The organism is Pseudoxanthomonas koreensis, assembly GCF_010093225.1.
GTDB classification, from domain to species: domain Bacteria; phylum Pseudomonadota; class Gammaproteobacteria; order Xanthomonadales; family Xanthomonadaceae; genus Pseudoxanthomonas; species Pseudoxanthomonas koreensis.
On record NZ_PDWM01000003.1, the window covers coordinates 55,740 to 113,410 of the forward strand.

Genomic DNA, 57,671 nt, shown 5'->3' on the forward strand with positions numbered 1-57,671 from the left:
GGAAGCCGCTGGGCGAGAACGCCGGGCAGATCCTGGCCTCCGAGCCGGCGGTGCTGGCCCTGGCCGGCAACGCCGACCGCTTCACCGGCCGCGTGCCGCAGCTGCAGGCGCAGCTCAACGAAGTGGTGCGCGCGATGGCCGCCAGCGGCGCGCCCAGCTCGCAGGTGTTCAGCGCCCTGCAGCAGGTCGTGGTCGCGGGCACCATGGCCCGGCGCGTGACCGAAATCCGCGCCGGTGGCCCCGGCGCGGCCGCCGCCGGCGACGCGCTGGCGCGCGACGCGGTGGTGTTCAGCCAGGTGCTCGAGGGCCTGACCAAGGGCAACGAGGAACTGGGCGTGGCGCCGGTCCGCAACGCCGCCGCGCTGGCCGCGCTGGAGCAGTCGCAGGCGCAGTGGACCGAGATGCGCAAGGACCTGGAAGCGATCCTGGCCAGCTCGCGCAACCTGTTCGCCGCGCAGTCGGCGGCCGCCAGCCTGACCAGTGGTTCGGCCGGCATGCTCGATTCGAGCAAGAAGCTGTTCGACGCGTTCTCCGCGTTCGGCTCGGTGCGCGACCCCCGCCTGTTCCCGAACTTCTGGCTGGGCATTGTCTCCGGCGTGCTCGCGCTGCTGTCGCTGATCGGCTTCGTCTGGGCCTCGGTGCGCAGCCGTGCCCGCGAGCAGGAAATCCGCTACCAGGCGCAGGTGGAGTTCAACAGCCGCAACCAGCAGGCGATCATGCGGCTGCTGGACGAAATCAGTTCGCTGGGTGAAGGCGACCTGACGGTGAAGGCCTCGGTGACCGAGGACATGACCGGCGCGATCGCCGACGCGATCAACTACGCGGTGGACGAGCTGCGCCACCTGGTGACCACGATCAACGACACCTCGGTGCAGGTCGCCGCCTCCTCGCAGGAAACCCAGGCCACCGCGCTGCAGCTGGCCGAGGCCTCCAACCACCAGGCCGAGCAGATCACCGCCGCCTCCGGCCGCATCAACGACATCGCGGCGAGCATCGAACAGGTGTCGCGCAACTCCACCGAATCGGCGGAAGTGGCGCAGCGCTCGGTGGTCATCGCCGCCGAGGGTGCGGGCGTGGTGCGCGAGACGATCCAGGGCATGGACCAGATCCGCGACCAGATCCAGGAGACCTCCAAGCGCATCAAGCGCCTGGGCGAGTCCTCGCAGGAGATCGGCTCGATCGTGGAACTGATCAACGACATTTCCGAGCAGACCAACATCCTGGCGCTCAACGCGGCGGTGCAGGCCGCGGCGGCCGGCGAGACCGGCCGCGGCTTCGCGGTGGTGGCCGACGAAGTGCAGCGACTGGCCGAACGCACCTCCGGCGCGACCCGGCGAATCGAAGGCCTGGTCCAGGCCATCCAGGCCGACACCAACGAGGCGGTCAGCTCGATGGAGCAGACCACCGCCGAAGTGGTGTCCGGCGCGCGCCTGGCCGAGGACGCCGGCACCGCGCTGACCGAGATCGAGCGCGTGTCCAACGCGCTCAACGACCTCATCAAGAACATCTCGGTCGCCGCGCAGCAGCAGGCCGGCGCGGCCGCCGACATCACCAAGACGATGGGCGTGGTCCAGCAGATCTCCGGACAGACCTCGCGTGGCGCGGGACAGACCGCCGACTCGATCGGACACCTGGCGCAGATGGCGGCTGACCTGCGCCGCTCGGTGGCCGACTTCAAGCTGCCGGCCTGAGTGGCGCGCGACGGGGAATGATTTCGATGACGATGGATCGCTACAAGCACGCGCCGTGCCACGGCGCCGCCGCACGGCGCAGCCTCGCCGGGGGTCGCCGATGAGCGCCCTGCGCGAAGCGATGAGCCATGCGGTGCTGGGGTGGGTCAAGCCGGAGCTGGACGAGACGCTGCGCCAGGCGCGCAACGAGATCGAGGCTTTCGTCGAGGACCCGGCCGACACCAGCCGCATGCGTTTCTGCGCCGGCTACCTGCACCAGGTGCAGGGCACGCTGCGCATGGTCGAGCTGTACGCCCCGGCGATGGTCGCCGAGGAGATGGAGCTGCTGGCCCAGGCGGTGCAGCAGGGCGCGGCCAACGACCGCGACGAGGCCTGCGCCACGCTGATGCGCGGCACCGTGCTGCTGCCCGACTACCTCGAGCGCCTGCAGAACGGCCACCGCGATATTCCTATCGTGCTGCTGCCGCTGCTCAACGACATCCGTGCCGCGCGCGGCGCGGCCGGGCTCAACGAGAGCGTGCTGTTCGCGCCGGACCTGAGCCGTCCGCTGCCCGGGCAGGTGCCGGAAGCCTCGCCGCTGCCGTGGAACCAGCGCCAGGACGCCGTTGCCGGCGCCCAGGCGCGGTTCGAGCAGGCGCTGGCCGACTGGCCGGAACAGGGCGTTCCGGCCGATGCGGCCGCGCTCGCCGCCGCCGCCACCACGCTGCTGGAGAACGCTCGCCACGACACCACCCGGCGCATGCTGTGGGTGCTGTCCTCGGCCGCCGACGCGCTGCGCGACGGCGCCCTGGCCGCCAGCGACGCGCTGCGCGGCGCCTTCGCCGGCATCGCCCGCGCGGTGCGCCAGGCGCACGATGACGAATCCTTCCCGGTCGCCGCGCAGGGCGTGGCCAGCCAGGAACCGACCCGTCAGTTGCTGTACCTGGTCGCCCAGGGCGGCCAGGCATCGCACCCGGCGCTGGACGCGCTGCGCGAAGCCTTCGAGCTGGACGTGCACGCCCCCAGCGAAGCCGAACTCGACCACGCCCGCGGCAGCCTGGCCGGGCGCAACCGCGACCTGCTCAACACCGTCGGCGGGGTGGTCAAGGAAGAACTGCTGCGGGTGAAGGATGCGCTGGACCTGCACCTGCGCACCGGCGGCGACGCCACCGCGCTGCAGCCGCAGGCCGCCGAACTGGGCAACGTCGCCGATACCCTGGGCATGCTCGGCCTGGGCGTGGCCCGCGACGTGGTCCTGCAGCAGCGCGAGGCGCTGGATGCGATCGCCTGTGGCGAGAAGCCGGCCAGCGAGAGCGCCCTGCTCGACATCGCCGGCGCGCTGCTTTACGTCGACGCTTCGCTGGACGACCAGGTCGCGCGCCTGGGCGCAGGCGAGGAGGGCGGCGACGATTCCGCCGCGGTCGAAGCGCGGCGCACCGTGGAGGTGCTCGCGCACGAGGCGATCGCCAATTTCGCCGCCGCGCGCGAGCATTTCGTCGCCTTCATCGAGACCAACTGGAACCACGCCCGGCTGGAGGACGTGCCGCGGCTGCTGGCGGAGGTTTCCGGGGCCCTGCGCATCCTCGACCTGCCGCAGCCGGCCGACTACCTGGAAGGCGTGCGCCGCTACATCGATGCCGAACTGATCAGGCGCCGGCGCGTGCCCAGCGGTCGCCAGCTGGACACCCTGGCCGATGCCATGGCCAGCCTCGAGTACTACCTGGAAGCGCTGCGCGATCGCCGGCCCAACCGCGACGAGATCCTGGAGATCGCGCGCAGCAGCCTGGAAAGCCGGAGTTACTGGCCGCTGCCGGCCGAACAGGACGAGCAGGACGAACAGCAGGAAGAGGTGGCCGCCGCCGCGCCGGTGGCCATCGCCGCCGCCGCTGCCGCCGCGCCGCTCGCCGCGCATGCCTCTCCCTGGGACCCTGTCGCGGCCGAACAGGACGCCGTGGCGCCGGCCGCAGCGGAAGCCGAAGCCTTCGTCGCCGCGCCCGAAGCCGAGGCGCTTGCACTGCCGTCGCTGGACATCGAGTTGCCGGCGATCGCGCCAGTGCCTTTCGAGGCGCCGGCCGCCGCCGAGGTGGCCTCGCACTGGGTCAGCTTCGACCCGGTGGCCGCCGAGGACCCGGTCGTGCCCGATGCACCCCTCGAAACCGCGGAGATCGCGGAAGCCACTGAAGACGCCGATGCCGCCGAAACCGGCGCCGCCCCGGCGCTTCGCGGCATGCCGGTGGGCGAGCCTGGCCAGTGGATCGACCTGAGCATGAAGGTGCAGCCGGACCTGCGCCCGGCGCAGGTCTACGAGAGCACGGTCAGCCGCATCGAGCTGGACGCCGAGTCGCATTCGCTGGTCGCCGAGATCAGTGCGGCCGCTGCCGGCCTGGACGTGCCGGGCGACAGCGCGGCGGCGCAGCCCGACGAGGCTGTGTCGTCTTCGCCGCCCGTGGTCGGCGGTTTCGACGAGAGTGCCGACATTGACGCCGACATCCGCGAGGTCTTCCTCGAGGAGTTCGACGAGGAGCGCGACAACCTGGCGCGGCTGGTGCCGCACTGGCAGCAGGCGCCGGAGGACATGGAGCGGGTACGCCCGATCCGCCGCGTGTTCCACACGCTCAAGGGCAGCGGCCGCCTGGTCGGCGCGCGCGCGCTGGGCGAGTTCAGCTGGAAGATCGAGGGCATGCTCAACCGCGTGCTCGACGGAACGCGTCCGCCGAGCCCGGCGGTACTGGCGATGGTCGAGCAGGCCTGCGAAGTGCTGCCGCAGTTCGACGCCGCGTTGCGTGGCCAGGACAGCATCGTCGCCGACCTGCACGCGATGGAAGCGGTCGCCGACCGCATCGCCGCGGGCGAGGACGCGCGCTACGTGCCGCGGGCCGCCGTCGCACCGGCCGCCACGGAGGTGGTGGACACGACGGACACGACGGAGGCCGAGGCTACCGACGTGGTGGAGCTGTTCGAGGACGGCACGCCCGCCTCGGTGGACAGCGTGCTGCGCGAGATCCTCGAGGCCGAGGTCGCCCAGCACCTGGAAACCGTGGACGCGTGGATCGCTGCCGCGCGCCAGGCGCCGGAGCCGGCCAGCGACGTGCTGCTGCGCGCGGTCCACACCATGAACGGCGCGTTCGCGATGACCGACGTGCCGGAGATCACCGCGGTCACCGACCCGGCCGAAACCTTCATCAAGCGTTCGCTTGCGGCCGCGCAGGTACCCGAAGCCGATGGCGTCGATGCATTGGCCGCCGCCGCCGCTGCGATCCGGACCTGCGTGCGCGCGCTGCAGGCCGAGTCGCCGCGGATCCCGCGCTTCACCGAACTGGCCGAGCGCCTGCGCGCGCTCGCCGACAGCCTGCCCGAGGCGCGCTGGCCGCAGCCGGCGGAGTACGTGCCCGAGGCGCTGGAGCCGGTCGACGCCGGCGCCGAACTGACCGGGATCGGCGATATGAGCGTCTACCTGGGCGAGGGCGGCAGCATCGACGAGGTCGCGTCCGCCGGATCCGGCGACGCGCCGGCCGATGCGGCACCGGTTGCCAGTGACGACGTCGAAGCGGTGGATGCGAGCGGGCTTGCCGACGCCAGCGAATCTGCCGAAGGCATCGAGGTTGCTGAAGCCACCGAAGCCGTCGAGGCTGCTGAAGCCGCTGAAGCCGCTGAAGCCGCTGAAGCTGTTGAAGCTGCCGGGGCCGCTGAACTAGAAGTGGCCGATGCTGCCGAGGCCGTGGAAGCCGCCGACGAGGTTCCGGCCGCAGAGGCTGTCGACGCCGAGGCCATTCCGGCCGAAACGATCGAGGCCGCGTTGTCCGACGAAGCTGCCGAAACGGTCGAAGCCGGAACCACCGAAACCGGCAGCATCGAAACCGGCGACGTCGAAGCCGAAGCCGAAGCATCCGCCGACGCTGCCGAGGTCGACGCCGCCGAGGTCGAAGCAGCAGCAACCGCCGACGCAGAAGGCGAGGCCGAAGCCGCGATCGACAGCGACGCCCTGGCGGTCGCCGCCGCGGTGTCCGCGATCGGCACGGTCGCCGTGTCCGAAGCGGAAGAAGCCGCCGCCGGAACGGCCGACGACGAAGCGGAAGCCACGTCCGCCGAGACCGACACGGCCGCCGCCGTCGAGCCCGCCGCAACCGGCGACACCGCCGGGGAAAGCATCGAAACCGCCGAGGCCGCCGAAGCGGCCGCCGCGCAGGAGGCCGTCGAACTGCCGGCCCTGGGCGAGCCCCTGCCTGAGTTCAGTACCGAGGAGGTGGCCGTGGCAGACGGTCCCATGCTCGATTTCACCGAACTGGATCGCGACCTGGTCGATATCTTCGTCGAAGAGGGTGGCGACCTGCTCGACCACATCGACGGACTGATCCAGGAACTGCGCGCCGACCCCAACACGCGCGAGGCGATCATCGGCCTGCAGCGCGACCTGCACACGCTCAAGGGCGGTGCGCGCATGGCCGGCATCGCCACCATCGGCGACCTGGGCCACGTGATCGAGTCGCTGCTCGAAGCGGTGGCCGAGCACCGCACCGAACTGCAGCGCGGTGACATCCAGCTGCTGGAGCGCGGGTTCGACACCCTGCACCGCCTGCTGCAGCAGACCCGTGCGCATCGCGCCACCTCGATGCCGCAGGCGCTGATCGACGAGTTCGAGGCCCGGATCCGCGGCGAGAAGCCGGCGCCGGCCAGCGCGGACGAAGCCGCCGACGTGGCTGAGGAGGCTGTGGAGGCCACGGACGGGGGCGAGGCAATCGTCGCCGGCCAGACGCCGGAGCCCGTCGCGGAAGCGCCGGAACCTGCCGCGGTTGCGCCCCGCGTGGTGCCGTTCCCGGCGCCCGTTCCCGGCCCGGTCCGCGAGCTGGAAGCGCTGTCGGCGCCGGTGGAAGACGAGCCGGCGGCCGTGGCCGCGGCCGACGAGGCCATCACCCGCGCGCCGCAGGAACAGGTCCGCGTCCGCGCCGACCTGCTCGACAACCTGGTCAACCACGCCGGCGAAGTGGCGATCTACCGCTCGCGCCTGGAGCAGCAGCTGGGCGCGTTCCGCAGCGCCATGGCCGAGCTGGACCGCACCAACGCCCGACTGCGCGACCAGCTGCGCCGCCTGGACCTGGAAACCGAGGCGCAGATCGTCGCCCGCTACCAGCGCGAGCAGGACAGCGCCGACCCGACCTTCGATCCGCTCGAGCTCGACCGCTTCTCGACCCTGCAGCAGCTCAGCCGCGCGCTGAACGAGTCCTCCGCCGACCTTGTCGGCCTGCAGGGCGTGCTCGACGACCTGGCCCGCCAGTACGACGTGCTGCTGCAGCAGCAGTCGCGCGTGAGCTCGGAGCTGCAGGATGGGCTGATGAGCGCGCGCATGGTGCCGTTCGACAGCATCGTGCCGCGCCTGCGCCGCGTGGTCCGCCAGGCCGCGCACGACACCCGCAAGCAGGTCCAGCTCAAGCTCGACGGCACCCACGGCGAACTCGACCGCAACGTGCTCGACCGCATGGTCGCGCCGCTCGAACACATGCTGCGCAACTCGGTCGCGCATGGCCTGGAAGCACCGAAGGACCGCCGCGCCGCCGGCAAGGACGAGGAAGGCACGATCACCATCGCGCTGCGTCGCGAAGGCTCGGAAATCGTGCTGCAGGTGGCCGACGACGGCCGCGGCCTGGACCGCGCCGCGATCCGCCGCCGCGCCGAGCAGCGCGGCCTGGTCAAGGCCGACGCCGTGCTCACCGACGCCGAACTGGACTCGGTGATCTTCGAACCCGGCTTCAGCACCTCGGAGAAGGTCAGCCAGCTGGCCGGCCGCGGCGTGGGCATGGACGTGGTCCGCAACGAAGTGCGCCAGCTCGGCGGCACGGTGGAAAGCACCTCGGCCGTGGGCGAGGGCGCGACCTTCACCCTGCGCCTGCCGCAGACCCTGGCGGTCACCCAGGCGGTGTTCGTGCAGATCGGCGACACCACCTACGCGGTGCCGGTCGCCTCGGTCAGCGGCATCGGCCGGATCTCGCGCGAGCGCTTCGATGCCGGTGGCGATGTGTACCGTTACGCCGGCGAGGAGTACGCGCTGCACGACATGGGCCTGCTCGTGGGCCAGGGCCCGGCGAAGGCCGAAGGCCAGGCCCAGGTGCCGCTGCTGCTGGTCCGCGCCGGCGACCTGCGTGCCGCGGTGGCGATCGACCAGGTGGTCGGCAACCGCGAAATCGTGGTCAAGCCGGTCGGTCTGCAGATCGCGTCGGTGCCGGGCATCTACGGTGCCACGATCACCGGCGACGGCCGCGTGGTGGTGATCCTGGACGTGGCCCCGCTGGTCCGCCGCCACCTGGCGCAGCCGGAGCGCCCGGCCTCGGCCGAGCCGGAGCAGACGCGCCACGTGCCGCTGGTGATGGTGGTCGACGATTCGCTGACCATGCGCAAGGTCACCGGCCGCGTGCTGGAGCGCCACAACTTCGAGGTGGTGGTCGCCCGCGACGGCATCGAGGCGCTGGAGCGCCTGGAAGAACGCGTGCCCGACCTGATGCTGCTGGACATCGAGATGCCGCGCATGGACGGTTACGAACTCGCCACGGCGATGCGCGCCGACGAGCGTTTCCGTGGCGTGCCGATCGTGATGATCACCTCGCGTACCGGCGAGAAGCACCGCCAGCGCGCGTTCGAGATCGGCGTGCAGCGTTACCTGGGCAAGCCGTACCAGGAGCTGGACCTGATGCGCAACGTCTACGACCTGCTGGGGATCGCCCGTGCACGTGGCTGAGCGCAAGCCCGTCGCCCTGCTGGCCCGCGCCGGCGCCGCGCGCGACCGCCTGCGCGAGGCGCTGGACGCCGCCGGCGCGGTGGTCGTGCTGGAGGAGGATCCGGGCGCGATCGACGCCGCCACCCTGTCCGCCGCCGCGCCGCAGGCCGCGCTGGTGGCGCTGGAGCCGGCGGTGGAGGATGCGCTGGCCGCGCTGGAGTCGGCACTGGAGGCCCCCGGCCTGCTGGTGATCTTCGACGAGGCCGACCTGGCCGCACGCCGCGAAGGCTGGGAAGCGCAGCGCTGGATCCGCCACCTGGCGGCCAAGCTGTACGGCCACGGCAACGTGCTGCCGCCGGGCGGCGAGCAGGACCTGGTCATCGACATCCAGCCCGGCCCGCCGGCGACTCCGGCGCAGCTGCACGCGGACGATCCGTTCGAACGGCACCTGGCCGAGGCCAGCGCGCTGGCCTCGGCGTGGCCGCAGGACCGGCCCGGTGAATCGCAGGCCGAAGCGGAGCCGTCCGCGCCGCCGCCGGTGGTCCCGGCCGCGCACGAATGGGCGCTGGCCGACGACGATGCGTTGCTGGCCGCGGCACGCGCGACCACCGCGCCGGCGGCGATGCCCGGATTCGCCAACCTGGAGCTGGTGGCGCTGGAGGCGAACGTGCCCGACGCGCTGCGCGGCGCGGTGCTGGTGCTCGCCGGCATTGGCGGACCCGACGCGGTGCGCAAGCGGCTCGCGGCGCTGCCGGCGGAGTTCCCGCGGCCCCTGCTGGTGCAGCTGCGCCTGGACGGCGGGCGCTACGACAACCTGATCAAGCAGCTGGCGCGGGGGTCGACGCTGCCGGTGAAGATGGCCATGCCGGGCGATGCGATCGTGGCTGGCACCGTGCACGTGCTGCCCGACGGCGTGTGCGTGGAGACGGCAGAGGGCGGCCTGGCGTTCGCCGACGGCGGCACCGACCCGGCGACCGTGCTGGCACCGGCGGAAAGCGCGGCGATCGTGCTCAGCGGCGCCGACCCGGCGCGCGTGGACGCGATCCTCGCCCTGGCCGGCCGCGGTGGCTACGTCGCCGGGCAATCGCTGGAAGGGTGCTACGACGCGGCGGCGGTGAACCTGCTGGCAGCCGGCGGTGCCGGACTGGCTACGCCGGCGCAACTGGCCGAACAGCTGACCGCACGCTGGCCATGATGCCGGCGCGACGTTCTAGGAACAGGAAACGATGAGCAGCTACAGCAGCGATGAAATCCGTGGCGTCATGATCCAGGTCGGCGAGGATCGCCTGCTCCTGCCCAACGCCACCGTGGCCGAGGTGCTGGCGCGGGTGGCGATCGAGCCGGTCGAAGGCACGCCGGACTGGTTGGCGGGGCAGATCGTGTGGCACGGCTGGAACGTGCCGCTGCTGTCGTTCGCGGGCCTGGCCGGGCTGGGTGCGGAGCCGGCGATGCGCAACAACCGCGTGATCGTGCTCAAGGCACTGGGCAACGATGCGGCGCTGCCGTACTTCGCGCTGCTGACCGCCTCCTTCCCGCAGCTCGTGTCGGTGCCGCGCGACAGCCTGCTGGCCGACGCGTCGGAGGAAGACCTGCCGCTCGGGGTGCAAATGCGCGTGCTGCTGGGCGAACAGGGCGCGCTGCTGCCGGACCTGGAAGTCCTCGAGAAGATGGTCGCCGAAGCGATGGCCGCCGCGGCCTGACGCACGCCCCCCTGTACGCATAAAAGGGGACGGAGGCAATTAAGCACATGTGCTTAATTGCCTCCGTCCCCTTTTTCTCGTCATCTCCGGAGCCGCCGCGTTCATCGTGGCCTCCGGACGCCCCGTGGTCGCCCCCTGAAGTGGGCTCCTACAGAAAAGCGGAGTGGCTGCTACAGGTCGCCGAAGCGCGACTGCAGCGCGGCGATCGCCGCCAGGCCGGCGGTTTCGGTGCGCAGCACCCTCGGGCCGAGGCGCAGGCCGCTGAACCCCGCAGCACGCAGGATGTCGCGGTCACGCGGCGACCAGCCGCCTTCGGGGCCGATCGCGATCCAGGCGGTGCCGTCCTCTGGCGCGGCCAGCCCCTGCAGACGGTGCTCGCCCTGCGGATCCAGCAGCAGGCGCAGCCCGCCGCCATGCAGCGCGCGCGCCGCCGCCTCCAGCGCCGCCGGTGCGGCCACTTCCGGGATGCACGCCCGCCCGCACTGCTCGCAGGCCGATTCGACCACGCTGCGCCAGTGCGCCAGGCGCTTCTCCGCGCGTTCGGCGTCCAGCCGCACCTCGGTGCGCTCGCCCGAGACCGGCACGATCGCGGCCACGCCCAGTTCGGTGGCCTTCTGCAGCACCAGGTCCATCTTCTCGCCGCGTGCGATCCCCTGCAGCAGCACGATCCGCAGCGGTGATTCGTTGTCCACCGCCGTGGCCGACAGTATTTCGACCCGCACCTCGCGCTTGTTCGCCACCCGCAGCCGCGCGGCATAGTCGTGGCCGTCGCCGTTGAACAGCACGCAGGGATCGCCCTCGCGCAGGCGCAACACCCGCGCCAGGTGGCTGGCGGCGCGCTCGGGCAGGGCCACTTCGATGCCGGGCCGCAGTGGCAGGTCAACATGGCAACGGGTCAGGCGCATGCAGTGGCCTCCTCGATCGCCGCGGCGGTGGCCGCGGCCAGCAGCTGCAGCTGCGCCTCGTCGACGCAGTACGGCGGCATCCAGTACAGCACGTCGCCCAGCGGGCGCAGCAGCACGCCGCGCTCCAGCGCGGCGCGGTAGGCGCGCAGGCCCACGCGCAGGCCGGGGTCGAAGGGCGTGTCGCGGTTGCCGCCGCGGGCCAGTTCGAAGGCCACCACCATGCCAGCCTGGCGGACCTCGGCTACGTGCGGATGCGCGGCCAGCGGGGCGGCCAGCGCCGTCATCCGCGCGGCGGTACCGCGGTTGCGATCGAGCACGCCGTCGGTCTCGAAGATGTCCAGCGAAGCCAGCGCCGCGGCACAGGCCAGCGGGTTGCCGGTGTAGCTGTGCGAATGCAGGAAGGCGCGTTCGCGCGAATCGTCGAGGAAGCCGTCGTACACCGCCTGGGTAGCCAGCACCGCGGCCAGCGGCAGGAAGCCACCGGTCAGGCCCTTGGACAGGCACAGCAGGTCGGGGCTGATGCCGGCCTGCTCGCACGCGAACATCGTGCCGGTGCGGCCGAAGCCGGTGGCGATCTCGTCGGCGACCAGGAACGCGCCATTGGCGTCGCACAGCTCGCGCACCCGGCGCAGGTAGGCCGGGTCGTGCATGCGCATGCCGCCGGCGCATTGCAGCCGCGGCTCCACGATCACCGCGCAGACCTCGCCGGGGTGGCGGTCGAACAGGTCGGCGAGCGCGTCGGCCGCGCGCGCCGCGCACTGCGCCGCACTCTCTCCCGGGCGGGCCAGGTACGCGTCGGGCGAGGGTGCGAACAGTGCTTCGGCCAGCAACGGCGCGTAGATGCGGCGGTACAGCGGGATGTCGCCCACCGCCAGCGCGCCCAGCGTTTCGCCGTGATAACCGTTTTCCAGTGCAACGAACTTCGTCCGCGTGTGCTCGCCGCGGTTGCGGAACCAGTGGAACGCCATCTTCAGCGCCACCTCGACCCCGGCCGAGCCGTTGTCGGCGTAGAACACCTTCGCCAGCGGAGCGCGCCCGGCCTGGCGCGGGGCGATGGCCAGCAGGCGTTCGGCCAGTTCCACCGCGGGCGCATGCGAGAAGCCGGCCAGGATCACCTGTTCCAGGGTGCCGGCCTGGCGGGCGATGGCCGCGGCGATGCGCGGTTCGGCGTGGCCGTGCAGGTTGGTCCACCAGCTGCTGATGCCATCGAGGTAGCGGCGTCCGTCGCGGCCCACCAGCCAGGCGCCTTCGCCGCGCTCGACCGGCACCAGCGGCATCACGCCGGGGTGTTCGCGCATCTGCGTGCACGGATGCCACAGCACCGCCAGGTCGCGCTCGCGCCAGCGCGCCGCGGCCTGCGCGGCGGCCGGGTCTGCTAGCATTCGTGGCTCATGAGTACGTCCGTGCATCCCGCCATGATATCGGCCGCACCGCGGCCGCGCCGCGGGAGCCCCCGATGAGTCGCCGCCTTCCCGTGATCCACGGCACCAGCGCGCAGGATGCCGGGCCCTATCGGCTGGAACAGCTGGACCTGGAGTTCGCCAACGGCGAACGCCGCCGTTTCGAGCGCATGGTCAGCCGCGGCCACGGCGCAGTGGTGGTGGTGCCGATGCTCGACGACGAAACGGTGCTGCTGGTGCGCGAGTACGCCGCCGGCATGCACCGCTACGAACTGGGCCTGGTCAAGGGCCGGATCGACGCCGGCGAGACCCCGGAACAGGCCGCCGACCGCGAACTGAAGGAAGAGGCCGGCTACGGCGCGCGCCGCATCGACGTGCTGCGCGGGCTGACCCTGGCGCCGACCTACATGAGCCACGTGTCCTGGCTGGTGCTGGCACGCGACCTGTATCCCGAGAAGCTGCCCGGCGACGAGCCGGAGGAGCTCGAAGTCATTCCCTGGAAAATGCAGGAACTGGAAAAGCTGATGCTTCGCGACGATTTCTCCGAGGGCCGCTCGCTGGCGGCGCTGTTCATCGCCCGCGCCTGGCTGGCCGGGCAGTGATCAAGGTCAACGCCGACCTGCGTGAAACGGTCATTGCCATCGCCCGCCAGGCCGGCGCGGCGATCATGGAGGTCTACGCCGGCAGCTTCGACGTCACCCACAAGGACGACGCCAGCCCGCTCACCGCCGCCGACCTGGCCGCGCACCGGATCATCGTGGAAGGCCTGGAGCGGCTGACCCCGGAGCTGCCGGTGCTGTCGGAGGAATCGGCCGGCGTGCCCTGGGAAACGCGGCGGCACTGGTCCACCTACTGGCTGGTCGACCCGCTCGACGGCCCCCGCGAATTCGTCAAGCGCAACGGCGAGTTCAGCGTGAACATCGCCCTGGTCCACCTCGGCGCGCCGGCGATGGGCGTGGTCCAGGCGCCGGTCGGCGGCCAGGTCTGGCACGCGGTCCGCGGCGAACTGGCCTACCGCCGCGACGGCCACCGCGACACCCCGCTGCGCACGCGCGCCCCGGCCACCGCGCCGCTGAAGGTGGCCGCCAGCCGCTCGCATCGCGACGCGCGCACCCAGGCGGTGCTGGACCGGATGGGCCCGATCGAGGAACTGGCGCTGGGTTCGTCGCTGAAGTTCTGCCGCATCGCCGAGGGCGGGATGGACGTGTACCCGCGCTTCGGCCCGACCTCCGAATGGGACACCGCCGCGGGCCAGTGCGTGCTGCAGTCGGCCGGCGGCGCGCTGCTGGCCGCCGACACCGGCAAGCCGTTCCGCTACAACCGCCGAGAGTCGCTGCTCAATGGCGACTTCATGGCCCTCGGTGACCCGGACCTGCCCTGGCGCGACTGGCTCTGACGCCTCACGCCTGTTGTCCCGTAGGCGACGGCGCATCTGTAGGAGCGGGCATGACAGCGACACGGGCGTCGGTACAGGCGACGGCGTCGTGGTTCCGATGCCGGGTCGCGGTCATGCCCGCTCCTACAATGGGTGCCGGCACGCTAGAGTCCGTGCATGGATGACACCACCCGCCCCATCGACCGCCTGCTCGAGATCATGGCCCGCCTGCGCGACCCGCAGGGCGGTTGCCCATGGGACCTGGAGCAGGATTTCTCGACCATTGCCCCGTACACCATCGAGGAAGCCTACGAGGTCGCCGACGCGATCGACCGCGGCGACCTCGATGCGCTGAAGGACGAACTGGGCGACCTGCTGCTGCAGGTCGTGTTCCACGCGCAGATGGCGCGCGAGCAGGACGCCTTCGCCTTCGACGACGTCGCCGCCGCGATCTCCGACAAGATGGTGCGCCGCCACCCGCACGTGTTCGGCGATGCCCGCTTCGCCGATGCCGAAGCGCAGACCCTCAACTGGGAAGCGATCAAGCGCGCCGAGCGCACCGCCGCCGGCGAAGACGACCATTCGGCGCTGGCCGGCATCTCGCGCGGCCTGCCCGAATGGCAGCGCGCGGTGAAGCTGCAGGCACGCGCCGCGCGCACCGGCTTCGACTGGCCCGGGCCGGAGCCGGTGATCGCCAAGCTGCGCGAGGAGATCGAGGAAGTCCGCGCCGAGTTCGCCCATGGTGACGTCGAGGACAACCGCGAACGCCTGCAGGACGAGATCGGCGACCTGTTGTTCGTCGCCGCCAACCTGGCCCGGCACGCGAAGGTCGACGTCGGCGCCGCGCTGCGCCACGCCAACCACAAGTTCGAGCGCCGCTTCAGGGCGATGGAGACGCTGGCCGAAGCGGCAGGCACGCCGCTGCCGACGCTCACCCTCGAGCAGCAGGAAGCGTTCTGGGACGGCGCCAAGCGGCTCGAACGCGGCCAGTCCGGCTGACCGCACCACCGTGCTCACCGTCCTGCTGTTCCTGCTCACCGCGCTGGCCGAGATCGTCGGCTGCTGGCTGGTGTGGTCGTGGCTGCGCAACGGCGGCAGCGCCTGGCTGCTGTTGCCGGCCGCCGCCAGCCTGGCCCTGTTCGCCTGGCTGCTGACCCTGCACCCCACTGCCACCGGCCGCGTGTACGCGGCCTACGGCGGGGTCTACGTCAGCCTGGCGATCTTCTGGCTGTGGTCGGTGGACGGCGTGCGCCCGACCCGCTGGGACCTGCTGGGCGCGGCGTTGTGCCTGGCCGGCATGGCGGTCATCATGTTCGCACCGCGCAACGCGTAGTGCCGCAACGGTCCCTGGGAGGGGTGCGATGGCCCGTTTCGCCAGTTTCCGCGAGTTCTACCCGTACTACCTGTCCGAGCACGGCAACCGCACCTCGCGCCGGCTGCATTTCCTCGGCAGCTGGGGCGTACTGGTGCTGCTCGCCGTGGCCATCGCCACGCGCAACCCCTGGTGGCTGCTGGCCGCGCTGGTCTGCGGCTATGGCTTCGCCTGGGTCGGGCATTTCTTCTTCGAGAAGAACCGGCCGGCGACCTTCCGCCATCCGTTCTATTCCTTCGCCGGCGACTGGGTGATGTTCAAGGACATCCTCACCGGGAAGATCCGCTTCTGAGCCGAAGCATCCCGGGCGCGCGGGCTCACTGCGCCGCGGCGCCGGGGCCTTCGTAGAACATCAGGAACGCCGCGCCCACGATCAGGGCGAAGGCCGCGTAGTGGTTCCACTTCAGCGGCTGGCCCAGGTACCACGCCGAGAAGCCGGCGAACACGACCAGGGTGATGATCTCCTGGATCGTCTTGAGCTGGACCACCGAGTAGACCGCACTGCCCATGCGGTTGGCCGGCACCATCAGCATGTATTCGAAGAAGGCGATGCCCCAGCTGACCAGGATCACGGCCAGCAGCGGCGCGTGCTTGTACTTCAGGTGCCCGTACCAGGCGAAGGTCATGAACACGTTGCTGCCCAGCAGCAACAGGACCGGGACGACGAAGGCGTGCGGCGGCAGGGCAGGCATGGGCATCACGGCACAGTGGGGACGCCGCATTGTAGGAGCCCGCTCAACCCTCGCGCAGCGCCAGCACCGGAGGCGTACGCAGGATCCGCCGGGTGCCAGTCCAGCCGGCGAGCAGGCTCAGCAGCACGCCGCCGGCGCCGCCGGCCAGCAGCGAAGGCCAGGGCGGCGACAGCGCCAGCTCGAACAGCTGCCGCGACACCACCGTGCCGATCCCCGCCGCCGCGCCCACCGCCAGCACCGCGGCCAGCAGGCCCAGCGCGCCGAATTCCCCCAGCACCGCCCCGCGCAGCTGGCCGTGGCGCGCGCCCAGCGTGCGCAGCACCGCGCTGTCGTAGCGGCGTTCGCCGGCGGTGGCCTGCAGCGCCGCCAGCAGCACCAGCACGCCGGCGGCCAGGCTGAAGCCCATCACCAGCTGCACCGCCTGCGCCACCCGCTCGATCACCTCGCGCACGCGTTGCAGGATCGCGTCGATCTCCAGCACCGACACGTTCGGGAATTCGCGCGCCACAGGCGCCAGCAGCGCGGTGCGCCCGGACGGCAGGTGGAAGCTGGAGATCAGGCTGTAGGGCGCATCGCCGACCGCGCCGGCGTTGAGCAGCAGGAAGAAGTTGACCCGGAACGAATCCCAGTCGGCCTTGCGCACGCTGGTCACGGGGAAGCTGCGGTCTTCCTCGCCCAGGCGCAGGGTCACGGTATCGCCCAGGCCCACGCCGTAGCGCTGCGCCCAGCCGTCTTCCACCGAGGCTTCGGCGGCGGTGCTGCCGGCCTCCCAGAAGCGCCCGGCGACCAGTTCGTTGGCCGCGGGGAAGGTGTGCCGCCAGGAGAAGTTCACCGGGCGGTTGGAGTCGTCGTCGTCGGTGCCGTCGCCGTCGCGTTGCGACCGCCGCGGCGCCTGGCCGTTGATCGCCACCAGCCGCCCGGTGCCGAACGGCTGCAGGTCGGGGTCGGCGACGCCGAGCGCGCGCAACTGCGCTTCCACCGCGCCGGCCTGGTCGCGCTGCACGTTGAGCAGGAAATGGTTCGGCGTGTCCGCCGGCAGCCGCTGGCGCCATTCGCCCAGCAGGCCGGGCCCGATCACCGCCAGCAGCAGCAGCGCGCACAGCGACAGCGACAGCCCGACCAGCTGCACCACGGCCAGCCCGCGGCGCCGGGTCAGCGCGGCAAGCCCCAGCTTCCACGGCCCGCGCAGCCGGCCCTGCAGCCGACGCAGCAGCCACAGCAGGGCCGCGCCCGCGGCCGCGGCAAGCACGGCCAGCGCTGCCAGCCCGCCGAGCACCCACGCGGCCAGGCGCAGGTCGCCGGTGGCGTACACCGCCAGCGCCACCGTCGCCGCCAGCGCGGCCAGGTAGGCCAGCGCCGAGGACGGTGGCAACGCGGCGAAGCTGCGGTTGAGCACGCGCATCGGCGGCACTCCGCGCAGGCGCAGCAGCGGCGGCAGGCCGAAGCCGAGCAGCAGGAGCAGGCCGATGCCGGCGCCGCTGAGCACCGGCGTGGCCTGCGGCAGCGGCAGGCGGCCGGGGATCAGCCCGCCCAGCGCTTCCACCAGCGCCAGTTGCGCGAGCATGCCCAGGCCGATGCCGAGCACGCAGGCCGGGATCGCCAGCAGCAGCAACTGCAGCGCCAGCGCGGCGAGGACGTCGCGCTGGCGTGCGCCCAGGCAGCGCAGTACCGCAACGCTGTCGATCCGGTGCAGGGCGAAGCGGTTGGCCGCCAGCGCGGTGGCAACGCCGGCCAGCAGCACCGCCAGCAGCGCCGAAAGTGCGAGGAAGCGGCCGGCACGGTCGAAGGAATTGCGCAGGCCCTGGCGTGCGTCTTCCAGGGTGACCAGGCGCAGTCCGCCGTCCAGTCGCGGTTGCAGCCAGTCGCGGAAGGCGGCGATGGCGTCCGCGTCGCCGGCGAACATCAGCCGGTAGCCGGCGCGGCTGCCCGGCCCGAGCAGGCCGGCGGCATCGACCTCGTCGCGGTTGACCAGCAGCGGTGGCGCCATCTGCAGCAGTTCGCCGGAGGCGTCGGGTTCGGCCAGCAGCACGCCGGCGATGCGCAGTTCGCCGCTGCCGAACTCGATCGAGTCGCCGATGCCCACGCCCAGCGCCTCGAGCAGGCGCGGATCGGCCCAGGCCGTGCCGGGCGGCGGCGCGCCGGCCGCTTCGCCGTCCAGGCCCGAAGCGCTGCGCGACACGCGCAGTTCGCCGCGCAGCGGATAGCCGGCGTCGACGCCCTTCACCGTGGCCATCTGGCTGGCCTCGCCATGGAACAGCACGCTCGGGAACGCGACCATGCGCGCGCTGCGCAGCCCGCGCGCGGCGGCCTCGGCAGCGAATTCCGGCGGCGGATCCTCGCGGCCGCGCACGCCCAGGTCGCCGCCGACCACCTCGGCCGCGCTGGAGGACAGCGCCAGCAGCACCCGGTCGCCCAGGGTCCCGACCGCGGTCATCGCCGCCACGCCCAGCACCAGCGCGGCGAACACGGTCAGCAGGTCGCCGCCGAGGAATTCGCGGCGCAGCGAACGCGCCGCGTGGCGCAGCGGGTTCATGCCGCGCCTTCCGCCGGCGTCGCATCCGCATGCAGGCGCCCGCCGTCGAGCCGGTACAGGTGCCGGCAGCGCCGCGCCAGCGACAGGTCGTGGGTCACCAGCACCAGGGTGGTGCCGCTGCGCCGGTTGAGTTCGAACAGCAGCTCGCTCACGTGCTGGCCGGTGGCCTGGTCGAGGTTGCCGGTGGGCTCGTCGGCGAACAGGATCCGTGGCCTTCCTACGAAGGCGCGAGCCAGGGCCACGCGCTGCTGCTCGCCGCCGGACAGCTGCCGCGGGTAGTGCCGGCGCCGCGGCTCCAGCCCTACCGCCTGCAGCACCTCGCGCACCCGCGCGCGGTCCTCGCTGCCTTCGCGCCCGGCCAGCTCCAGCGGCAGGGCCACGTTCTCCTCGGCGGTGAGCGAAGGCAGCAGGTGGAAGCTCTGGAACACGAAGCCGACCTCGCGCGCGCGCAGCGCGGCGCGCGCCTCCTCGTCCAGCGCATCCAGGCGCTGCCCGGCCAGTTCGATCGTGCCGCGGCTGGGCAGGTCCAGCCCGGCGAGCAGGCCGAGCAGGGTGGTCTTGCCCGAGCCGGAGGCGCCCACGATCGCGACGCTGTCGCCTTCATCCACGGTCAAGTCCACGCCGTCGAGAATCCGGACTTCGCCCTCCGGCCCGGCGACGCTCTTGCCGACGTCGCGCACCGTGATCGCGATGGCCCTGGTGGCTATGCTGGTGCCGGGGGAGGACAGGCTGTCGATGGGAGGCTCCGGATGCTGATGGCGGGTCGTGGTTCGAAGTTGCGTGGCGCGCGGCTGCGCGGGCCACAGCGGCACGCCCCGCAGCCGCATGCCTGGCGGCCGCATGGCCCGGCGCGGTGGTGGGCCTGCTGGCTGTTGCTGGCAGCATCGCTGCTGGCGCCGGCGCTGGCCTGTGCCAGAGGTCCGGCCGGCGCGCCGCAAGGGCCAGTGCTGGTGCTGGGCGACAGCCTCAGCGCCGAGCACAACATACCCGCAGGGTCGGGCTGGGTCAGCCTGCTGGAACGGCGTCTGGCCGAGAAGGCCGCCAGGCCGCCGCAGGTGGTCAACGCCAGCATCAGCGGCGAGACCACCGCCGGCGCACTGGCGCGCCTGCCGGCGCTGCTGCAGAAGCACCGGCCCTCGGTGCTGGTGATCGAGCTGGGCGGCAACGACGCGCTGCGTGGCCTGACCCCGGCCCAGTTGCGCGGCAACCTGGAGCAGATGATCGGGCTGGCCACGGCCGCCGGCGCACGGGTAGTCCTGCTCGGCATCGACGTGCCGCCCAACTACGGCCCGGCCTATCGCGAGCGCCTGCGCCGCACCTATGCCGAGCTGGCGGCCGCGCACGGCGCCGGCCTGGTCCCGTTCTTCCTGGAAGGCGTGGCCCTGCAGCCGGGCCTGATGCAGGGGGACGGCCTGCACCCCACCGCGAAGGCCCAGCCGCGCCTGCTCGAAAACGTCTGGCCAGTACTGGAACCGCTGTTGTAGGAGCCCACTTCAGGGGGCGACCCGACGAGGATGGGAGGCGCGGTGTTCAACGCGACGCGTCCGGACAAGCCGCGTTGAACGAGGCTGCGGCCCAGGCCCCGCGGTCGCCCCCTGAAGTGGGCTCCTACAGGGGGCGCAGGGTGTGCGGGTGGGAACCGCAGGTGAGTACGCGGGTGGGTGGCCCGCGGTCGAGTCGCAGGCGAGTTGCCTTCACGCCCCATCGACCGGGTCTGCGGCAGGCTTCACAAAGCTGAAAACACGGAGCAGGGACAATGCGCCAGGGCAAAGAGACCTCCGGGCTGGTGCTGGTGGTCGAGGACAACCGCAACATCTCCGAGATGATCGGCGAGTACCTGGAGAGCCGCGGTTTCGAAGTCGACTACGCCGCCGACGGCCTCGACGGCTACCGCCTTGCCGCCGAGAACAGCTACGACGCCGTCGTGCTCGACCTGATGCTGCCGCGCCTGGACGGGATCGAGGTCTGTCGTCGCCTGCGCAGCGACGCGCGCAAGTCCACCCCGGTGCTGATGCTCACCGCCCGCGACACCCTGGACGACAAGCTCACCGGCCTCAGCCACGGCGCCGACGACTACCTGACCAAGCCGTTCGCGATCCAGGAACTGGAAGCGCGCCTGCGCGCCCTGATCCGCCGCGAGCGCCGCCAGGTCGGTTCGGAAGTGCTGACCGTGGCCGACCTGGTACTGGACCCGGTGAGCATGCGGGTGACCCGCGGCGACGTCGAACTGCAGCTGTCGCCGATCGGCCTGAAGCTGCTGACCATCCTCATGCGCGAGTCGCCGCGGGTGGTCAGCCGCCAGGAGATCGAGCGCGAGATCTGGGGCAACAGCCTGCCCGACTCGGACACCCTGCGCAGCCACCTGTACAACCTGCGCAAGGTGATGGACAAGCCGTTCGACCGGCCGCTGCTGCACACGGTGCAGAGCGCCGGCTACCGCGTGGCCGACATCGCCCAGCCGGTCGCCGCGAACTGACCCCGGGGAAGGGGGAGGCGGGGCCCGGGACGCAAAACCACGGCCGCGCCCCGATCACGCCGGTTCGATCCGCGCCCGTCCATACTGCGCCTTCCAGAACTTGACGCGCCCCGATGCCCCACGGCCTGCCCAGGAAGATCCGGATCGCCTTCATCGTGCAGATGGTGATGGCGAGCCTGGCGATCCTGGTGGCCTTCTACGTGGTGACCACGCTGTTCAAGTACAGCTTCATCCAGGCCACGCTCAAGGACGAGGCCGCGCACTACTGGCAACTGCACCAGGCCTCGCCGGCGCAGCCGCCACCGAACACCTTCACCCTGCGCGGATACCTGGTCGAGACCGGCTATTCCAACCTCTCGCTGCCGCCGAACCTGCGTCCGCTGGCCCCGGGCTTCCATGACCTGGAGGCCGACGGCCAGCTGGTCTGGGTGGACCGCGGCGAGGACGGCACGCTCTACCTGGCCTACCTGCGCGAGCAGGCCACGCGGGTGGCGCTGTGGTTCGCGGTGCTGCCGGCGATGCTGGCCCTGTTCGCGATCTACGGGGCGACCTGGCTCACCTACAGGGCATCCAAGCGCATGGTCTCGCCGGTGGCCTGGCTGGCGCGGCTGGTGTCGCGCTGGGATCCGCGCCACCCGGACATCGCCGCGCTGGCGCCGGAGCGGCTGCCGGCCGACATGGAGGGCGAGGCACGGCAGCTGGCGCGCGCGCTGCACGCCCTGGGCGGGCGGGTGGAGGCGCAGATCGAGCGCGAGCGCAACTTCACCCGCGACGCCAGCCACGAGCTGCGCACGCCGTTGACCGTCATCCGCGTGGCCAGCGACATGGCCCTGGACGAACCGGGCGTGCCGCCGCGGGTGACCCGCAGCCTGCAGCGGATCCAGCGTTCCGGGCGCGACATGGAGGCGGTGATCGATGCCTTCCTGATCCTGGCCCGCGAATCGGACATCGATCCGCAGAGCGAATGGTTCGACGTGTGCGAAGTGGTCAACGAGGAGGCCGGCAACGCCCGTGCCCTGCTCGGCGACAAGCCGGTGGCGCTGGACGTGCGCTGCCATGCCGCCCCGAAGCTGTACGCACCGCCGCGGGTGATGCACGTGGTGGTCGGCAACCTGCTGCGCAATGCCTGCAGCTACACCGACCGCGGCACGGTCCAGGTGACCGTCGAGAGCGACCGGGTGGTGGTGAGCGACACCGGCATCGGCATGGGTCCCGACGCGCTGGCCCGCGCCTTCGAGCCGTTCTACCGCGCCGCGCCGGAGCGGCCGATGGGGACCGGGCTGGGGCTGTCGATCGTGTCGCGGCTGTGCGAGCGCTTCGGCTGGTCGGTCGCCCTGGACAGCAACCTGGACTCCGGCACCGTGGCCAGCGTGCGCTTCGCGCAGGCCGCCGCCGAGACCTGACCGCGGCGTGGCCGGCGGGCGCTGTCAACCGCGCGCCATCGCGGGCGTTAGAGTGGCAGCCCCCCAAAGTACAAGACGCGCGCATGAGCCGTTCCACCGGTCCCCAGGTTTCCCGCTTCCGCCCCCTGCTGTTGCGCATCGGCGCCGCCGTCACCGTCCTGGCCGTGCTCGGCGCGGGGATCTGGTACTGGCAGAAGCAGCGGGCGGGCAAGGACGAGGGCGCGTTCCGCACCACCGCCGTGGAACGCGGCAGCATCCGGGTCGCGATCTCCTCCACCGGCACCCTCAGCGCCATCTCCACGGTGACCGTGGGCAGCCAGATCTCCGGCCAGGTGCTGGAAGTGCTGGCCGACTTCAACGACGAGGTCCGCCAGGGCCAGGTCCTGGCCCGGATCGACCCGAAGACCTACGAGACCCAGATCGAGCAAGGCAACGCCCAGGTCGCCAGCGCCAGGGCCAGCCTCAACCAGGCCGTGGCCACCCAGCGCAACGCCGAGCTGGACTACCAGCGCAAGGCCGAACTGGTGCAGCGCCAGCTGGTCGCGCGCAGCGACGTCGACCTGGCCAAGGCCGCGCTCGACCAGGCCAACGCCCAGGTCGCGGCGGCCCGTGCCCAGATCGCGCAGCAGACCGCCGCCACCCAGACCACCCGGGTCAACCTCGACCGCACCGTGATCCGCTCGCCGGTCGACGGCGTGGTCCTGACCCGCAGCATCGAGCCCGGCCAGACCGTGGCCGCCAGCCTGCAGGCCCCCGAGCTGTTCACCATCGCCGAGGACCTGTCGAAGATGAAGATCGAACGGGCGGTGGACGAGGCCGACATCGCCCAGGCCCAAGCCGGCCAGCCCGTGCCCTTCCCCGCCGACGCCATCCCTGACCGCCAGTTCCGCGGCGAGGTGCAGCAGGTGCGCCTGTCGGCCACCACCACCAGCAACGTGGTGACCTATCCGGTGGTGGTCAACGTCGACAACGCCGATGGCACCCTGCTGCCGGGCCTGACCGTCAACGCCGAGATCGAGGTCAGCCGCCGCGACGAGATCCTCAAGGTGTCCAACGCCGCGCTGCGCTTCAAGCCGGCCACCGCCGTGACCGGCGGCGGCATCGGCGGACCGCCGGCGCCGGCCGCGCGTCCGGCCGGGCAGCCCGCCGGTGGCGGGCTGGCCGACGACCTGCAGCGCGCCGCCACCGCGCTCAAGCTCGACGCCGCGCAGCAGGAGAAGTTCGACGCGGCGCAGGCCGCGATCCGCCAGCGCCAGGACGCGCGCCGCAACACCAATGCGCAGGGCGGTGGCTTCGGCCCCCCCGGCATGATCGTGATGAGCGGCGGCAACCGCGCCGACATCGAGGCGCAGGTCCGCCAGCGCATGGCCGCGCGGATGAAGGAGGACTTCGCATCTTTCCGCGACAGCCTGGACGATGCGCAGCGCAAGCAGTGGGATACGGCCCTGTCCAACCTGGTCAACGCCCGCCGCACCACCCTGTACCGGCTGGTGGACGGCAAGGCGCAGCCGGTGATGGTGCGGGTCGGCGCCAGCGACGGCAGCACCACCGAGATCTCGGGCGGCGGCATCGCCGAGGGCGACCAGATCATCACCGGCGAGCGGGCCCGCGAATGAACGCCCGGGCCGAAGCGGCGCCCGTCCCGGTGATCGACATCCACGGGATGGGCAAGGTCTACAACGCAGGTTCGGAAGCCGAGGTCCACGCCCTGCGCGGGGTGGACCTGCGGGTGGAGGCAGGCGAGTTCCTGGCGATCATGGGGCCGTCCGGTTCCGGCAAGTCCACGCTGATGAACATGATCGGCTGCCTGGACAAGCCCACCGCCGGCACCTACCTGTGCGACGGCGCGGACGTGTCCCGGCTCGACGCCGAGGAACTGGCCGACCTGCGCCTGCACAAGATCGGCTTCGTGTTCCAGGGCTTCCACCTGCTGCCGCGGCTGAGCGCGCTGGAGAACGTGGCCATGCCGCTGGGCTACGCCCAGGTGCCGCCGGCCGAGCGCAACGAACGCGCGCGCCAGGCGCTGGCCGCGGTCGGGCTGGGCGAACGCACCCAGCACAAGCCCAACGAACTGTCCGGCGGCCAGCAGCAGCGCGTGGCGATCGCCCGGGCGATGATCAACAACCCGCCGATCCTGCTCGCCGACGAACCCACCGGCGCGCTGGACAGCCGCACCGGCGAGGAGATCCTGGCCCTGTTCAAGCGCCTGCGCGATGAAGGCCACACTGTCATCCTGATCACCCACGACGCGCACGTGGCCGCACACGCCGACCGCACCGTGGTGATGCACGACGGCGCGTTGACCGAGCAGACCGATACGGAGGTGGCGGCATGAAGTTCACCGACATCATCCGCACCGCCATCTTCGCCCTGCGCGGCAACTGGATGCGCAGCGCGCTGACCTCGCTGGGCGTGATCATCGGTATTGCGGCGGTGATCGTCATGGTCTCGGTCGGGCAGGGCACCCAGCAGGAGATCGACAAGCTGGTCTCCGGGCTGGGCTCGCAGCGGCTGGACATCAGCCCCGGCGGCGGCCGCGGCCCCGGCGGCGCGCGCCAGGCCGGCAGCAGCTTCTTCACCCTCACCGAGGGCGATGCCGAGGCCATCCGCGAGGAGATCCCGGAAGTGCAGTACGTGGCCGGCATGCTCCGCGGCAGCACCCAGGTGGTGTTCGCCGAGAACAACGCCTCCACCAGCTGGTACGGCGTGCAGCCGGACTACTTCGCGATCAACAGCTGGACCGTGGCCAGCGGCGAAGGCTTCGGCCCCGGCGACTACACCAGCGCCAACAAGGTGGTGATCCTCGGCGAGACGGTGCGCAAGACCCTGTTCGGCGAGGACACCGGCATCGGCCAGACCATCCGCCTGGGCCGGGTGCCGTTCACCGTGGTCGGCACCCTGGCGCCGAAGGGGCAGGGTGGCTTCGGCCAGGACCAGGACGACGTGGTGATGGTGCCGCTGGAGACCGGTCGCCGCCGCCTGCTCGGCGCGATGGGCCTGCCGGCCGGCGCGGTGATGCAGATCGCGCTGACGGTGAGCAACGCCCGCGACCTGGACTACGTGCAGGGCGAGGTCGAGTCGCTGCTGCGCCAGCGCCACCGCATCGGCCCGGGCCAGGACGACGACTTCAACGTGCGCAACATCAGCGAGATCGTCGCCACCCGCACCGCCACCACCAACCTGATGTCCAAGCTGCTCGGCGCGGTGGCCACCATCTGCCTGGTGATCGGCGGCATCGGCATCATGAACATCATGCTGGTCTCGGTGACCGAGCGGATCAAGGAGATCGGCCTGCGCCTGGCCGTCGGCGCCGGGCCGTCCGACGTGCGCCGCCAGTTCCTGGCCGAGGCGATGCTGATCTCGCTGATCGGCGGCGTGATCGGGATCGCGATCGGCGTGGTCGGCGCGCTGCTGGTCGGGCAGTTCAGCGACCTGCCGGTGGCGCTCAACGGCAAAGTCGTCACCTTGGCGGCGGCGTTCTCGGTGGCCACCGGCCTGTTCTTCGGCTACTACCCCGCGCGCAAGGCCTCGCGTCTGGACCCGATCGAGGCGCTACGGCAGTAGGGCCGCAGCGACGGCGGCTCAGTCACAGGCGATGCCGGCTTCCTGCAGCATCTCCCTGAGCGGCTGCAACTGCCGCTCGTAGCGCCGCCAGCGCCCCAGCGCCGAGGTGTACATCGGCGCCCTGACCTGGACCGCGCTGGCGGTAGTGACCGGCGTGGCGTTCTTCTCGAATGCCAGGCAGGCATCGTCCCAGTCGAGCCCGCAGTGGGCGATGACCGCGCGGCTGATCCGCTCCTGCTCCATCACCAGCGCTTCGTACTGGACCTCGAGGATGCGGCCAGGGAAGGCGGCCTTCCAGTGCGCGACCAGCCTGTCGAACAGGATGTAGTAGTGGCCGATGTCGAGCAGGTCGTAGGAATAGTCGAAGTAGGGGGATTCGGGCGCGAACAGCTGGCGGAAGTTGCTCAGGCAGGTGTCCAGCGGGTGCCTGCGCACGCAGATGAGCCTGGCGTTGGGCAGGGCGCAGGCGATGTAACCGAGGTAAAGGAAGTTGTGCGGCAGCTTGTCGGTGAAGAACGGCAGCGCGCCGGTGAAGGCGCGGGTGCTCGAAACATAGTCGTCACCGAGCCTGCGCCAGTCCGGGCCGGCCGCGTTCCCCCGGGCGATGTGGACGGGATTGAACATCTCGAACGACGGCCCGCCCATCACGCGTTTCCACGCGGACGGGAAGTTGTGTAGTTCGCCGGCCGACTGCACCCGCGGATGGCTGGAGACGATGCGGTCCACCAGGGTGGTGCCGGTGCGCGGCATGCCGACGATGAAGATCGGGTCGGTGGCGTCGCTGCCGCGGGTGGTCGTGCTGGAATACGGGTCGGGGAAACCCGCGCCCAGGGCCTCGAACAGGTCGCGTTCCCGCGCCCGCGAATAGCGCAGCAGGTCCCTGGGCGCGCTCTTGCCGGCGACGCAGCGGGCGAATGCGCCCTCGTAGTCGCCGATGTCCTCGAGTTCCTTGGACAGGGCCATGTTGAGGAAGGTGGTCGCGGTGACCTTGCCGGCGGCGCGGTCGGCGGCGGCCGTCAGCCGTGCGATGTGGTTGGACTGCGGGGTCTGCCTGCGCAGCTGGGAAAGCGAGTGGTGCGCCCTCCAGTGGCCCGGGTCCGCGGCGATGCAGGCTTCGAACTCGCGCTCGGCGCCGTCGATGTTGCCGAGGAAGGTCAGCGCGGTCCCCAGGTTGAAGCGCATCGCGGCAACGTCCGGCGCCAGCCGCACGGCGCGGCGGAAGGCATCCGCCGCGCGCTCGTAGGTGTGGCACTGGACGAGAACGACGCCCAGGGTGTCGAAGCCGGTGGCATCGCCCGGGGCGAGCAGGCGCTCGGCGTCGCCTGCCGCTTCCAGCGCGGCGGCGTACTGCTGGGACGCCGCGCAGGCTCGTGCCAGGTACAGGTGGAAGTCGGCGCGCCGCGAATCCAGCGCGATCGCGCGCCGGAAGTGGTCCTGCGCCGGCTGCGTCCTGTGCAGCTCCAGCGCGGCGATGCCGGCGATGAAGTGCAGCTCCGGATCCGGCGCGCCCTGGCCGATGAGGTGGATGGCGTGCGAATGCGCTTCGTGCCACTGGCTGCGCTGCAGTGCGGCGATGGCCTGCTGTTTCCGTGCGCCTGTGTGCATGGCGGGGCTTGGGTCTCGTGGTTCGGATGCCCGGGGCGGCCCGGAATGGCCGCGCGCGGGTCGTCCTGGCGGCGATGAGCATTATGGCGCATGGACCGGCGGGGTGGCCGCAAAAAACTACAGCCCCTTGCGGGGCTGTAGTGTGGAACACAAAGGAAGTCCGATGGATCAGAACTTCTGCTGGTAGCGCGCGTACACGAAGCGACCCATGTCGTGGCCGCCGTAGAACGCGAAGCCGGAGCTCGGCTGGGTGTAGTAGATCGGCGGATCCTTGCCGAACACGTTGTTGGCACCGATCGCGATGCGGGCGTTCCACGGGGCGTTCCAGGCGACCTGCAGGTCGTTGAACGTGACCGAGCCGACTTCGTTCATCGGCACGATCGCGCCCTGGGTCCACGGAGCCTGGTAGTCCGGCAGCGAGCAGTGCTTGCCGTCGCCGAAGCCCATGCACTCTTCCTTCGTGCCCGAGTTGTAACGCATGCCCCAGGTGACCTGGAAGTCGTTCAGGGTCCAGCTCAGGTTGAGGTTGGAGCGCACGCGGAAGCTGCCGCCGAAGCCGTTGGCCGGTGCCGGGATCGCGTCAGCGTCGTTGGTCGACTTGACCTCGTACATGCTGACGTAGGTGGTGGCCCACTTGGCGCCGAACACGCCGTAGGCCGTATCCAGGCTGTAGCTCACGTCCAGGTCGTAACCTTCGGTCTCGGCGTAACCGGCGTTGCGGCTGCCGTACGACAGGTCGGCGACGATGTAGCCCAGGGTGGCGTCACGCGAGAACAGGGCGCAACGGCTCTCGATGAGCGCGACGTAGCAGTCGCTCAGGATGTTGTTCGGGTGGTCGGCGACGACGGTGTTGTCGATCCGGATGTTCCACCAGTCCAGCGCGACGGTCAGGCCCTTGACGTACTCCGGGCTGTACACCACGCCGAAGGTCTTCGACTCGGAGTACTCGGGCTCGAGGAACGGGTTGGAGCCCGCGGTGAACGGCACCGGGGTCTGCTGAGCGGCCGCAGTGGTGGGCACGAAGCCCTGCTGCAGCTGGCGGTAACCGGCGGGCACGTCCTGCAGGCAGCGGGCCGAACCGGCGGCAGCGCCGTAGACCGTGTCGCAGGGGTCGCGGAAGCCGGTGGTGAAGGTGTCCGACGTGCCGCCGTACAGGTCGCCGATGGTCGGGGCGCGGAAGCCCTCGGACCAGGTGCCGCGGACCAGCAGGTCGTCGATCGGACGCCACTTCAGGCCGAACTTGCTGTTGGTGGTGTCACCGAAGGTGTCGAAGTCCGAGTAGCGGGTCGCCAGGCTCAGCGACAGCTCCTTGGCGAAGCTGGCATCGGCCAGGATCGGGATGTTCAACTCGCCGTAGATTTCGTCAACCGAGTACTGGCCGTAGGTCGGGCCCGAAGCGAGGTTGGTCGAGTTGCCCGACTGGGCGATGGCGTCCGGAGTGAAGCCGCCCTCTTCCTTGCGGTGCTCGACGCCGACCGCGAAGCCCAGGTCGCCGGCCGGCAGGGTCCAGAGCGAACCGGCCAGGTTGGCGAAGTAGTTGTTGGTCTTGGTGTTGCCCAGCGCGTGCTCTTCCTTGTACAGGAAGGCCTGCACGGCCGGATCTTCCAGCGAGTTGGCGACCGCGCCGGTGCCGAAGCCCGCAAACGGGTTCCACGGAACGCAGCCGGCGATGACGTTGCCCGGGGTGCCGCAGACGATCTGGCCCTGGGCGTTCTGGAACGACGGGCCCACCGCCAGGCGGACGTTGGGGATGTACAGGTTGCCGTTGTTGATGATCGTCAGATCATTCTCGTTGAACATGTAGCCGGCATCCCAGTCGAAATACCGGTCGCCGATGTCGAACGAGCCTTCCAGGGCCGCGGTGAAGCGCCAGGTGGCCTGGGAGGTGTCGGTGGTACGCGGCACTTCCCAGCCACGACGCCGCCAGTTGACGGCGCTGGCGCCACCGGTCGGGTTGAAGTAGCTGTCGGCGGACATCGGGGCGTTGACCGCGGCGGCCTGCGACTGGGTCGGGTAGCCGGCGATCTGGCGGAACGACTGGCGCTTGGTGTAGGACAGGTCGGTGACGAAGCGGACGTTGTCGGTCAGGTCGTAGTTGGCGCTGGCGAACAGCGAGCGGCGCTCCAGCGGGGTGAGCGCATGCATCTGGTCGGCCGGCACGCTGGTGTCGGCGGCGGTCTGGTTGTGCCAGCCGCCCGGGCCCAGGGCATCGCTGCCGCGGTCGGCAACCTGCCAGGCGCCGGCGGAACCGACGCGCCAGTTGCCCCACTGGCCCACGACCGTGGTGCTGTACTGCGGGTAGCCCGGGTAGCTGTCGGCGCTGTACCAGCGGTCGCGCGCCCAGACGCCTTCTTCCTTGTGGTACTCGGCACCGATGGTGACCGAACCGCGATCGCCGGCGAAGCCGACCAGGAAGTCGTAGGTCTGCTTCTGGCCGTCGCCTTCGCCGTACTGGCCGATGTAGGCATTCGCCTCGGCACCCTCGAAGTTGCGGCGGGTGATGATGTTGATCACGCCGGCCATGGCGTCGGAGCCGTAGATCGAGGAGGCGCCGTCCTTCAGGACGTCGATGCGGTCGACGACGACCGCCGGGATGGTCGACACGTCCTGGAAGCCGTCCGGGCTGATGCCCAGGCGCTTGCCGTTGACCAGGACCAGGGTGCGCTGGGCGCCCAGGTTGCGCAGGTCGATGTACTGGCCGCCGGCTTCCTGGTTGGCGATCAGCGGCGCGGTGCGGCTGAAGGTCGGGCTGCCCGCGGAGGTGATGTTCTGCAGGATGTCGGCGACGGTGTTGAAGCCACCCGCCTGGATGTCTTCGCGGCTGATCGTCACGACCGGCTGCGCGGTCTCGAGGTCCACCTGGCGGATACGCGAGCCGGTGACTTCGATACGGTCGAGGGTGGTGGCGGTACCGCCTTCCTGGGCTTCCTGGGCGAACGCGGCACCGGTGGTGCCCGCACCCGCGATCAGAGCGATGCAAATGGCATCGCGCAACTTATTGGACTTATGGGTCATCGATCTCTCTCCGGAATGGAAATCCTGGCCAGGGCATGGCCCCTTTCAAGGTTTGCCCGCTCCGTCTCCATCCCAGTGGTCATGGATGGATCGGGTCGGGGTGGCCCGATGGTAGCCGGGTATCGGCGGAAATTAAAGAGACGTTAATGCAAGGGGATGGAAATGTGATTCGGCTGGCGCCTGTTCAGGTTGGCGCGGCTTGCCGCTTCAACCTGAACAGGCGCTCCGGCAGCGTTGGCCGTTGCATGCGCGATGGGCGGGAGGCTGTCTGGCGAGGCCGGTACGACGACATGCGCAGGCACGTCCTGCCGGTGCAGGAGCCGGGTCGAGGTGGGCTTCGGTGGGGCCAGCAGGGGGCCACGGGGCCGTCCCCTGCGGGGTCCGGCAAGGCGGGCTTACAGCCCCTGTTCGTAGCGGACGTAGGGCACGGTGCCCTCGTCGGCGCCGTCGACGGACGGGGAGAACGGGTTCTTGCCGCGGGTGATGACGTTCTCGGCGCCCACGGTGAGCTGGCCGCTCCAAGGGGTGCGCCAGGTCAGGCCCAGGCCCAGACCCTCCCACTTGCCGTCCGGCTGGCCGGGGACGTCGACCACGCGGCCGACGATGTTGGCGCTGAACGCGCCGTAGCCACCGCCGACGCTCAGGCTCTTGCTGTCCCAGCGGTCGGCCAGCGCCGGCGAAGCATCGGCCAGCGGGACCAGGCGCGCCCGCGCGTAGGTGCCGGCGATGGACACGTAGGCCTCGGTGCCCAGGCTCTTCTGGCCGAACCCCTGCAGGTCGTTCTGCTCGACCCGGTCGGCGCGGGCGAAACTGCCGCCGTCGGCGCCCAGCCAGGCCGGCAGGCTGCCGTTCTGGGTGGTGCCGGCGGTCAGGCCGAAGCGGTTGCCCTGGCGGCCGATCGCGGTGGTTGCGGTGAGCCGGCGGGCCGGATTGCCGTCGCGGGCGTCGGCGCCGAGGTTGGCCAGCAGGCAGTGGCTGGCCAGGCTGTTGATGTTGGCGCCGCCGGTGCCGCTGCACAGCAGGCCCAGCGAATCGCCGGCGCCCAGGCCGAGCGCGGCATCCAGGGTGTTGTTGCCGAAGCGCCAGCGGGCGCCGGGTCCGGTTTCACCGGTGGGGTCCAGCAGGAGCACGGCTTCGACCTTGCCGCTGCCCTTGTTCCATACCGGCAGGACGGTCTGGCCCTGCGCCCCGGCAGTGCCGTGCGACTGCGCGTGCGCGCCCGTGGCCGCGGTGAGCGCGGTCAGCAGGACGGCCAGCAGTGGCAGGCGGCGCAGGGTCATGGTCGTTGTCTCAGACCGGTGGACGGCGCGGCAGTTCCCGCGCGTCGGGGAACAGCATCGTAGGCGGTTTACGAATGGTTAACAAGTCGCGTCCCTCCCCGGAACCGCCTGACCCGTTGCGTATGAAACCGGTTACTGCATGCGATCCGGCGCGGAAGAGTTCGCTGCCGGCAGCCCGAACAATACGCCGAATTCCGATGAAGGGAAGTGGTACTTCCGGCCACAGAATTCGCAGCGCACGTCGACCGCGCCAGTCGCTTCGGCGGCGGCGCGGACCTCCTCCTCGCCCAGCCCGCGCAGCATCGCTTCGACCCGCTCGGCCGAGCACGAGCAGCCGAAGGCCAGCGGCTTCTCCTCCAGCAGCACCGGCTCCTCCTCGTGGAACAGGCGGTGCACCAGGGTCCGTGGCGCAGTGTCCAGCAGTTCCTGTTCGCCCAGGGTGTCGAACAGTGCGCCGGCGCGATGCCAGCCGTCGGCGTCGCCCTCGTCGCCGGGCAGCTTCTGCAGCATCAGTCCGGCGGCGCCGCCGGCGCCGCTGGCCAGCAGCAGGCGCGTGGGCAGCTGTTCGGACTGGCGGAAGTAATCCTCGAACGCTTCGGCCAGCGAGGCGGTGGCGGCCAGCGCGACCAGGCTCTGGTAACGCTGCGGCTCGCGCGGGTCCAGGCCGGGGTTCTCGATCGTCACCGCGAGCAGGGCGTCCTCGCCCAGTTGCGACGGCGCGCGCGGCGCGTCGGCGCCGTCCTCGAGCTGGACGATGCCGCGCACGGTGCCGGCCGCGGTGCATTCGGCGAACAGCGAGCGCAGCGGGCCGGAGGCGCGCAGTTGCACCGACAGGCGGCCATCGACCTTGGTGTGTCCGGTGAACAGCGTGGCCGCGGCCAGCGCCTCGCCGAGCAGGTCGCGGGCGCCGGGCGGGTAGGCGGCGTGCGAGAGCAGTTCGCGCCAGCTTTCGTCCAGGCGCACGTGGATGCCGCGCACGCCGGCGTGGGGCAGCAGGAAGCGGCTGCGGCTGTCACGGGCGGAGGGCGGGTGCGCGGCAGGGTCGGGGCGGCCGGGACCGGCCTGGCGGAAGTGTCCATGCCACCGGTATGCGGCCGCACCGGAGGATTTGCAAGCGCGGGCGTGGCCGGTGGCGGGAGCCGTCGTTCGCGTTGCCGCCGCCGCGCTGCGGCCCGCCCGACGCATGCCACGCGGCAGCCGTTACCATCCGCTGCGTCCCCGGCATCCGCCGGTGCCGATGGATGGATGCATTGGATCCCGCCCCGCCTTCCCCGCGCCGCCGCCGGCACCGCTGGCTGCGCCGGCTGCTGTGGCTGCCGTTGCTGTTCGTGCTGGTCACGGTGCTGCAGGTGGCGGTGCTGCGCTTCGTCGATCCGCCGACTTCGGCGTTCATGCTGGCGCGGCAGGGCGAGGCCTGGCGGCAGGGCGACTGGGGCTTCCGCGTGGCCCACGACTGGCGCGATCTGGAGCACATCTCCCCGTACTTGCCGCTGGCGGTGATCGCCGCCGAGGACCAGAACTTCGCGGTCCACGCCGGCTTCGACTTCAAGGCGATCGAGAAGGCGATCGACCACAACGCGCGCGGCAAGCGCGTGCGCGGCGGCAGCACGATCAGCCAGCAGGTGGCCAAGAACCTGTTCCTGTGGCAAGGACGCAGCTGGCTGCGCAAGGGGCTGGAGGCCTGGTACACGCTGCTGATCGAACTGATGTGGCCGAAGGAGCGGATCCTGGAGGTCCACGTCAACGTGGCCGAGTTCGGCGACGGCATCTACGGCGCGCAGGCGGCCGCGCGCAGCTACTGGGGCAAGGACGCGGCGCGGCTCACACCGGAGCAGAGCGCGCGCCTGGCCGCGGTGCTGCCGTCGCCGCGGCGCTACAGCGCGGTCAAGCCTGGCCCCTACGTGCAGCGGCGCGCGGCCTGGATCCAGCGGCAGATGCGCCAGCTGGGCGGACGCGAGTACCTCGAACAGCTCGACTGAGGCGCGCAATCACACCACCGCCGCCGGCTTCGCGCTTTCGCTGGCACGACGGCGCCGCACCGGGCATCGCGACGGAACGGCGGCCTGCCCTGGCGGACGCCGCTGGCCGCGCCCCCTGCCGCTGTTTACCATCGCCGCCATGGATGCCAGCGAACCGCGACACGACCTGCTGACCGTGGTGGTGGCCGCGCGCGACGAGGCGCAGGCGCTGCCGCTGCTGCACCCGCGCATCTGCGCCGCGCTCGACGGCCTGGCCGGGCTGCGCACGCGCGTGCTGTACGTGGACGATGGCAGCAGCGATGGCACCTGGGAGGTGCTGCGCGGGATCGCGGCCTCCGATCCGCGGGTGTCGCTGCTGCGGCTGTCGCGCAACTTCGGCAAGGAGGCGGCCCTGACCGCCGGCCTGGACCAGGTGGGCGAGGGCGCGGCGATGATCCTCGACGCCGACGGCCAGGACCCGCCGGAGCTGATCCCGCAGTTCGTCGCGCGCTGGCGCGAGGGCTGGGACGACGTGTACGGCACCCGCATCGCGCGCGAGGGCGAGGGCTGGCTCAAGCGCGGCACCGCGGCGGCCTTCTACCGGGTGATGCGCCGGCTCTCGCACACCCCGGTGCCGGCGGACACCGGCGACTACCGGTTGCTCTCGCCGCGTTCGCTGGCCGCGCTGGCGCGGCTGCGCGAACGGCACCGGTTCATGAAGGGGCTGTTCGGCTGGGTCGGCTTCCGCAGCATCGCGCTACCGTACCGGCGTGCGCCGCGGCTGGCCGGGCACAGCAAGTTCGGCCTGTGGCGGCTGTGGAACTTCGCGCTCGAAGGCATCACCAGCTTCTCCACCGCGCCGCTGCGCGCGGCCACCTACGTCGGCCTGCTCACCGCCCTGGGCGCGATCGCCGCCGGCGTGGTGGTGGTGGTCAAGACCCTGCTGTTGGGCGATCCGGTCGCGGGCTGGCCGACCATGATGGTGGTGATCCTGTTCCTGGGCAGCGTGCAGCTGGTCGCGCTCGGCATGATCGGCGAATACCTGGGCCGGCTGTACGACGAGGCCAAGCAGCGGCCGCTGTACCTGGTCGACACGTGGCAACCGGCGGCCGCAGGAGTATCCTGCACGCAGGAAACCGCAGACGGAGGCGCCCATGCGCACGCTACGTCAACTGCTGGCGGACAAGCCGGCTGAAGTCCACGCAGTGGCGCCGGAGGCGCCCGTGGTCGAGGCGATCCGGCTGATGGCCGACAAGTCGATCGGCGCGGTTCTGGTGCTGCGCGGCGATACGCTCGCGGGGATCCTGTCCGAGCGCGACTACGCGCGCAAGGTCGTGCTGCAGGGCCGTTCCTCCGCCGACACGCCGGCCAGCGCGATCATGACCGCACAGGTGATCACCGTAGGCCCCGACACGCCGGTTCCGGCCTGCATGCAGCTGATGACCGAACGCCGGATCCGCCACCTGCCCGTGGTGGAGGACGCGCGCGTGGTCGGGGTGATCTCGATCGGCGACCTGGTCAAGGCAGTGATCGCCGACCAGCAACTGGAACTGGAACAGCTGCAGCGCTACATCGCCTCGTAGAGCAGGGCTTGCCCGGTTTTACGGGAGGCCCGGTGCATTCGCGTCGCACGGCCCGACCCGGCTTCCTGCGTCGTCGCTGCGTTCGTTCAGCCGTGCTGCAGGCGCGGCGCCAGCACCTGCGCGCTGACCGCGACGAAATGGCAGACGCTGCCGGCGATCACGAACATGTGCCAGATCGCATGCGAATAGCGGATCGATTCGCGGTGGTAGAAGTACGTGCCCAGGGTGTAGAACACGCCGCCGGCCAGCAGCCAGCCCAGGGTCCAGCCGTCGATCGCGTCGAGCATCGGCTTCATCGCCACCACCACCAGCCAGCCCATGGCGATGTAGATCGCGGTCGACAGCCGCTTGAAGCGCCCGGTGTAGAACAGCTTGAACACCACCCCGGCCACGGCCAGGGTCCAGATCGCGGCGAACAGGCCCCAGCCCCAGGGCCCGCGCAGGCCGACCAGGGTGAACGGCGTGTAGGTGCCGGCGATCAGCAGGTAGATCGCGCAGTGGTCGAACACCTTCAGCCGGCCCTTGGCCACCGGGTGCTGGATCGCGTGGTACAGGGTGGAGGCGGTGTACAGCAGCAGCAGCGCCACGCCGAACACGATCGCGCCGGCCAGCTGCCAGCCGTCGCCGTAGATCGCGGCCAGCGTGATCAGCACCGCGCCACCGGCGAGCGCGGCGGCGGCGCCGAAGCCGTGGGTCAGTGCATTGGCGATTTCGTCGCGCAGGTGGTGCGCGGCGTCTCGGGTGGGGGACGTGGCGGCCGGCATGGGCCGCAAGTTACTGCATGGCCGCGGCGCGCGCATCTGTACGCGTCCTGCGCGAATCGAATGGAGCATGTGCAACCAATCGCGGCACGGCCGCCCGCGGGGCGGCCGTGCCCGCACCGGTTCAGTCCACGGCCACGCTGTACGCGTGCTCGCGGGTGGCGCTGAAGCGCACGTCCGGCGCGCGTTCCTGGGCCAGCTGCAGGTTGACCCGGGTCGGCGCCAGGTAGACCAGCTCGCCGGCGGCGTCGATCGCCAGGTTCATCGCGTTCTTCTCGCGGAACTCCTCCAGCTTCTTCTCGTTGCCGCAGTGGACCCAGCGCGCGGTGGCCACGCCGACCTGCTCGAAGGTTGCGTCCACGCCGTACTCGTCCTTGAGCCGGTAGGCGACCACGTCGAACTGCAGCACGCCGACCGCGCCCAGGATCAGGTCGTTGCTCATCAGCGGGCGGAAGAACTGGGTCGCGCCTTCCTCGGACAGCTGCGCCAGGCCCTTCTGCAGCTGCTTGAGCTTGAGCGGGTCGCGCAGGCGCGCGCGGCGGAACAGTTCCGGGGCGAAGTTGGGAATGCCGGTGAAGCTCAGCGATTCGCCCTCGGTGAAGGTGTCGCCGATGGAGATGGTGCCGTGGTTGTGGATGCCGATCACGTCGCCCGGGAACGCCTCGGTGGCGATCTCGCGGTCGGAGGCCATGAAGGTCAGCGCGTTGGCCAGCTTCACCTCCTTGCCGCTGCGCACGTGGAAGGCCTTCATCCCGGCGGCGAACCGGCCCGAGCACACGCGCATGAACGCGACCCGGTCGCGGTGCTGCGGATCCATGTTGGCCTGGATCTTGAACACGAAGCCGGTCAGCTTGTTCTCCTGCGGCGCGACCTCGCGGCCGGTGGTGGCGCGCGGCTGCGGCGGCGGCGCGTGCTCGACGAAGAAGTCCAGCAGCGGCTGCACGCCGAAGTTGTTCACGCCCGAGCCGAAGAACACCGGGGTCTGCTCGCCGCGCAGGTAAGCCTCCTTGTCGAACGGATGGCTGGCGCCCTGCACCAGCTCGAGCTCGTCGCGCAGGTTGGCCAGCATCTGCGCGCCGATCTTCGCCTCCAGCCCCGGTGCATCGAGCGAGGGGAAGATGGTCGAGTCCTGGCGCGTGAAGTTGCGGCCCTGCTCGTACAGGTGGACCTCGCCGGTCAGCAGGTGGACCACGCCCTTCAGCCGCTGGCCCATGCCGATCGGCCAGGTCACCGGCGCGCACTGGATGCCGAGCACGGTCTCGACCTCGTCGAGCAGGTCGATCGGGTCCTTGCCCTCGCGGTCGAGCTTGTTGATGAAGGTCATGATCGGGGTGTCGCGCAGGCGGCACACCTCCATCAGCTTGATCGTGCGCTCCTCCACGCCCTTGGCCACGTCGATCACCATCAGCGCGCTGTCCACCGCGGTGAGCACGCGGTAGGTGTCCTCGCCGAAGTCGGCGTGGCCGGGGGTGTCGAGCAGGTTGACGATGCGGCCCTCGTAGGGGAACTGCATCACCGAGCTGGTCACCGAGATGCCGCGCTCCTTCTCCAGCGCCATCCAGTCCGAGGTGGCGTGGCGGGTGGTCTTGCGCGACTTCACCGAGCCGGCCATCTGGATCGCGCCCCCGAACAGCAGCAGCTTCTCGGTCAGCGTGGTCTTGCCGGCGTCGGGGTGCGAGATGATCGCGAAGGTGCGCCGGCGCGCGGCTTCGGTGGAGACTTCGGACATGGGGGCGGGCGCCGGGTGGCGCGCTGTCGGGCGGAAAGGCGGCGATTATACGGGACCGGCCGGCGCGGCCCGGTCCCCGCGTCAGCGGCCGGCGCCGTCCGCCTCGCGGGCGAACTTCAGCTCGCCCTGGGCGCCGAACATGCGGACGGGGATCGCCTGCAGGCGCATCCCGGCATTGACCTGGACCACGAAGTGCAGGTGCGGCGCTGTGCTGAAGCCGGTGTTGCCGGACAGGCCGATGCGCTGGCCCTGGACGACCCGGTCGCCGACCCGCACCTGTACGCCGTCCGGCTGCAGGTGGCCGTACAGCGCCATGCTGCCGTCGTCGTGCAGGATCCGGACGTGGTTGGCGCGGCCGCCGTCGCGCTCGGGGTCCAGGCCGCCGCGCTGGAAGTCCGCCTGCACCTGCAGCACCGTGCCGCCGCGTGCGGCCAGCACCGGGGTGCCCTCGGGCAGGGCGAAATCCAGCGCGTAGAAATTCTGCGCATCGTCGTGGCTGAAGCGGCCGCCGAAGGCCTGGTCCACGCGCACCCGGCCGTGTTCGAACGGCACCCGGTACGCGAAGTCGGACGGCCGCGCGCGCGGGTCGCCGGGCACCTGCTCCAGCACCGCTTCGAAGGCGTCGGCCAGGCGCGGGTCGAGTGCGTACACCCGTGCCACCACCTCGCTGGCCCCGGCACCGACCACCCGGCGTGCCGGCAGCGCCGGCACCGGCTTGAAGTTCCCGGCGCCGCGCAGCGAAAGCTCGACCTGCACCGGCCCCGGGGCGCGGTTCTCGGCGACGACGTCGTAGTGGCTGCCGCGGGGCTGCAGGCGCAGCGCGACCGGATCGCCGGACACGGGCCGGCAGATGGCGCGCGCACCTTCCACCGCCGGGGCGGGCGGCCGGTCGGCAGGCGCGGGCGTGGCCTGGGCGTGCGGGCGCGGCCAGACGCGCGCAGCCTCGGCCGGGATCGCCGCCGCGACGGCCAGCGCCGCGGCGAGCAGGCATCCGGTTGCCCGCGCGCAGTGCATCAGCGGCAGGCCGGTGCCAGCTGCAGGCGCCGCGCGACGCGGCCCAGGTCGAAGGCGGCCACCGCGTTGTCCGCGTGCAGGGCGAACAGCACCCCGCGCCGGAACCGCGGCGTCGCCGCCCCATGCAGCGCCCCCCCGTCGGTGAGCGCGGTGCGGCGGCCGCTGAAGCCGCCCGCCGGCGTCAGCGTGCTCCGTTCGAACAGGCGGAAGTGGGTCGGGTCGGTCTGGTCGGCGGCGATCCAGTAGCCGGCTCCGGGGCCGCAGTCCCACAGCGCCACGCCCTCGGCATCGTCTTCGAAGGTCGGCAGGCTGCGGCCGAGGAAGCGCCCGTCCAGCGAGTACTCGCGCAGGGTCGAACCGGTCCGCTTGTCCTCGTCGGCGACCAGCAGCTGCCCGTGCGCCGGGTCGCCGGCCAGCGACTCGACCATGCGCAGCGCGCCGGCCTCGCCGGTGTCGCCGAACGCGCCCAGGTACTCGACCTGCAGCTGGCCATCGGCATCCACCGCCACCCGGTAGCGCTTGACCCGTTCGGCCAGGCGCTCGGTCGGTGGCAGCGTCGCGGTCGCGAAGTCGGCCATGAAGCTGTCGGTGACGTACGCGGTGACCGCGCCATCGGCGGAAGTGTCCAGCCAGATGCCATAGGGCAGCTGCAGTTCGCCGGCACCGAACTCGCCGACCGCGGCGAAGCCGGGCAGGCGCAGCACCTGCACCCGGCGGCCGTCGCGTTCGACCACGAACAGCAGGTCGCCGGACACGGCCACGCCATTGGGCCGGCGGTACTGGCCCGGGCCGATACCGGGGCCGCCGGAGCTGCCGATGCGCACGCCGCTGTCGCCGTCGAACAGCAGCAGGCGCTCGCCCTTCTTGGCGGTGGCCAGCAGCCACGGGCGGCCGTCGGCGGCGGTCCAGATCGCGAGCGAGTCCAGTTCCTCGCCGGGCATCGGCGCGGAGATCCAGGTTTCGGGGACCACCGGCAGCGCCGGCGGGGCGGCGGCTGCGGTTGCGGCGAGGGCCAGGCCGGCCGCGCAGGAAAGCGCGCGGGCGCAGGGGCCGCGCAGGAAAGGGGGGAGGCGGGGCATGGGCGCGATTATCGGCCGGGACGCGGCGGAAGCGGTAGCCGAAGTAACCATCGCTCCATCCGGATGAAACGATTGACAGGGGTTCCGGGCGGCTGGCAATCTGCACGGGCCATCGAGACCGGCGGAGGGACAGGCCCTTTGATGCCGGGGCAGCCAGCGGACGCGCAAGCGGCCGCGTTGGTGCCAAATCCTGCGGGGACCCCAGCGGTCTGCCGGAAGATGGTTCGTACCGTGCCACGCACGGCGAACGCGGGCCCCGCGAAGGCTCGATGGCGGTTTTCCCCCTGGAACCCGCCATGACCCTCGTGAACGCCGCCCTGCAGCCCGAAGCCCCCGATTCCTGTACCGGCCAGCCGTCGCCCGGCGCGGCCGCGCCGCCGTCCGCGCAGCGTGGCGAGATCGCGCCGGCGCTGCCGATGCGCCACGCCGGCGTGCGCCAGGTGCTGCTGCGCTACGAAGTGCAGGGGCCGGCCGGCGCGCCGGTGGTGTTCATCGCCGGCGGCATCTCCGCGCACCGCCATGCCTCGGCCAGCGCAGCGTTCCCGGAGGCGGGCTGGGCCAATGCGCTGGTCGCCGCCGGGCGCACCCTGGATCCAGCCAGCCACCGCATCCTCGCCTTCGACTACGTCGGTGCCGACGGCCGCCTCGACGCGCCGATCGACACCACCGACCAGGCCGACGCCATCGCCGCGCTGCTCGACGCGCTCGGGATCGAACGGCTGCAGGCCTTCGTCGGCTATTCCTACGGCGCGATGGTCGGGCTGCAGTTCGCCGCGCGGCATGCTTCGCGCCTGCAGCGGCTGGTCGCGGTCAGCGGCGCGCACAAGCCGCATCCCTACGCCTCGGCCTGGCGCGCGCTGCAGCGCCGCGCGGTCGCGCTCGGCCAGCTGCAGTGCGCCGATGCGCAGGGCCTGGCGCTGGCGCGGCAGTTCGCCATGCTCAGCTACCGCACGCCGGAGGAATTCGGCGAGCGCTTCGACGCAGCGCCGGAGATCGTCAACGGCCGCGTGCGCTGCGCCGCCGAGGACTACCTGGACGCGGCCGGCGCGCAGTACGTCGCGCGCACCCCGGTCACCGCCTACCTGCGCCTGTCCGAATCGATCGACCTGCACCGCCTGGAGCCGTCCGCGGTGCAGGTGCCGGTGAGCGTGGTCGCGGTCGAGGGCGACCGCCTGGTGCCGCTGTCCGATTCGGTGACATTGGTCGAGGGCCTGCACGGCCGCGGCCAGCTGCGCGTGCTGCGCTCGCCGTACGGCCACGACGCCTTCCTGAAAGAAACCGACCGCATCGACCTCATCCTCGCCGCCGTCCTGCGCGGCACCGGAGCCACGCCGTGAGCAAGCCCACCGCCGCCAACGACACCGCCTGCCGTCCCGCCACCGCCGCCGTGCGCGCCGGCATCGACCGCGACACCGCGCATGGCGCGGTGGTGCCGCCGATCGTGCTGTCGAGCAACTTCAGCTTCGACGGCTTCGGCAACAAGCGCCAGTACGACTACACGCGCAGCGGCAACCCGACCCGCGACCTGCTCGGCGAGGCGCTGGCCGAACTGGAAGGCGGCGCCGGCGGCGTGGTCACCGCCACCGGCATGGGCGCGATCACCCTGGTGCTCAATGCGCTGCTGCAGCCCGGCGACCGCCTGGTGGTGCCGCACGACGCCTATGGCGGCAGCTGGCGCCTGTTCAACGCGCTGGCGGCGAAGGGCCACTTCGAACTCATCACCGCCGACCTCACCGACCCGCGCTCGCTGGCCGACGCGCTGGGCCGGTCGCCGAAGCTGGTGCTGGTGGAGACCCCCTCCAACCCGCTGCTGCGGATCACCGACCTGCGCTTCGTGATCGATGCCGCGCACAAGGCCGGCGCGCTGGTGGTGGTCGACAACACCTTCCTCTCGCCGGCGCTGCAGAAGCCGCTGTCCTTCGGCGCCGACCTGGTGCTGCATTCGACCACCAAGTACGTCAACGGCCACAGCGACGTGGTCGGCGGCGCGGTGGTGGCGCGCGATGCGGAGCTGCACCAGCAACTTGTGTGGTGGGCCAATGCGCTGGGCCTGACCGGCTCGCCGTTCGACAGCTTCCTGACCCTGCGCGGCCTGCGCACGCTGGATGCGCGCATGCGCGTGCACCAGGAGAACGCGGCCGCGATCGCCGCGCTGCTCGATGGCCACGCGGCGGTGGAGAAGGTGTACTTCCCGGGCTTGGCCTCGCATCCGGGCCACGCCGTGGCCGCGCGCCAGCAGGCCGGCTTCGGCGCGATGCTCAGCTTCGAGCTGCGCGGTGGCGCCGATGGTGACCAGGAGCGCGCCGTGCGCGCCTTCGTCGATGCGCTGCGCTGGTTCACCCTGGCCGAGTCGCTGGGTGGCGTGGAAAGCCTGGTCGCGCATCCGGCGACGATGACCCACGCGGCGATGAGCGCGGAAGCGCGGGCCAAGGCCGGCATTTCCGATGGCTTGCTGCGCCTGTCGATCGGCATCGAGGCGACCGAGGACCTGGTCGCCGACATCGCCGCCGCGCTGCGCGCGGCCGAGGCCGCGGTCGCGGCACAGGGCGTGCCTGCGCAACAGGCCGCGCCTGCACGACAGCAGTGGGTGGATGCGTGAGCGCGGTCGCCGGCCTGCGGCCACGGCGTGCGGGTGCGGCGCCGGGTCGCGGCACCGCGGAGCCCGCGCGCGCACCGCAGCGCCGGCTGGCGCTGCTTGGCACCGGCACCGTGGGCGCGGCCTTCGTCGCCCGCTACCAGCGCCTGCAGTCGCGCGGCCTGGCCTTGCCCAAGGTGGCGTGGCTGGCCAACTCGCGCAGCGTGCAGGCCTGCGGCAGCGGCCTGGACGCGGCGCTGGAACAGGCCATCGCCGCGCCACGGCGCGAGCTGCTGCTGCAGGGCTGGGCCGAGGCCGAGGCGCTGCATGAAGGCGACATCGTGGTCGATGCCACCGCCAGCGAGCTGGTCGCCGACTGGCATCCGGAATGGCTGGTGCGCGGGGTCAGCGTGGTCACCGCCAACAAGCTCGGCCACGGTTCGCTGCTGGCGCGCTCGCAGGCGATCACCGAGGCGCAGTGCGCGACCGGCGCGCGCTACGGCGACAGCGCCACCGTCGGCGCCGGCCTGCCTCTGCTGGGCAGCCTGCGCGCGCTGGTTGCCGGTGGCGACCGCATCCATGCGGTGGAAGGCGTGCTCTCCGGTTCGCTCGGCTGGCTGTTCGGCCGCTTCGATGGCACCTGCCCGTTCTCGGACTGCGTGCGTGAAGCGGCGGCGGCCGGCTACACCGAGCCGGACCCGCGCGTGGACCTGTCCGGCGAGGACGTGCGCCGCAAGCTGCTGATCCTGGCCCGTGCCGCCGGCCTGGCACTGGAACCGGCGCAGGTGAGGGTCGAATCGCTGCTGCCGGCGGCGCTGGCGGCGGCAGCGCCCGGCGAGGTGGACGGCCTGCTGCACCTGCTCGACGCGCCACTGGCCGCGCGCCTGCAGCAGGCGCGCGACACCGGGGGGAAGCTGCGTTTCGTCGGCCGCTTCGACGCCCACGGCGCCACGGTAGGCCTGCGCACGCTGCCGGCCGACCATCCCCTGTGCGGCGGCAGCGGCGCCGACAACCGCGTGGCGGTTTCCAGCGACCGCTATCCGGTGCAGCCGCTGGTGATCCAGGGCCCGGGGGCGGGCGCCGAGGTCACTGCCGCGGCCCTGCTCGACGACGTGCTGCGGATCAGCGCGGCGTAACCGTGCCGGCCGGCGCGTCGGGCACCACGCCGTCGGCGCGGAACAGTTCCAGCAGGCCGGTTTCCACCAGCCAGGATGGATCGCCCTCGAATGCAGTCATTCCCGCCGGCGGGCGCGCGTCTTCGCGCGGACGGTACGCCGCCCCGGTGTTGCGCCCGTCCGCCTTGGCCCGGTACAGGGCGCGGTCGGCGAGGGTGACCATCTGCTCCCAGCCGAGCAGGTGCGGCGCCTGCGGGAACAGCGGGCATTCGACCAGGCCGACCGAGGCGGTCAACTTGCAGCGGGTGCCATCGTCCAGCTCGAAGGCATGGCCGCGGATCTCCGCGCACAGGCGTTCGCCGATCCGGGCGAGGCTGCCGCGCGGCTGCGGCCGGAACACCAGCAGGAATTCCTCGCCGCCCCAGCGCGCCACGTAGTCGCCGCTGCGTACCAGCGCGGTCAGCAGCGCCGCGGTCCGCTCCAGCACGCGGTCGCCGGCGGCGTGGCCGTGGGTGTCGTTGACGCCCTTGAAGTGGTCCAGGTCCAGCAGCGCGAACACCACCACCTCGATCCCGGCCCGGTAGGCCGCATCGCGCTGGTAGAAGGCCAGGTCGGCGGGAACCTGCCGCGACAGGTAACGGCGGTTGTGCAGGCCGGTGAGCGGATCGGTGAAGCTCAGCGTCTCCAGTCTTTCGTTGGCCGCCTGCAGGTCGCGGGTGCGCTCCTGGACCAGTTGCTCCAGCGCCGCGCGCTGGCGCGCGTGGCGGCGCTGCAGCCATTCGTAGCCGATGAACACCAGGCAGGTGAGCAGCAGCGGCAGCAACAGGCGGAAGACCAGGGCCTCGTGCCAGCGCGGCGGGATCGACAGCCGCATTCCCGCCACGTTGTCCGGCCTGCCGGCGGAGAAGTCGGCGACCTCGAAGCGGTAATCGCCCGGCGGCAGGTTGGTGTAGACAGCGTTGCGCAGGTGCGGCGCGTCCGGTTCGCGCCAGCCGCGGTCGTAGCCCACCAGCCGGTAGCGCAGCTGCACCGGCCGGTCGGGCCGGAACGAGGGCGCGGAGAACTCGAATTTCAGGTCGCGCGCATGCAACGGCAACTGCAGCGGCCGGTCCTGGTCCGGATACTGCCACTGTCCCAGCACCTGCACCCGTTCGATCAGCATGCGCGGGGCGACGCCAGGCTCGCTCGGCCTGGCCGTATCGACCAGCAGCGCGCCGTCGCGGGTGGGCAGCCACAGCGTGTCGCCCGCCAGCAGGCCGCGGGCATTGCCGGCGCCGTTGCAGCACTTGTCGACCTGGCCGCCGGGGCGGTCGGCGCCGGAGTTGATCACGATCTCGGCGTGGACCGGGCGCCCGGGCCTGCCCGGCGTGCCGTCGAGGTCGGCCAGTGGCAGCCGGTACACGCCGCGCATGCCGGCGACCCACAGCCAGCCGCGGTTGGCGGCGATGAAGAAGGCGATGTTGGCCGGTATTCCCTGGGCACGGCCGAGCGCGGTCCAGCGCTTGCCGTCGAACAGCTGCAACTGCTCGTCGCGGGTGCCGCCGATGATCCAGCGGCCGTCCTCCAGCTCGTGGATGGCGGTGACCATGGTGTCCTCGGCCAGCCCGGTGTCGCGGCCGGTAGCCAGGATCCCGCCGTCGCGCCATTCGTACAGGCCGCGGTTGGTTCCGACCAGGATGCGGCCGTCGCGGGTCTCATGGACCAGCCGCGCGCGGCCGTCCGCCAGGCCCTGGGCCTGGCCGTACTGGCTCAGGCTGCCGTCCGGCCAGAGCAGGAACAGGCCATCGCTGGTGGCGAACCAGAGCCGGCCGGAGCGGTCGCGGACGATGCCGCTGACCTGCGCGCCGCGCAGCGGCGCCAGCACCGGAGGTGACTCGATCCGGCCGTTGCGCAGCACCGCCACGCCCGCGCGCGTGCCGATCCAGGTGCGGTCCGTCTCCACCAGCAGGGTGTAGGCCTCCGGGTGTGGCAGCCGTTCGCCGGCCGCGCGCAGGCGGAAGCGCTGGCCGTCGAAGCTGTCGACGCCGTCGCTGCCGCCCACGTGGACCGTGCCGTCCGGGCCGCTCGCGATCGACCACAGCAGCGCCTTGCGCAGGCCCTGTTCGTGGCCCAGGCGCTTGGTCCAGCCGTCCCAGGCCCGGGTGAGTCCATCGACCGCGCTGCCCAGCCACAGGTTGCCGTCCCGGTCCTCGTGGATCGCGCGGATCGCGCGGCTGCCGGGCAGGTCGACGACGCTTTCCACCCGCCGGCCCTCGCGCAGGCGGTCCAGCCGTTGCGGGCTGGCGACCCACAGGTTGCCGTCGCGGTCGGACTGCAGCGCCTCCACCGGGGTGTCGGCGATGCGCTGCCAGGCCTCGCCCTCGAGCAGGTACAGGCCTTGCGCGGTCCCGGCCCAGAGGCGGCCGTCGCCGTCGCCGGCCAGCCGCGATACCTGGGCCAGCGCGGCGGCGGCGGGCAGCGCATGGCTGTGCGTGCCGGTGGCATCGAGCCGGAACACCTGCCCGGTGCTGCCAACCCAGATCCCGTCGCGGTGCCGCAACAGGCTCCAGGCCGGCGCAGCCAGCGGGTGCAGCAGGGTCAGCCGGGTGCCGTCGCTGGCATAGACGCCATCCGGCCCACCGACCAGCACGCCGTCGTCGCCGGCGACGATCGTGCGCACCGGGAAGTCGCCCTGCGCCTGGTCCGGGGCGCTGACCAGCGGCACCCGGGTGAAGCGGCCGTTGCGGAACACCAGCAGGCCCTGGGTGGTGCCGATCCACAGGCGGTCGTTGCCCGCGTGCAGGGCCAGGACATGGCCGCCCAGTTCAGGGGCGTCCTGCTGGCCGTAAGGGGTGAAGCGCACGCCGTCGTAGCGTGCCAGGCCGCCCTGGGAGCCCAGCCAGAGGTAGCCGTCCTGGTCCTGGACGATCGCCAGCACGCTGATCTGCGGCAGGCCGTGTTCGACCCCCCAGGTGTCGCGCACGTAGTCGCGGAAGGCCTTGTCCGCCTGCAGCGCCAGGGCCGGCGTGGCCAGGCCCCAGGCCAGCGCGCAGGCACAGGCTGCCCTTGCCGCCGCGGCGCGCAGAAGGGCGCGGACGCGCACGGACCCGGCTGGGCTGGGCTTGGCAGCTGGCGTTTCGATCGAGAACCCCCTGTTCCCGCGCCCAAACTTACGGCTTTTCCGCCACTTTCTCCAGCGGCGCCCCTCCCGCGGTGCCGCTCAGCACTCGATGACGTTCACCGCCAGGCCGCCACGCGAGGTTTCCTTGTACTTGTCCTGCATGTCGCGGCCGGTGTCGCGCATGGTCTTGATGACCTTGTCCAGCGAGACCTTGTGCTGGCCGTCGCCGCGCATGGCCATGCGCACCGCGTTGATCGCCTTGACCGCGCCCATCGCGTTGCGCTCGATGCAGGGGATCTGGACCAGGCCGCCGATCGGGTCGCAGGTCAGGCCCAGGTTGTGTTCCATGCCGATCTCGGCCGCGTTCTCGACCTGGCCGGGGTTGCCGCCCAGCGCCGCGGCCAGGCCGGCAGCGGCCATCGAGCAGGCCACCCCGACTTCGCCCTGGCAGCCGACCTCGGCGCCGGAGATCGAGGCGTTCTCCTTGTAGAGGATGCCGATGGCCGCGGCGGTGAGCAGGAAGTCGAACACGCCCTGCTCGGATGAGCCGGGGCAGAAGCGGTCGTAGTAGTGCAGCACCGCCGGGATGATCCCGGCCGCGCCGTTGGTCGGGGCGGTGACCACGCGGCCGCCGGCGGCGTTCTCCTCGTTCACCGCCAGCGCGTACAGGTTGACCCAGTCCAGCGTGGTCAGCGGGTCGCGCATCGCCGCTTCGGGCTTGGACGACAGCTCGCGGTGCAGCGCCGGCGCACGGCGGACCACATGCAGGCCGCCGGGCAGGGTGCCGTCGCTGCGGATGCCGCGGACCACGCAGGCCTGCATCGCCTGCCAGAGTTCGCGCAGGCCGTCGCGGATCTGCACGTCGTCGCGCCAGGCCTGTTCGTTCTCGAACATCACCTGCGCGATCGACAGCCCGGTTTCGCGGCAGCGCGCCAGCAACTCGTCGCCGCTGGAAAACGGGTGCGCCAGCACGGTGTCGTCGGCGACGATGCGGTCCTCGGCCGCTTCGTCCTGGTTGACCACGAAGCCGCCGCCGACCGAGTAGTAGTCGCGGGTGGCGATGGTTTCGCCGTCGGCATCGTAGGCGGTGAAGCGCATGCCGTTGGTGTGGAACGGCAGCTTCTGCCGCTTGTTCATCACCAGGTCGCGCTTCTCGTCGAAGGCGATGGCGTGGCCGCCGGGCAGGCGCAGCGACTTCTCCTCGCGGATCCGCGCCAGCGTGGCCGGGATGATGTCCGGATCGACCAGGTTGGGCAGGTGGCCTTCCAGCCCCAGCAGCAGCGCCTTGTCGGTGCCGTGGCCGCGCCCGGTCAGGGCCAGTGAACCGAATACCTCGGCGCGGATCCGCGCGACTCGCTCCAGGTCGCCCGGCTCGGCCAGCCAGCGCTGCACGAAGCGCGCGGCCGCGCGCATCGGTCCCACCGTATGCGAGGAACTGGGGCCGATGCCGATCTTGAACAGGTCGAAGGTGCTGACGGCCATTGCGGGAGCGCGGCTCCGGAGGGACGGGAGGTACTGCGGCATTCTATTGGTTGCAGCGGCAACCGGCATGGTGCGCTGCGGGGCGGGCAGGGGCGCGCTGGCGGTGCGCCGCGCCCGCCTGGCGCCGGCTGCCGACCCGCGGGCGCCGGGCCGGGTCGGCGGGCTGGCGTACGAGGGGGGGGGCGCCACCGGTCGCGCGCCGGTTACCCTCTCCGCGAACCGACCCGCCAAGGGCCACGCCCGGACGCCGATGCCCCGCTACATCCTTTACCAGCGCGACGACTGCCATCTCTGCGACCAGGCGCTGGCGGTGCTGGCCGCGGCCCGCCTGCCGGAACCGGACAGCGGGTTCATCGACGACGACGACGCGCTGGAGGCGCGCTACGGCATCCGCGTGCCGGTCCTGCGCGACGAGGCCACCGGCGCCGAACTGGACTGGCCGTTCGACCTCGCCGGCCTCCGTGCCTGGCTGGGCCCGACGGACGACGCGGGCCGGTAAGGACTACCGCGGTTTCAGCAGGACGCGGGTGCTGATGGCGACTTCGTCGGGGATCGCCGAGGTGTCGGCCCAGTCGCCGCCGCCGACGCCGAATTCCAGGCGCTTCACCACCGCCTTGCCTTCCAGCACCGGCTGCGCGCCGCCACTCCAGCTGAAGGTCAGGGTCACCGGCTTGCGCACGCCGCGCAGCTCCAGGGTGCCGTCGGCGGCATAGCGGTCGTCGGCCAGCCGGCGGAAGCCGCTGGCGCTGTAGCGCGCCTGGGCGAACTTCGCCACGTTGAAGAAGTCGGCGGTCTTCAGCGTCGAGTCGCGGTCGTCGTTGCCGGTGGCGGCGCTGGCCAGGCCGATGCTCACGTCCAGCGTGCCGGCTTCGGGGCTGGCCGGGTCGAAGCTCAGCTTCGTGCTGAAATCGCCGAAGCGGCCGGTGAACAGTTCGCCGTCGTAGCGGCTGGCGAAGGCCAGGGTCGAGCCGGGCGCCTGCACGTAGTCGGCGGCCGCGGCGGGCGCGGTGGCGAGCATCGCCGCGAGCGCGGCGGCCACCGCCGCGGGCGTGGTGAGGCGGATGGTCATGGCGGATCCTTGCTGGGGGAGGAAGGGGGGGAAACGGCGAGCCAGCCGCGCGGCAGCATCCGCGCCAGGGTGGCGTCGCGCTGGAAGAAGTGGTGGTACACCGCGGCGGCGGCATGGCCGGCGACCAGCGCCATCAGCACCCAGAACAGGGTTTCGTGGGCGCCGTGCATTGCCGTGGCCAGGGCTTCGTCCGGCGGGCTGAGCTTGGGCACCTCGGCCAGGCCGAACCAGCGGAACGGACGCAGCCCGCTGGCCGAGTCGTACAGCCAGCCCGAAAGCGGCATCGCCAGGATCAGCAGGTAGATCGCGCCGTGGGTGAGCGAAGCCAGCCGCGCCTGCCAGCGCGGCGTGCCCGGCACCGGCTGCGGCGCACCGGCGTACGCGCGCCAGGCGATGCGCACCAGCACCAGCGCCAGCACGGTCAGGCCCAGCGACTTGTGCGCGGTGTAGACCCAGAAGTATTTCGGCGAGCGCGGCAGTTCGCCCATCACCAGGCCGACCGCGCCGATCGCCAGGATCAGCACGGCGATCGTCCAGTGCAGCAGCTGGCTGATGCCGCCCCAGCGGTCGGCGGTGTTCTTCAGGCTCATGGCGTGGCGGGCTCCTGGCGTGCGGGCGGGGTATCGGGGGGAATCGCGTCGTCGTCGTCGCCGGGATGCGCGTCGCGCTGCGCCTCGGCCTCGATCCGCAGTTCGATCTGGTCGCCGATCACCGACGGCCAGGCATCGATGCCGAACGCGCTGCGGCTCAGCGTGGCGGTGGCGGAAAACCCTGCGGTGCGCCGGAACGGCGGCAGCGGATGGCGCCTGAGCGCGTTGAAGCGCACTTCCAGCGGCACCTCGCGGGTGACGCCGCGCAGGGTCAGCTGGCCGTGGACGATGAAGCGCCCGTCATCCAGCGCTTCGACCCGGGTGGAGACGAAGCGTGCCTCGGGCCAGCGTCCGGCGTCGAGCAGGTTGCGGGCGAGGGCGGCGCGGTTCCAGTCGGGGTCGCCCAGGTCCAGCCGCTGCAGCGGGACGGCGACGTCCAGCCGCGCGCCGCTCCAGTCCTGCGGGTCGAACTCGAGCGTGCCGGTGCTTCCGGAGACCGCGCCCAGCGCCTGCGAGAACCCGGCGTGCGAAACCGCGAACACCACCCGGGTGTGGACCGGGTCCAGTTCGTAGCGCGCCGGCGTGGCCGCCGCCGGCAGTGCGGCCAGCGACGCCAGCAGCAGCGCGGCCAGCCGCGCCCGCGTGCGGCGGTGGCACGGGGCGTCAGGGGCCTGCGGGCGGCACGTGGTCATCGGCCGGCATTCTAGGCGGTGCCGGCGCGGGGGCGCGTGGCTTGCGTCTGCAACGATGCGTTGCGACGATTCGCCCGGGGGAACAGGAGAGCGGATGCCGGGTTTGCGGTGGTTTGTGCTGTGCGTGCTCCTTGCGGCCTGCGTGGCCGCGGATGCGGCCGTGCCCGAGATTCCCCGTTTCCGCGTGCTCGGGCCGGCCGACGGACTGCCCGCGACCACGGTGACCGCGCTGGCGCGCGACCGCGACGGTTTCGTCTGGGCCGCGACCTGGGACGGCCTGGCGCGCTACGACGGCGTCGGCTTCCGCGTCTGGCGCCACGATCCCGACGACCCGGCCTCGCTGCCCGGCAACGTGCTGCAGACCCTGTACGTGGATGCGCACAACCGCATCTGGGTCGCCAGCGAAGGCGGCGGAGTCAGCGTGATGGACGCCGACCGCAATGGCTTCCGCCACTTCCGCAAGGCGCAGCATCCGCAGATGGAAAGCGACGAGGTGTTCGCCATCGCCGGGCGCGGCGAGGAGATATGGCTGGGCACCTACGGCGGCGGCCTGTACAGCATCGATGCACAGGACCGGGTCCGGCGCCTGCGCTCGTCCGACGCGGAGGTCAACGCGGTGCTGGACCGGGCGATCCTGGCGCTGGCGTTCTATGGCGAGGACGGCATCCTGGTCGGCACCCTGCAGGGCCTGGTGCGCTGTTCGGACAAGCACGTGCGGCGCATGGAGCTGCCCGGCGAACAGCCGTGGCCGGCGGTGGTGTCGTTGTGGCGCGAGGATGCCGCGACCTGGATCGGCACGCCGCGCGGCCTGTTCCTGCTCGCCGACGATGGCCAGTGGCGTGCGCCGGCGTGGGCGGCTGCGTTCGCCGGCAAGCAGACGGTCACCGCGATGACTGGCGACGGCGAGGGCGGCTACTGGATCGCCACCACCGCCGGGCTGTGGCGCGTGCGCGGTGGCGATGCGCCGGTGGCGGTGACCCACGAGGCCAGGGCGCTGGGCATCAACAGCCAGGTGCAGGCGTTGCTGCGCCAGGACGATGGCGCGCTGTGGGTTTCGCTGCCCTCGCGCGGCCTGGGCTACCTGCGTTCGGACTGGCGGCGCACGGCGGTGCTGGACGAGGGCCATGGACTGGGGGGCGGCCTGTACCGCGGCATCGCCCCGGCATCGCGCGGCGGGGTGTGGCTGGCTGGCAGCAACGGCGAGGTCGAGTGGCTGGATACCGCCACAGGCGCGGTCGAGAAACAGCTGGCGCAGCCGCTGGGCCGGCGTCCCAATGCGATCCTCGAGGACCGCAACGGCAGCCTGTGGCTCGACCAGGGCTCGGACCTGGTCCTGGTCGAACGCTCCGCCGCCGATGCGAAGCCGCGCACCCGCGTGCTCGCCGCGGAGCGAGGGACCGGCGATCCGGTCATGTGGATGCGGCCGGCGCGCGATGGCGACCTCTGGCTCGCCTCTGCCAGTGGCGGCCTGCAACGCAGGAACCCCGCCGGGCAACTGCTCGATACCATGCCGGCGCAGGCGTCCGGGCTCGGCCCCACCGGGGTGTCGACCTTCGTGCTCGCGCCCGAGGGCACGCCCTGGGTCGCCGCGGAGGCCGGCCTGCGCCGCTGGAATGCCGCCACCCGCAGCTTCGAGGTGCCGCCGGGCATGGATCCGCAACCGGTACTCGCCTTCGCCTTCGACGGGCCGGAACGGGTCTGGCTGCAACGGCTCACTGGCGTGGAGTCGTGGGAACAGGCAGGCGGCCACTGGCGGATGCGGTTGCACCTGGGCATCGCCGATGGCATCCCGGCCACCGAGGCGACCGGACTGGTGGTGGACGGCCAGCACCGCGCCTGGCTGGCCACGCGCCGCGGCCTGTTTCGGATCGCCGCCGACCACGATGCCGGCGTCGCTTCGGTACGCCGCTTCGGCGTGCGTGAAGGCCTGCCCAGCCAGGAATTCACCAATCGCGCGCTGGCCCTGGACGCGGCCGGGGTGCTGGTCGCCGGCACCGGCGACGGCTCGCTGCTGCTGCTGGATACGGCGATGGACGACCCGGTGCGGCCGTCGCCGGGCTTCGTCCTCGACGCGCTGCGCGTGCGCCGCGGCGATGCGCTGGTCGACCTGCCGCTGGAGGGAGGCTTCGAACTGCAGCGCGACGACCACGACCTGGAGGTCGTGGCCCGGCTGATGGCCTTCGACGATCCCGAATCGAACCGTTACCGCTTCCGCCTGCGCGGCTTCGACCAGGACTGGGTCGTGGTGCAGGGGCGAGGCGAACGCGTGTTCTCGCAGCTGCCGCCGGGCGACTACGTGCTGGAACTGCAGGCGGCCGCCGGGCCCGGGCAGCCCTGGTCGCCGCTGGTCCAGGTTCCCTTCCGGGTGCCGCCGCCGTGGTGGCGCAGCGCCTGGGGCATCGCCGGCCTGGCCGCGGCGCTCGTCCTGGCCTTGCTGTCGCTGGCCTGGCTCTACCGCAGCCGCCTGCGCCGGCGCAGCGAATGGCAGCTGGACGTGCACAAACGCGAACTGGCCGAGCAGGCCTCGCTGGCGAAGAGCCGCTTCCTGGCGACCCTGGGCCACGAGGTGCGCACGCCGATGACCGGCGTGCTGGGCATGAGCGAACTGCTGCTGTCCACGCCGCTGGACGCGCGCCAGCGCGGCTACATCGAATCGATCCGCCGCGCCGGCGAGCACCTGATGCGGCTGGTCAACGACGCCCTGGACCTGGCCCGGATCGAGGCGGGCAAACTGGAGCTGGACGTGCACGACTTCGACCTGCGCGCGCTGGTGGCCGAGGTCGCCGCGCTGATGGCGCCGGGCGCCGGGCAGCGCGGCCTGGGCTTCCATGTCGACGTGGCCGAGGACGCGCCGCACGGGCTGCGTGGCGATCCGGTGCGGGTGCGGCAGATCCTGCTCAACCTGCTGGGCAACGCGATCAAGTTCACCGACCGCGGCGAGGTGGCGCTGGAAGTGACCGCCGGCGCCGGCGGCGGGGGCGTGTTCACCGTGCGCGACACCGGGCCGGGACTGAACGAAGAGCAGATCCAGCGCCTGTTCCGCCGCTTCGAGCAGGCCGACGGCGCCCGCACCAGCGCGCGCTACGGCGGCAGCGGCCTGGGCCTGGCGATCTGCCAGGAACTGGCGATGGCGATGGGCGGGCAGATAAGCGTGGACAGCACGCCCGGGCAGGGCGCGGCGTTCACCGTGCAACTGCCGTTGCCGGTGGCCGCGCCGGCAACGGTCGCGCCGCGGGTGGCCAGCCAGGTGGCTCGCCACATCGACCTGCTGCTGGTCGAGGACGACCCCACCGTCGCCGACGTCATTGCCAGCCTGCTGCGCGCGCAGGGCCATCGGGTGGCGCATGCAGCGCACGGCCTGGCCGCACTGGCGGACGTGGCGGTGGCGCGCTTCGACCTGGCCCTGCTCGACCTGGACCTGCCCGGCATGGATGGCTTGGCGCTGGCCCGCCAGTTGCGCCTGCAGGGCTTCGCCCAGCCGCTGCTGGCGGTGACCGCGCGTGCCGATGCCGATGTGGAACAGCAGGCGCGCGCGGCCGGATTCGACGGCTTCCTGCGCAAGCCGGTGACCGGCGAGATCCTGGCCGCCGCGATCGATGCAGTGCTGCCGGACCAGGGGCCATGAACAGGTCGCGGGCATTGCGCCTGATCCTGCTGGCCTTGGTTGCCGGCGCCCCGGTTGCGCCGGTGTCGGCACAGGTGGCGGACGTGCCGGCGGCAGGAGCGGATGCGGCGGCGGATGTCGCGCCGGCAGTGGTCCCGGAACTGCTCGGCGGCCTGCTGGCCGAGAGCCGGGGGCTCTATCCGTTGCGCGTCGGCGGCTGGAAGGCCATGGGGGAGCACCGCTACGAGGAGCAGCGACTGGGCGTGTCGGTGCGTTACCTCGACCGCAGCAAGCAGCGCTGGATCGACCTGTACTTCTACGCCGGCGGCCTGCAGGACGCACGGACGCTGGCACTGGTCGCCGCCAGCGAGCGCGATGCCATCGCCGGCGCGGCGCAGCAGGCCGGGCGCGCGGTGGAACTGGGCGAACTGCAGCCGCTTGAACTCACGCGCGGCGACGGCACCCCGATGCCGGCCTGGCGGCTGGGCCTGTCCTACCCGCAGGAGCGGCGCGCGTCGGCGATGCTGCTGTTCGCGCAGGACCTCTACCTGGTCAAGGCGCGCGCCAGCGCCGAGGCGCCGGCATCGGTCGAGGTACTGCAGCGTGCGCTGCAGGCCTTCATGGAACAGGTGGCCGCCCAGCTGCGGATCGTCAACACCGGCGCGTGCTGGCTGCCGGACAGGATCACGATCGTCGCCATGCCGCCGCCGGCCGACGACGAAAGCGTGCTGGCCAGCTTCCGCGAACCGGGGCAGGAGCAGGTCGCCGCGGCGGTGGTTGGCGACCGGGTACTGGTGGCGCAGTCGCACGCCGCGCGCGCGACCGAACTGGCGACCGGCATCGCCCAGGTGCTGTATCCCGGTTGCGTCGCGCCCGAGGAGATCGAGCCGGAAGTGCCGCCTGTGCTGCGCGAGATCCGGATCGAGTACCGGCGTCCCGCGCGCGAAGCGCAGGACGGCCATGCACCGCCGGTCGGGCGCCCACGCCCGCCCACGCGCGCCACCGGCTGAGCCGGCAGCGCTTCAGCGCGCGCTGTGCGCGTGCACCGCCTCGACCAGCGCGGCGACGTGCTCCGGATCCATGTCGGGCGACATGCCGTGGCCGAGGTTGAACACGTGGCCTTCGCGCGAACCGCCGTTGCCGGCGGCGTAGTCGTCGAGCACGCGCGCGGCCTCGGCGGCGATCTTCTCCGGGGCCGCATAGAGCGTGGCCGGATCGAGGTTGCCCTGCAGCGCGACCTTGCCCCCGGTGCGGCGCGCGGCCTCGGAAAGATCCACCAGCCAGTCCACCCCGACCGCGTCGGTGCCCGTGGCGGCCAGCGCTTCCAGGTGCGGCGCGTTGCCCTTGCCGAACAGGATCAGCGGGGTGCGTACGTCGCCTTCGCCGCGGTCCAGTTCGCGCGCGATCCGCTGCAGGTACGGCAGCGAGAATTCGCGGTAGAGCGTGGGCGACAGCACGCCGCCCCAGGTGTCGAACACCTGCAGCGCCTGCGCGCCGGCGGCGCGCTGCGCGGCCAGGTAGGCGATGACGGCGTCGGTGACCACGCCCAGCATCCGGTGCAGCAGCTCCGGGCGGTTGAAGGCCATCGCCTTGATCTTCGAATAGTTGTCGCTGCCGCCACCTTCGACCATGTAGCAGGCCAGGGTCCACGGGCTGCCGGAGAAGCCGATCAGCGGCACCTTGCCGCCGAGTTCGCGGCGGATCACGCGGATGGCGTCCATCACGTAGCGCAGTTCCGTCTCCATGTCCGGCACGGCCAGCTTCGCCACGCCGGCCTCGTCGCGCACCGGGTGCTGGAACTTCGGGCCTTCGCCATCGACGAAGTACAGGCCCAGGCCCATCGCGTCGGGCACGGTGAGGATGTCGGAGAACAGGATCGCTGCGTCCAGCGGGAAACGGCGCAGCGGCTGCAGGGTGACCTCGCAGGCCAGCTCCGGGTTCTTGGCCATCGCCAGGAAGCTGCCGGCGGCGGCGCGGGTGGCGCGGTACTCCGGCAGGTAGCGTCCGGCCTGGCGCATCAGCCAGACGGGGGTGCGATCCACGGGCTGCCGGCGCAGGGCGCGCAGCAGGCGGTCGTTGGCGGGGGTATCGGGCACGGGCAAAACCTGCAAAGGCGGAAGAAAGGGTGGTGCGGGTGGCTCAGCGCGGCGGTTCGGCGCCGCTGACGAACATCAGCTGGTAGCCGCGCTTGAGCTGGGTGTCGCGGGCCTTCTCGAAGGCGGCGGGGGCCTCGGCCTGGAGCAGGTACTGCTCGCGCCGGAGCTGGGCGCGTCCGCCGATCTGCCCGCTTTCACGCAGCAGTTCCCAGCCGCCGAACAGGTCCGGCAGCAGGGTCAGCTGCAGATAGCGGGGAGCTTCGCCCGGTACGGGGCGTTGCTGCAGGAGGATGCGCATGGGCGGGCATTGTAGCCGGGCGCGCGGCGCGGCCTGTAGGAGCCCACTTCAGGGGGCGACCCGATGGCGCCGGACCGCAGCCGCATTCGACGCGCCGGCTCCGGAGAGCATGCCAGGGTGGCGTCGCACCTTCCGGTCTCGTCGGGTCGCCCCCTGAAGTGGGCTCCTACAAGGGACGCAGGGCTACGCTGCGCCCCCGGTCGCGTCAGCTCGCCAGCAACTCCAGCACCTGCGACTCGTCCACGTCCGGGACTACTACGGCCTGGCCGAGGCCGCGCCAGAGGACCAGGCGCAGGCGGCCGGCGACGTTCTTCTTGTCCAGGCGCATGCGTGCCAGCAGGGCCTCCGGCGCCAGCCCGGCCGGCAGCGCGGTCGGCAGCCCGAACGCGTCCAGCAGTGCGCGCAGGCGCCCGGTGTCCGCTTCCGGCGCCATCCCCAGTTGCGCCGACAGCCGTGCGGCCAAGACCATGCCCACCGCCACGGCCTCGCCGTGGTTGAGCGCGCCGGTGGCCGCGTCGCCGCCGGCATAGCCCTGCTCGGCCTCGATCGCATGGCCGAAGGTGTGGCCCAGGTTGAGCAGCGCGCGCTCGCCCTTCTCCAGCGGATCGCGCTCGACGATCCCGGCCTTGTGCCCGCAGCTGCGCGCGATCGCCTCGGCCAGCGCATCGTCGTCGCCGGCCAGCAGCGCCTCGCGCCGGTCTTCCAGCCAGTCGAAGAACAGCGGATCGCGGATCGCGCCGTACTTGATCACCTCGGCCAGGCCGGCGCGCAGTTCGCGCGGCGGCAGCGTGCGCAGCGCGGCGGTGTCGGCGAACACCGCGCGCGGCGGATGGAACGCGCCGACCAGGTTCTTGCCCTGCGGGATGTCCACCGCGGTCTTGCCACCGACCGAGGAATCGACCATCGCCAGCAGGGTGGTGGGCACCTGTACGCAGTCGATGCCGCGCATCCAGCAGGCCGCGGCGAAGCCGGCCAGGTCGCCGACCACGCCACCGCCCAGCGCGTACACGGTGGCATCGCGGGTGGCGCCGAGCGCGGCCAGCGCATCGATCACGCAGCCGAAGCTGGCCAGGGTCTTGTGCGCTTCGCCGGCGGGCATGACGTGGGTGGCCACGTGCAGCCCGGGCCTTGCCGTGCGCAGCGCCGCGACCACGCGCGCGGCGTACAGCGGCGCGACATGGCTGTCGCTGAGCAGCAGCACGTGGCGGCCGCGCACCGGTGCGACCAGGC

Annotated in this window: 44 protein-coding genes, 1 pseudogene and 1 riboswitch (2 of these 46 cut by a window edge); of the genes and pseudogenes, 24 read left to right on the forward strand and 21 right to left on the reverse strand. The window is 71.9% G+C overall.

Annotated elements, in window-relative coordinates; translation table 11 throughout:
- The 4 genes from CSC64_RS01810 to CSC64_RS01825 form a co-directional block, all read left to right on the forward strand.
- A protein-coding gene (locus CSC64_RS01810) for a methyl-accepting chemotaxis protein (protein ID WP_162433621.1) crosses the window boundary here: on the forward strand, positions 1-1,691 show its 3' portion. Its footprint begins 346 nt before the window's first position; 1,691 of the gene's 2,037 nt are visible here — the last part of the coding sequence; the start codon falls outside the window, past its left edge; it ends in the stop codon at positions 1,689-1,691.
- 100 nt (positions 1,692-1,791) lie between these two features.
- The gene (locus CSC64_RS01815) at positions 1,792-8,397 is read left to right on the forward strand and encodes a hybrid sensor histidine kinase/response regulator (protein ID WP_162433622.1); all 6,606 of its coding nucleotides are present in this window, start codon (positions 1,792-1,794) and stop codon (positions 8,395-8,397) included.
- Positions 8,390-9,571: a chemotaxis protein CheB gene (locus CSC64_RS01820; RefSeq protein ID WP_238389713.1), complete on the forward strand. Its 1,182-nt coding sequence runs from the start codon at positions 8,390-8,392 to the stop codon at positions 9,569-9,571. Before CSC64_RS01815 ends, CSC64_RS01820 begins: the two co-directional genes overlap by 8 nt.
- A gap of 31 nt (positions 9,572-9,602) precedes the next feature.
- Positions 9,603-10,076 carry a chemotaxis protein CheW gene (locus CSC64_RS01825; protein ID WP_162433623.1) on the forward strand — a complete coding sequence of 158 codons (474 nt, stop codon included), beginning with the start codon at positions 9,603-9,605 and terminating at the stop codon, positions 10,074-10,076.
- Between the two features lie 170 nt (positions 10,077-10,246).
- On the opposite strand, the gene CSC64_RS01830 is transcribed toward CSC64_RS01825, so the two are convergent.
- Both CSC64_RS01830 and bioA read right to left on the reverse strand, forming a co-directional pair.
- The gene (locus CSC64_RS01830; RefSeq protein WP_162433624.1) at positions 10,247-10,981 is read right to left on the reverse strand and encodes a 16S rRNA (uracil(1498)-N(3))-methyltransferase; all 735 of its coding nucleotides are present in this window, start codon (positions 10,979-10,981) and stop codon (positions 10,247-10,249) included.
- Complete coding sequence (bioA, locus tag CSC64_RS01835) at positions 10,972-12,390, reverse strand: adenosylmethionine--8-amino-7-oxononanoate transaminase (RefSeq protein WP_162433625.1); 1,419 nt, start codon at positions 12,388-12,390, stop codon at positions 10,972-10,974. Before bioA ends, CSC64_RS01830 begins: the two co-directional genes overlap by 10 nt.
- A gap of 47 nt (positions 12,391-12,437) precedes the next feature.
- Between bioA and nudE the strand changes: the two genes are divergently transcribed.
- The 5 genes from nudE (at position 12,438) to CSC64_RS01860 (ending at position 15,420) form a co-directional block, all read left to right on the forward strand.
- On the forward strand, positions 12,438-12,983 hold the full coding sequence (nudE, locus tag CSC64_RS01840) for an ADP compounds hydrolase NudE (protein ID WP_162433626.1): 546 nt from the start codon (positions 12,438-12,440) through the stop codon (positions 12,981-12,983).
- On the forward strand, positions 12,980-13,777 hold the full coding sequence (gene cysQ / locus CSC64_RS01845) for a 3'(2'),5'-bisphosphate nucleotidase CysQ (RefSeq protein ID WP_162433627.1): 798 nt from the start codon (positions 12,980-12,982) through the stop codon (positions 13,775-13,777). The genes nudE and cysQ overlap by 4 nt, the downstream gene beginning before the upstream one ends.
- A gap of 156 nt (positions 13,778-13,933) precedes the next feature.
- The gene (gene mazG / locus CSC64_RS01850) at positions 13,934-14,755 is read left to right on the forward strand and encodes a nucleoside triphosphate pyrophosphohydrolase (RefSeq protein ID WP_162433628.1); all 822 of its coding nucleotides are present in this window, start codon (positions 13,934-13,936) and stop codon (positions 14,753-14,755) included.
- A gap of 10 nt (positions 14,756-14,765) precedes the next feature.
- Entirely contained in the window at positions 14,766-15,089 is a 324-nt protein-coding gene (locus CSC64_RS01855) for a YnfA family protein (RefSeq protein ID WP_162433629.1), read from the forward strand.
- Positions 15,090-15,117: 28 nt separating this feature from the next.
- Positions 15,118-15,420, forward strand: coding sequence for an Mpo1-like protein (locus CSC64_RS01860; RefSeq protein ID WP_162433630.1), 303 nt, complete (start codon positions 15,118-15,120; stop codon positions 15,418-15,420).
- A gap of 25 nt (positions 15,421-15,445) precedes the next feature.
- Here CSC64_RS01860 and CSC64_RS01865 read toward each other — a convergent pair whose 3' ends face one another.
- Genes CSC64_RS01865 through CSC64_RS01875 form a run of 3 tightly spaced genes read right to left on the reverse strand, consistent with a single transcriptional unit; the run spans position 15,446 to position 19,180 of the window.
- Complete coding sequence (locus CSC64_RS01865; protein WP_162433631.1) at positions 15,446-15,820, reverse strand: DMT family protein; 375 nt, start codon at positions 15,818-15,820, stop codon at positions 15,446-15,448.
- A gap of 43 nt (positions 15,821-15,863) precedes the next feature.
- The gene (locus CSC64_RS01870; RefSeq protein ID WP_162433632.1) at positions 15,864-18,353 is read right to left on the reverse strand and encodes an ABC transporter permease; all 2,490 of its coding nucleotides are present in this window, start codon (positions 18,351-18,353) and stop codon (positions 15,864-15,866) included.
- Positions 18,350-19,180, reverse strand: coding sequence for an ABC transporter ATP-binding protein (locus CSC64_RS01875; RefSeq protein WP_162433633.1), 831 nt, complete (start codon positions 19,178-19,180; stop codon positions 18,350-18,352). Before CSC64_RS01875 ends, CSC64_RS01870 begins: the two co-directional genes overlap by 4 nt.
- Before the next feature lie 45 nt (positions 19,181-19,225).
- Here CSC64_RS01875 and CSC64_RS01880 point away from each other — a divergent pair, with 45 nt between their 5' ends.
- The 6 genes from CSC64_RS01880 (at position 19,226) to CSC64_RS01905 (ending at position 25,796) form a co-directional block, all read left to right on the forward strand.
- Positions 19,226-19,837 (forward strand): arylesterase, encoded by a 612-nt coding sequence (locus tag CSC64_RS01880; RefSeq protein ID WP_238389714.1) that lies wholly within the window; start codon positions 19,226-19,228, stop codon positions 19,835-19,837.
- Between the two features lie 272 nt (positions 19,838-20,109).
- Entirely contained in the window at positions 20,110-20,829 is a 720-nt protein-coding gene (locus tag CSC64_RS01885) for a response regulator transcription factor (RefSeq protein ID WP_162433635.1), read from the forward strand.
- Between the two features lie 113 nt (positions 20,830-20,942).
- Positions 20,943-22,232, forward strand: coding sequence for a sensor histidine kinase (locus CSC64_RS01890; protein ID WP_162433636.1), 1,290 nt, complete (start codon positions 20,943-20,945; stop codon positions 22,230-22,232).
- Positions 22,233-22,315: 83 nt separating this feature from the next.
- Positions 22,316-23,848 (forward strand): efflux RND transporter periplasmic adaptor subunit, encoded by a 1,533-nt coding sequence (locus CSC64_RS01895; RefSeq protein WP_162433637.1) that lies wholly within the window; start codon positions 22,316-22,318, stop codon positions 23,846-23,848.
- Positions 23,845-24,567 carry an ABC transporter ATP-binding protein gene (locus CSC64_RS01900; RefSeq protein ID WP_162433638.1) on the forward strand — a complete coding sequence of 241 codons (723 nt, stop codon included), beginning with the start codon at positions 23,845-23,847 and terminating at the stop codon, positions 24,565-24,567. The genes CSC64_RS01895 and CSC64_RS01900 overlap by 4 nt, the downstream gene beginning before the upstream one ends.
- Positions 24,564-25,796 (forward strand): ABC transporter permease, encoded by a 1,233-nt coding sequence (locus CSC64_RS01905; protein WP_162433639.1) that lies wholly within the window; start codon positions 24,564-24,566, stop codon positions 25,794-25,796. The genes CSC64_RS01900 and CSC64_RS01905 overlap by 4 nt, the downstream gene beginning before the upstream one ends.
- Positions 25,797-25,814: 18 nt before the next feature.
- Here the strand turns inward: CSC64_RS01905 and CSC64_RS01910 are convergent, their stop codons facing one another.
- From CSC64_RS01910 to hslO, 4 genes and pseudogenes are all read right to left on the reverse strand, one after another.
- The gene (locus tag CSC64_RS01910; protein ID WP_162433640.1) at positions 25,815-27,401 is read right to left on the reverse strand and encodes a tetratricopeptide repeat-containing sulfotransferase family protein; all 1,587 of its coding nucleotides are present in this window, start codon (positions 27,399-27,401) and stop codon (positions 25,815-25,817) included.
- Between the two features lie 168 nt (positions 27,402-27,569).
- The gene (locus tag CSC64_RS01915) at positions 27,570-30,416 is read right to left on the reverse strand and encodes a TonB-dependent receptor domain-containing protein (RefSeq protein WP_162433641.1); all 2,847 of its coding nucleotides are present in this window, start codon (positions 30,414-30,416) and stop codon (positions 27,570-27,572) included.
- Positions 30,417-30,811: 395 nt separating this feature from the next.
- Positions 30,812-31,660: an XOO1806 family protein gene (locus tag CSC64_RS01920; protein ID WP_162433678.1), complete on the reverse strand. Its 849-nt coding sequence runs from the start codon at positions 31,658-31,660 to the stop codon at positions 30,812-30,814.
- Positions 31,661-31,828: 168 nt separating this feature from the next.
- A pseudogene (gene hslO / locus CSC64_RS01925) lies at positions 31,829-32,710 on the reverse strand (Hsp33 family molecular chaperone HslO); the annotation flags it as partial.
- A gap of 227 nt (positions 32,711-32,937) precedes the next feature.
- On the opposite strand from hslO, the gene mtgA reads away from it, so the two are divergent.
- The 3 genes from mtgA (at position 32,938) to CSC64_RS01940 (ending at position 35,237) form a co-directional block, all read left to right on the forward strand.
- Positions 32,938-33,675 (forward strand): monofunctional biosynthetic peptidoglycan transglycosylase, encoded by a 738-nt coding sequence (gene mtgA / locus CSC64_RS01930; RefSeq protein WP_162433643.1) that lies wholly within the window; start codon positions 32,938-32,940, stop codon positions 33,673-33,675.
- Between the two features lie 139 nt (positions 33,676-33,814).
- A complete protein-coding gene (locus tag CSC64_RS01935; RefSeq protein ID WP_162433644.1) occupies positions 33,815-34,849 on the forward strand; it encodes a glycosyltransferase family 2 protein in 1,035 nt (344 codons plus the stop codon).
- Complete coding sequence (locus CSC64_RS01940; RefSeq protein ID WP_162433645.1) at positions 34,809-35,237, forward strand: CBS domain-containing protein; 429 nt, start codon at positions 34,809-34,811, stop codon at positions 35,235-35,237. Before CSC64_RS01935 ends, CSC64_RS01940 begins: the two co-directional genes overlap by 41 nt.
- Before the next feature lie 86 nt (positions 35,238-35,323).
- Here CSC64_RS01940 and trhA read toward each other — a convergent pair whose 3' ends face one another.
- The 4 genes from trhA to CSC64_RS01960 form a co-directional block, all read right to left on the reverse strand.
- Positions 35,324-36,001 (reverse strand): PAQR family membrane homeostasis protein TrhA, encoded by a 678-nt coding sequence (trhA, locus tag CSC64_RS01945; RefSeq protein ID WP_162433646.1) that lies wholly within the window; start codon positions 35,999-36,001, stop codon positions 35,324-35,326.
- Between the two features lie 121 nt (positions 36,002-36,122).
- Entirely contained in the window at positions 36,123-37,727 is a 1,605-nt protein-coding gene (locus tag CSC64_RS01950) for a peptide chain release factor 3 (protein WP_162433647.1), read from the reverse strand.
- An 81-nt stretch (positions 37,728-37,808) separates the two neighbouring features.
- A complete protein-coding gene (locus CSC64_RS01955; RefSeq protein ID WP_162433648.1) occupies positions 37,809-38,741 on the reverse strand; it encodes a M23 family metallopeptidase in 933 nt (310 codons plus the stop codon).
- Entirely contained in the window at positions 38,741-39,820 is a 1,080-nt protein-coding gene (locus CSC64_RS01960; RefSeq protein ID WP_162433649.1) for an NHL repeat-containing protein, read from the reverse strand. Before CSC64_RS01960 ends, CSC64_RS01955 begins: the two co-directional genes overlap by 1 nt.
- Before the next feature lie 106 nt (positions 39,821-39,926).
- Positions 39,927-40,046, forward strand: a riboswitch (SAM riboswitch).
- A gap of 190 nt (positions 40,047-40,236) precedes the next feature.
- Here CSC64_RS01960 and metX point away from each other — a divergent pair.
- From metX to CSC64_RS01975, 3 genes are all read left to right on the forward strand, one after another.
- Entirely contained in the window at positions 40,237-41,157 is a 921-nt protein-coding gene (gene metX, locus CSC64_RS01965; protein WP_425501647.1) for a homoserine O-succinyltransferase MetX, read from the forward strand.
- Positions 41,154-42,419, forward strand: coding sequence for an O-succinylhomoserine (thiol)-lyase (locus CSC64_RS01970; protein WP_162433651.1), 1,266 nt, complete (start codon positions 41,154-41,156; stop codon positions 42,417-42,419). Before metX ends, CSC64_RS01970 begins: the two co-directional genes overlap by 4 nt.
- Positions 42,420-42,511: 92 nt before the next feature.
- Positions 42,512-43,531, forward strand: a complete 1,020-nt coding sequence (locus CSC64_RS01975) for a homoserine dehydrogenase family protein (protein ID WP_162433679.1) — start codon at positions 42,512-42,514, stop codon at positions 43,529-43,531.
- Here CSC64_RS01975 and CSC64_RS01980 read toward each other — a convergent pair.
- On the reverse strand, positions 43,518-46,592 hold the full coding sequence (locus CSC64_RS01980; protein WP_162433652.1) for a ligand-binding sensor domain-containing diguanylate cyclase: 3,075 nt from the start codon (positions 46,590-46,592) through the stop codon (positions 43,518-43,520). The two genes, CSC64_RS01975 and CSC64_RS01980, sit on opposite strands and share 14 nt — an antisense overlap.
- A 117-nt stretch (positions 46,593-46,709) precedes the next feature.
- Entirely contained in the window at positions 46,710-48,092 is a 1,383-nt protein-coding gene (locus CSC64_RS01985; protein ID WP_162433653.1) for an L-serine ammonia-lyase, read from the reverse strand.
- Positions 48,093-48,342: 250 nt separating this feature from the next.
- Between CSC64_RS01985 and CSC64_RS01990 the strand changes: the two genes are divergently transcribed.
- Entirely contained in the window at positions 48,343-48,591 is a 249-nt protein-coding gene (locus tag CSC64_RS01990) for a glutaredoxin family protein (protein ID WP_162433654.1), read from the forward strand.
- A gap of 3 nt (positions 48,592-48,594) precedes the next feature.
- Here CSC64_RS01990 and CSC64_RS01995 read toward each other — a convergent pair whose 3' ends face one another.
- From CSC64_RS01995 to CSC64_RS02005, 3 genes are read right to left on the reverse strand one after another with little or no spacing between them, the layout of a single operon-like run.
- Positions 48,595-49,161 carry a YceI family protein gene (locus CSC64_RS01995; protein ID WP_162433655.1) on the reverse strand — a complete coding sequence of 189 codons (567 nt, stop codon included), beginning with the start codon at positions 49,159-49,161 and terminating at the stop codon, positions 48,595-48,597.
- Positions 49,158-49,751 (reverse strand): cytochrome b, encoded by a 594-nt coding sequence (locus CSC64_RS02000; RefSeq protein WP_162433656.1) that lies wholly within the window; start codon positions 49,749-49,751, stop codon positions 49,158-49,160. Before CSC64_RS02000 ends, CSC64_RS01995 begins: the two co-directional genes overlap by 4 nt.
- The gene (locus CSC64_RS02005; protein ID WP_162433657.1) at positions 49,748-50,443 is read right to left on the reverse strand and encodes a YceI family protein; all 696 of its coding nucleotides are present in this window, start codon (positions 50,441-50,443) and stop codon (positions 49,748-49,750) included. Before CSC64_RS02005 ends, CSC64_RS02000 begins: the two co-directional genes overlap by 4 nt.
- 160 nt (positions 50,444-50,603) lie before the next feature.
- On the opposite strand from CSC64_RS02005, the gene CSC64_RS02010 reads away from it, so the two are divergent.
- Positions 50,604-54,068, forward strand: a complete 3,465-nt coding sequence (locus tag CSC64_RS02010; protein WP_238389716.1) for a hybrid sensor histidine kinase/response regulator — start codon at positions 50,604-50,606, stop codon at positions 54,066-54,068.
- The gene (locus CSC64_RS02015) at positions 54,065-55,057 is read left to right on the forward strand and encodes a hypothetical protein (RefSeq protein WP_162433658.1); all 993 of its coding nucleotides are present in this window, start codon (positions 54,065-54,067) and stop codon (positions 55,055-55,057) included. Before CSC64_RS02010 ends, CSC64_RS02015 begins: the two co-directional genes overlap by 4 nt.
- Before the next feature lie 12 nt (positions 55,058-55,069).
- On the opposite strand, the gene hemE is transcribed toward CSC64_RS02015, so the two are convergent.
- From hemE to aroB, 3 genes are all read right to left on the reverse strand, one after another.
- Positions 55,070-56,143, reverse strand: a complete 1,074-nt coding sequence (hemE, locus tag CSC64_RS02020; RefSeq protein ID WP_425501646.1) for a uroporphyrinogen decarboxylase — start codon at positions 56,141-56,143, stop codon at positions 55,070-55,072.
- A 43-nt stretch (positions 56,144-56,186) separates the two neighbouring features.
- On the reverse strand, positions 56,187-56,441 hold the full coding sequence (locus CSC64_RS02025; RefSeq protein WP_162433660.1) for a WGR domain-containing protein: 255 nt from the start codon (positions 56,439-56,441) through the stop codon (positions 56,187-56,189).
- A gap of 205 nt (positions 56,442-56,646) precedes the next feature.
- Positions 56,647-57,671, reverse strand: the 3' portion of a protein-coding gene (gene aroB / locus CSC64_RS02030; protein ID WP_162433661.1) for a 3-dehydroquinate synthase. Its footprint extends 85 nt past the window's final position; 1,025 of the gene's 1,110 nt are visible here — the last part of the coding sequence; its start codon lies beyond the right edge, outside the window; its stop codon occupies positions 56,647-56,649.

Excerpts from the sequence above, each read along its gene's own strand:
- CSC64_RS01815 (WP_162433622.1), top strand. The coding sequence starts at position 1,792 with ATGAGCGCCCTGCGCGAAGCGATGAGCCATGCGGTGCTGGGGTGGGTC.
- CSC64_RS01825 (WP_162433623.1), top strand. The coding sequence starts at position 9,603 with ATGAGCAGCTACAGCAGCGATGAAATCCGTGGCGTCATGATCCAGGTC.
- CSC64_RS01830 (WP_162433624.1), bottom strand. The coding sequence starts at position 10,981 with ATGCGCCTGACCCGTTGCCATGTTGACCTGCCACTGCGGCCCGGCATC.
- bioA (WP_162433625.1), bottom strand. The coding sequence starts at position 12,390 with ATGCACGGACGTACTCATGAGCCACGAATGCTAGCAGACCCGGCCGCC.
- nudE (WP_162433626.1), top strand. The coding sequence starts at position 12,438 with ATGAGTCGCCGCCTTCCCGTGATCCACGGCACCAGCGCGCAGGATGCC.
- mazG (WP_162433628.1), top strand. The coding sequence starts at position 13,934 with ATGGATGACACCACCCGCCCCATCGACCGCCTGCTCGAGATCATGGCC.
- CSC64_RS01860 (WP_162433630.1), top strand. The coding sequence starts at position 15,118 with ATGGCCCGTTTCGCCAGTTTCCGCGAGTTCTACCCGTACTACCTGTCC.
- CSC64_RS01865 (WP_162433631.1), bottom strand. The coding sequence starts at position 15,820 with ATGCCTGCCCTGCCGCCGCACGCCTTCGTCGTCCCGGTCCTGTTGCTG.
- CSC64_RS01870 (WP_162433632.1), bottom strand. The coding sequence starts at position 18,353 with ATGAACCCGCTGCGCCACGCGGCGCGTTCGCTGCGCCGCGAATTCCTC.
- CSC64_RS01875 (WP_162433633.1), bottom strand. The coding sequence starts at position 19,180 with ATGCGGCTGCGGGGCGTGCCGCTGTGGCCCGCGCAGCCGCGCGCCACG.
- CSC64_RS01885 (WP_162433635.1), top strand. The coding sequence starts at position 20,110 with ATGCGCCAGGGCAAAGAGACCTCCGGGCTGGTGCTGGTGGTCGAGGAC.
- CSC64_RS01890 (WP_162433636.1), top strand. The coding sequence starts at position 20,943 with ATGCCCCACGGCCTGCCCAGGAAGATCCGGATCGCCTTCATCGTGCAG.
- CSC64_RS01895 (WP_162433637.1), top strand. The coding sequence starts at position 22,316 with ATGAGCCGTTCCACCGGTCCCCAGGTTTCCCGCTTCCGCCCCCTGCTG.
- CSC64_RS01900 (WP_162433638.1), top strand. The coding sequence starts at position 23,845 with ATGAACGCCCGGGCCGAAGCGGCGCCCGTCCCGGTGATCGACATCCAC.
- CSC64_RS01905 (WP_162433639.1), top strand. The coding sequence starts at position 24,564 with ATGAAGTTCACCGACATCATCCGCACCGCCATCTTCGCCCTGCGCGGC.
- CSC64_RS01910 (WP_162433640.1), bottom strand. The coding sequence starts at position 27,401 with ATGCACACAGGCGCACGGAAACAGCAGGCCATCGCCGCACTGCAGCGC.
- CSC64_RS01915 (WP_162433641.1), bottom strand. The coding sequence starts at position 30,416 with ATGACCCATAAGTCCAATAAGTTGCGCGATGCCATTTGCATCGCTCTG.
- mtgA (WP_162433643.1), top strand. The coding sequence starts at position 32,938 with ATGGATGCATTGGATCCCGCCCCGCCTTCCCCGCGCCGCCGCCGGCAC.
- CSC64_RS01935 (WP_162433644.1), top strand. The coding sequence starts at position 33,815 with ATGGATGCCAGCGAACCGCGACACGACCTGCTGACCGTGGTGGTGGCC.
- CSC64_RS01940 (WP_162433645.1), top strand. The coding sequence starts at position 34,809 with ATGCGCACGCTACGTCAACTGCTGGCGGACAAGCCGGCTGAAGTCCAC.
- trhA (WP_162433646.1), bottom strand. The coding sequence starts at position 36,001 with ATGCCGGCCGCCACGTCCCCCACCCGAGACGCCGCGCACCACCTGCGC.
- CSC64_RS01950 (WP_162433647.1), bottom strand. The coding sequence starts at position 37,727 with ATGTCCGAAGTCTCCACCGAAGCCGCGCGCCGGCGCACCTTCGCGATC.
- CSC64_RS01955 (WP_162433648.1), bottom strand. The coding sequence starts at position 38,741 with ATGCACTGCGCGCGGGCAACCGGATGCCTGCTCGCCGCGGCGCTGGCC.
- CSC64_RS01960 (WP_162433649.1), bottom strand. The coding sequence starts at position 39,820 with ATGCCCCGCCTCCCCCCTTTCCTGCGCGGCCCCTGCGCCCGCGCGCTT.
- metX (WP_425501647.1), top strand. The coding sequence starts at position 40,237 with ATGCGCCACGCCGGCGTGCGCCAGGTGCTGCTGCGCTACGAAGTGCAG.
- CSC64_RS01985 (WP_162433653.1), bottom strand. The coding sequence starts at position 48,092 with ATGGCCGTCAGCACCTTCGACCTGTTCAAGATCGGCATCGGCCCCAGT.
- CSC64_RS01990 (WP_162433654.1), top strand. The coding sequence starts at position 48,343 with ATGCCCCGCTACATCCTTTACCAGCGCGACGACTGCCATCTCTGCGAC.
- CSC64_RS01995 (WP_162433655.1), bottom strand. The coding sequence starts at position 49,161 with ATGACCATCCGCCTCACCACGCCCGCGGCGGTGGCCGCCGCGCTCGCG.
- CSC64_RS02000 (WP_162433656.1), bottom strand. The coding sequence starts at position 49,751 with ATGAGCCTGAAGAACACCGCCGACCGCTGGGGCGGCATCAGCCAGCTG.
- CSC64_RS02005 (WP_162433657.1), bottom strand. The coding sequence starts at position 50,443 with ATGACCACGTGCCGCCCGCAGGCCCCTGACGCCCCGTGCCACCGCCGC.
- CSC64_RS02015 (WP_162433658.1), top strand. The coding sequence starts at position 54,065 with ATGAACAGGTCGCGGGCATTGCGCCTGATCCTGCTGGCCTTGGTTGCC.
- CSC64_RS02025 (WP_162433660.1), bottom strand. The coding sequence starts at position 56,441 with ATGCGCATCCTCCTGCAGCAACGCCCCGTACCGGGCGAAGCTCCCCGC.